Source organism: Paenibacillus flagellatus (assembly GCF_003217775.1).
Taxonomy (GTDB): domain Bacteria; phylum Bacillota; class Bacilli; order Paenibacillales; family NBRC-103111; genus Paenibacillus_AB; species Paenibacillus_AB flagellatus.
The window spans coordinates 288,357-346,027 of record NZ_QJVJ01000007.1 but is presented as its reverse complement, the minus strand read 5'-3'; the positions used below and the strand labels follow the sequence as shown (position 1 = coordinate 346,027).

Genomic DNA, 57,671 nt, shown 5'->3' with positions numbered 1-57,671 from the left:
GATCGCGGCGATATTCGCCTCGACGAACCCGTCGATATAGGCGGACAGCGGCCGCAGCCCGTTCAGCGCTTCAAGCGCCCGGCCGCACCGGTCCCGCCGAAGCGCGAGAGCGGCCCGTTCCGCCTCCAGGCGGTCCCGCTCCGCGATGTCGACGGCGAGCGGATCGCTCGTCCGCATCGTCTCGAGCAGCAGCCGGGCTTCCTCAAGCAGCTTCGCCAGCGAAGCCCGCCACGGCTCGATGCCGTCGTCGTCCTTCGGCCGGAAGCCGCGCTCGCGCAGCGATTCCGCCGCCTGCCGGACGCCCGCCAGCCGACGGAGCCGTCCGTTCCGGTCCGTCAGCCCGCGATCGGCGGCAGCCAGCGCGGCGTCGGCCCGAAGGCGGGCCTCCTCGGCCGCCTTCCATTCCAGCCGCAGCAGCCGGATGCGCTCCTCGGCGGCTCCCCGTTCCTTCAGTTGGTTGTCGGCGGCGATGGTCAACGCGGCCTGCAGCCGGTCCGCCGTCAGAAGCGAAGCGTCGAGCTTCTCCGCCGAGACGAGGGCGAGCAGTTGGTCGAGCTGGCCGATGCGGGCGAGCGTAAAGCCGGCCTCGTCCAGTCGGCGCGCCTCGCGCAAAACGTCCTCCAGCGCGCCCCTCGCTTCGTCAAGGCGGGCGGCCGCCTCGAGCAGTCCGGATCGGGTATCCGAAACGGACGCCGATGCGGCGATCGGCTTCAGACCGAGCTCGCCGGCATGCAAGTTCAGCCGGGCGGCCGCTTCTTCCAGCTCCGCCAGCCGTTTCAGCTCGTCGGCGAGATGGGCAAGCTCCGCGTCAAGACGCTCGTTCTCGCGAGTCAGCTCCCGTTCCTCGACCCTCAGCCGGTGCAGCTCCGATTCGTCGTGGCGGATGCCATGCTCGATAAGCGCCCGAAGCTTCGCGGCCGTCCGGTGGTCGACTCCGCACATCGGACACTTCCCTTGCGCTTCGTGCTCCTTCGCGTACTGCAGCCCGAGCGACTGAATGTGCGCGAGCAGCCGGTGCGCCGAGTCGGCCTTCTCCTCCTCCGTCCGGATCCGCTCGGCGAGCCGGCTCCGGGACAGCCGGACGTCGGCGCGCCGCCTCTCCAGCTCCTCCCGCTTCCGCTCGGCCTCCTCCCGGCGCTCGTACCCGAAGCCGGCGGCGGCGTTGGCATCCCGGCATACGCGCTCCAGCGGCTCCAGCAGCTCGACGCGCCGGCGCAGCGCCGACGCCTCGCGTTCCAGCTCCGTTCTGCGCCGCCGCTTGCCGCCGTCGTCCAGCAGCGGCCCCAGCCGCTTCAGCTCGTCCGCCCAACGTCCGAACTCGGCGATCCGCGCATCGAGCCCGATCATCGCCCGCTCCCGCTCGTGCAGCTCCCGCTGCAGCGCGGCCGGATCGGGAAGCTCGGCGCGGCGGCGCGCCGCCTCGTCCCGCGCCGCCTGCAGCTCCGCGATTTCCCGAAGCAGCGCGGCATCGGCTCCGCTCGCGTCGCCGAACGTCGACAGTCCGAGCGCCCCGGCCTCCGCCAGCGGCTTGGCGACGACGTCGGCTTCGCTGACGAGCGCGTACAGCCGCTCCAGCCACGCCCGGATGTCGCGGCCGTCCGCCTTCCTGCCGACAAGCGGAAACGATGCCGCCGTCCGCCGGATCAGCTTCTCGAGCAGCGGCAGCGCCGTTTCGAGACCGGCCGCGATCCGCTCCTCGCGCTCGCGGATTTGCGCGCGAAGCATGTCGAGCTCGGCTTCCGTCTCGACGAACCGGTCCCGCAGCGACTTCCACTTATCGCCGAACTCCTCCTTATACTTGCCCCACCGCTCCTCGATCAGCGCCATTTCCTCGCCGAAAACGACTCTCGCGAACGATTGGCGGTAGTCGGGCTGCCGGTCGTAACAGAACCGGTAAACCGCCTCCGAGGAAAAATAATTGTGCTGGTGAAACAGCTGGTTCAGCTGCGTGTTCCGGACCCGTTCCCGATCCCGGTGCCGGTAAAACCGGCTTTGCCGCTCCCTCCGCTCGCTCGGACCGGGCAGCGCGTCGAGCAGCTCCTCGCGGTCCCCGACCGCCAGCGTAAGGCCGCCGTCCCAAGGCTCGGCGCCGTCCCGGCCGGCCATCTCGTCGCGCAATATTTTGCCCGTGAACGCGAGCTCGATCGCTTCCAGCACGGACGTTTTCCCCGCGCCGTTCGCGCCTTCCAGCAGGTTGATCCGGGCAAAATCGATCGCCGTGTCCGGCGTCCAGCAGTGAGGCCGGTACCGAGAGCCGAAACGGATCGCGCCGAGACCGACGTTCGGCCGGCGAACCTCGAGCACCGCGGCCAAATCGCTCCCGCCTTCCGTCTCGCCGCCGTTCGGATCGGATGGAGCCGCGACAAGCGCGCCTTCGATATAGTCGGATAGAAGCTTGCTCGAATACGGCTCGAGACAAAACGACAAGCCCGCTTCCCGAAGCCGGGCCGACCAATCGGAGTACGGGTCGGAGCCGCGAAAGCGCCGCTGCTCCGAAGGGAGCTTCGCGACCGGAACCGTCTCCGTCACGGCCGAAAACGGCACGACCAGCTTGCGCCCGTACCGTTTGCCTCCTTCGATGCGACGCTTCCGGTCGACGGGAAGCCGGGCGTACGCATCGTCGCGCAGCACGTAAACGACATACAGGCTCCACGACCAATCCCCGCGCAGGCGAAAAAAGAACGGCGCGATCCGTTCGTCCTCGAACCGCTCGAACGCCCCGGCGTTCTCCGCAAGGCCGGACAGCCATTCCGGCTCCGCCGGGACGACCACGTATTTGCCCACAAGCAATCCGTCCGACTCGTGGTCGGCTTCGATGACGGCCGCCTCGCCTCCTTTGTGCGCGCGAATGCGAACGAGTCCCGCCCGCTCCAACTGTGCGATCAACGATTCCAAGCTGGATTCCCCCCTACCGTAAAATCGACGGGCGACCCGATCCGGGCCGGCGCGGTGCAATCTACCCGCATGGCGGGGTAGGCGACGGTCTCGTGGCTGCCGTCCCGGGTGGAAAAGACGCATACCCGCGTCTCCCGGTCTCTGCCTACGATGCCGAGCATCTTGACGGACAGCTCCCGCGCCTCGCGCTCGTTGCCGGCGTAAGCGACCCATACCCCTTCCCGCTCGTCCCCCTCGGCGGGGAACACGTTGTAATGCGGATAGTCCCCGGACAAATGAAAGCGGGGGCCGCTCTGCATATGTCTGAGCTGTCCGGGCAGCCCGGCTTCGCCCGCATTCAAGCAATAGATCAGCTTGCCGACCCGATTGGCGTACTCGTTGCGGACCGATTCGCAATCGTCGTCGATGTGCAGGCTGAGCCGGCCGCTCAGCTCCGGGTTGTCTCCGCCGGTTGCGAACTGCAGCTGTCCGGCTTCGCCGTGCCCGAGGCACAAGCCGAAAAACCGGTCCCGCTGCTCGGTCGACGCGTCGAGCGGGAAGCGGAACGGTCCGGCCGCCGCCTTCGCCACGACGTCGGGCAGCTCCGCGTCGAAGGGCAGCTCGGCCTCGAGCCAGCGGCCGCGGGCTTCGTCCGGCACGTAGAGCCGCTCGGCCTTCACGCCGGCCGGGATGCGGCTTACCTCGGCGACGGCCGGATTCGGCTTCGCGACGGCGAGCAGCTGCAGATGCTCGCGCTTGTGCGCGTACCACACCTTCACTTTCGCTTTATCCGAGTAGGCGAAGCCGAGCCCCTTCGGCAAATTGTCGCTTCTCGCCCTCCTCAAACTGTCGACCCATTCGTCCGTATGCTTCATATAAACGCACGACCACGGCGTCGATACGGTCATCGCCTGCTGCGGAAGACGAACCGTCGTCGACTCCGCCCAATTCGACGTCACGTACACGACGCCGCGTCCCGCCGTCCGCGAGTAGAACGAATCGCGCAGCCGCACCATGTCGCCGTGACGCGGACGTTTGTTCAGCTGCGGATGAAGGACGATCCAGCTCTCGCCTTCGCGGAAAAAATGGCCGGCCTCCAGCTCGGGATGAAACGCGTCCGCGCAAATGATCGAGCACAGCCGGTTCGGACCGTCCGAGCCGAACGCGTACACCGCCGTGCCGCGGGTGAGCGCGACCCCTTCGCAGTAAAGCTCCGGATCGGCGGAGGCGTACAGCTTGTACTGGGGAACTATGCATAATGTATGATCGTCCGATCCCATAAATACGTACAATAGCGCGCATACGAAGTCGCTCGGCTCGTATTCCCCCGGCAGCGGACGGACGACCTGCGCACGGCCGTGGCGTCCCCACGAGCCGAGCCGGTCCTCGAACCGCGCCCGCTCCTCCCCTTGACATGCCAAGCACCACAGCTTGCCCGAAGGCGGTTGAAGCTCGGGATTCGCCGTCATTTCGTCGATCATCTCGAGCGGAAACGAATATTCCGGCGTGAGGACGACGTCGGCCGTCGTCTCTCTCGCGATGCGCAGCATGTCCCGGCATAACGCGACGTGCGCCTCGTCCCGGACGTGCGGCCCCCGCCGCTCGTCGGCGTCGAGCTCCCCCCGGCATTGCAGCCGGAGCAGCCTGAAGGCGGGCGACGCGCCGGCCGCGAACGAGAACGAAGGGACGAGTCCCGGAAGTCCCGCCTGCTCGAATGCGTCTTCGATCCGTTTAAACGCGATGGACACGAATACCCTCCCTTCTTTGTCACATTTATCCAAAAAGGCGGATGGTGCACATATTCGATATGCGGGCGCCGATCTCCTCCAAGATTTCGTATCCGTTTTCATTCGGATTTCGCGAAAAAAAGATCCCCGGGCCGCAAAACCCGGGGATATCTTGCTCTATTCACGGTTCGGCGTCGACAGTCGCCACGGCTTGCACGCTGCCTTGCGGCCTCGATGCCAGCGCGTCGGCAAGCTCCGCAAGCAAGTCCGCGCGATCCGCCTCGATCTTCTTGCCCCGCTGCGCCATCACTTCGTTCCGGAACGCCTCGAATTGGCCGCGCTCCAGCTTCCGCAGCAGCGAATGGACGACGCCGTTCGCGCCCGGGCCGCTGACGGACCGCTCCGTCAGCCGGGCGAGGCCATCCGTCGTGACGCGAACCGTCACGACCGCCGTCGCCGCGCCCGCATTGCCCGCCGCATCCTCGGCCGTCGCCGTCAGCGCATGATCGCCGAGCTCCAGCTCGTAGGCCGGCAGACGAAGGAGCGGCTCGGAGCAGGAATGGCGGACGACGCCCGACCCCGTATCGGAGGCGATGCAGGTCGCCTCGACGACCTGATCGACGTCGTACTCGCCCGCGCCGAGTATCGTGACGACCGGTGGCGTCGTGTCGATCGAGAAGCCGACGGTTCGGGCTTCCTCCGTATTCCCCGCCGAGTCGGACGAACGGAACGCGATCGAATGCACGCCCTCCTCCGCGACCGATAGCGGCTCCCGGTAGACGGACCAGCTCGCGCCGCCGTCCCGGCTGTACACCGTCTCCGCGACGGTCGAGCGGTCGTCGGACGCGCTCAACCGGACGGTGACGTCGCTCGCGTACCAGCCGCCCCGGAGGACGCCTTCGACCGATGCCGTCGTGACGGGCGGCGTCCGGTCGGTGACGATCCATTGCATCGTGCGGAACAAATCCGGCGTTTTCGCGCCGCCGATGCCGGAGCCCCATTCGATGTACCCTTTCCGGCCGCTGCCGTCGTTGTCGTTCGCCAAGAGCGAGAAGCTGAAGACGCCGTCGCGGCCGGGCTCGATCGGAGCCAGCTCGCTCCAGGGGAGCGAGAGCGCATACGTCGTCCGCTTCCGCTCCTCGTCGCGGGTCACCTGCAGCGTGCCTGCGGTCACGGGCCCGGATGCGACGCCAGCCGGCGACATCCACCGGTAGACGAGCGGACCGGCCGTCGTTTGCGACAAGCCGTACTCGTACCATTCCTTGCTTCCACCCGGAACGCCCGACGCAAGGGCGAACTGGATGCTGTCGTTCCGCCATATTTCCGATCCGCTTGAGGCGAACGAATGGACATCGTCCTGCAGGTCGGCCGTCAAGTAAAACCGGTCCGCATCGTAGCTCAACCGGACGGTTCCGCTCAAGTCGCCGCTGCCGCCGTAGCCGGTCATTTTGACGGTCCCGCGAGCCAGATCGACCACAGGCGTTTCGCCCGCGGGGTCGCCATTCGGGTAAACCGGATTGTAGGCGAAGCTGCCCCGGTACGTATAAACGCCGCCGCCCGCAAACGAGACGGTCGCTTCGGCCGCATACGTCTCGCCCGTCGCGAGCCCTTCCGCCGGAATGATGTACGCCCGTTTCCCGCCGGGCGGAACGGCCGCTTCCAGCTTTTCGGTACCCGACAACGGCCCGAGCTTCCATTCCGCCTTGTCGACGATCAGCTCGCGCGTCCCCGAACGGTTCCGGACTTCCAAACGGATGCCCTTGCCCATCGGTTCCACACCGGTGAAGACGGGCGCGACGCTTACGTCGAACGGCTGCACGGCCTCGACCTTGTACCGGAACGCGCCTACCTTGACGCCTCCGTCGGCCAAGTACCCCGTCACCCATCGGCTGCCGGGCTCGCTCATGCTGTCGATGACCAGCTCCCGCGACGTGTTCTGCCCGGGAGCGGCCTGCACCTCGTACGTCCGGTCCTCCACGCGCAGCGTCAGCGCGATCGGTTCGGTCCCGGCGTTGTTCGTCTCGAAGACGAGCGCGACCGGCTCGCCGGCGGCCGACGGCCCGCCACGGACGGCGAACGTGCCGTCCTTGCCGACGCCCGAAACGTTCCCTTTCACGTAAATCGGCTCGCCCGTAAGCGTCCAGTACACATACCCGCGATAAGGCGCATACGTTTCCGTATTCCCCATCATATCGGTTATGGCGACCGGAACGTCGGTACGAATCGCCGCGGACGTCGGCGCGAGCGACCAGACGACGCGAACTTGTTCGCCGTCCTTGTCGAACAGGTAGCTTTGGATGCCGCCTTCGGCCGTCTCCTTGCGAACGAAGGTCGCTCCCGCGAGCTCGCGGGTCATCGCCGCATAAGAGACGTAACCCGGCTTCGGCGTGTACGCCCCCTTGGCGTCAAGCGCGTTGCGGATCAAGCCGAAGTTGTGCTCGTTGTAGTCGGCCTGAACGCCGTCGTTCATCAGATCGTACCAGACGACTTTCTCCGTGCCGCTCGCGAGGGCGATGACGTAGCTGCGGACCAAATAGTCGGCCTGCGTCTTCTCGTCGACGCCGTTGCCGCCAACATGGGTCGGCCAGCCGATTTCCGATATCCAGACCGGCTTCGGCTCGCCTCCGTTATACGTGCGGATCAGCGTATTGAGCCCTTCCATGACGCCGGCGAGTCCTTCCGGCGTTAGCGGGTACCGGTACGGATGGACGGATATCGCGTCCAAATATTGCATCCCCCCGAGCTTGAGCACCTCCTCGATCCAGCCGAGCGGCGCATCGGCCGTCGCCATGCCGACGACGGGCAGGTCGGGGCGGCTCGCCTTGACCGTTTCGTACGTCTTTTTCAACAAAGCGAAGTAATAGTCCGGCCGGGAATCGGCGGGACCGTTGCCCCGGTCGCCGAATCCGATGTTGAATTCGTTGTACACTTCGACCGCGTCGATCTCGTCCCCGTAATGCTCGATGTACGCTTTGACGTAGTCGGCGAATCCTTGCCGCCCTTCGTCGGTGTACGGCGTACTGTTGTTGTCGTAGTACGGGTTGTTGAAGCCGGAGACGAACAGGAAGCTGCGACCGTCGGCCTTCAGCCGTGCCATGTACACGTCCGGCGACGCGAACGAATATTGGCCCTTCGTCTTCTCCGTCGCCGACCATTCCATGCCGTCCCGGACGAGATCGATGCCGGCGTAGCGGATCAGCTTGCTCAGCTCGGCCGTCCATCCCGCATACGCCCGGTGCAGGTGGGTGGCGACGCCGAACGGCGATTCGGCCGCTTCCGGAATGGACTCGGACAGGATGGCGAACGACGTTTCCAATATGACGGGGTCAACCCCTGCCGACTCCGCCTCCACACGGAAATCGAAGTAGCCCCGTTTCGCAACCGGTACGGTGACGACGGCTTCCCCGTTCGCCGGCACGCTCGTCCCCGACGCAATCGGCGTCCCGTGGACGTCCGTGACGCTCCAACGGACGGACGGCCTCGCCGTCTTCACGACGAACCGGATCGGCTCGGTTTCCAAGAACACGTTGCCGATGGCCGTCTGGACGATTTCCGTCACCGGCACTTTCGCCGTAACGTACGGTCCGTCCTGACTCCAGCCGTTCGCCGCGCCCCCCGCTTCAACCTTGAACGTATACGTCTCGCCGGCGGTCAGTCCCGAAGCCGTATACGAGGTCGTCCCGCCGCCCAGCTCGGCGACAAGCGCCCCGTTCCGGTACACCCGGTAGCCCGTTACGCCCGACGGATGCACCGCCGCCGACCAATTCAGCGTGAGCTCCGTCTCGTCCATGTGCGAAACGGACAGCTCGCCGCCGGACGGCCACGACGGCGCGGATTCGACGGCCCGCTCCGAAGACAGCACGAGGACGGGGCGGTTGGCCGCGTTCTCCTTGCTGTTGAACGTGACGACGAGGCCCGTGGGGGCGCTCTCGGCGATGGCGAACCCCGCGGCACGGTCCGTCGCCAGCTGCTTCCTCACGAATGCGGTGACGTCGATGTCGACCCAGCGGTACGTTTTGTTCATCGGGACGTTCGCCAGGAAATGGTCTCGGCTCGGCCTCGTATTCCACGTCACGTCCTTCTCGCTCCAGCCGTCGCCGTCGATGCCGTAAAACTGAACGTCGACCGCGCTGCCGGTGCCGTCGTTGACGGCTCCGTACAGCCGCAGCTTGGCGCTGCCCAGCTCGCCCGCGAATGAGCTCAGATCGAACCGGAGAAACGATTCGCGGGTCAAGTTCGGATCGTTGTCCATATGCTTGACGCGAAGAAGCGGGTCCGCGCCGTAGTTGCTGCCCGCCGAACCGCCGGCGTTGACGTAGGCGTCGTCCGACGGGGACAAGCCGATGACGGTCGGTGCCGCATAATCGACGGACGGCCCTCCGGTCGTCCAATTGCCGGCCGGGTCGCCGGCTTCGACGGCGAACCGGTATACCGCGCCGTCGGTCAAGCCGCCCAGCCCGTATTCGTACGTGCTGCCCGTCACGGTCGCGACCGGCGCGCCGTTGCGGATGATCCGGTAATCCGTCACGGCCTGATCGTCCGCCGCCGGCGTCCAGCGGAGCACCGGTTCCCCGGCCGCCGAACGGCCGACGGTCGCGGCGCTGCCGGCCGGCCATACCGGCGGCCGGGTATCGTCGATCGGCGTATACGTCACTTCCAGATAAGGCCGATTGGCGGCGTTTTCCTTGCTGTTGATCGAGACCGCCAGTCCCGGATTGCGCACCTGCCGCATCGCCACGCTGACGATCCGGTCGCGCGCGAATTCGGCCGCCGCGTACGCCGAGACGTCCGTCTCGCGCCATTGAGCGGAATTGGAGAAATAGACCGAGCCGACGACGGTGCCGACGGCGGGCTTGTCGTTCCACGACATCCCGCTTTCCGACCATCGGTCGTCCGCCACTTCGTGAACCTGCACGTCGATCGAGCCCGCCGCTTCCGTCACCGAGCCGTACACGAACAGCTTCGCCGATCGGATCGTACCCGACACGTGCCGCAAATCGAATTTCATATACGTTTCTCTCGTCAAATCGGGGCTCGACGTCTTGACGGTCAGCGTGGAACCGCTTCCGTAAACGTCCGCGGCGAACGAGCCGCCCCGGACGAACGTGTCGTCCGCAGGCGCCAGCCGCACCGTTTGAACGTCAACCTCCGCCGATACCGGCGGGGGCGGGGCGGTCTCGGCGGCGAGAGCCGGGGCGCCGCCGAACGAGGCCAGCGCGCCAATCGCCAGCGCCGCAGCCAAGGCCGCGCTTCGAATGTCGAATTTCATGGATCATTCCTCCCTGTTTTTACGTTCGCATGCAGCTCGGCGATGGTGTCCGGTTTTGTCGATACGGTCAGCCGGATGTCACCTCCCTTCTCCGGCACAAGCCGGCATTCGACTTCGTCCGCCGTCGGGTTGATCGAAGCCGTCGACGCGATGTCGCTCTCCGAGATCGACAAGGCGAAGACGAAGCAGGCGTCGGGGATGGAGCGGAAGTCGAACTCGCGGGGCTCGCCGGCGTATAGAACAAGGTCGACGCCGGTCGTATCCTCTCCGTCGGCGACGTCCCAATCGAACGCCGTCGCGCCGCCAAGCGTGCCGTGCAGCGGGACGAGCCTCATCCGGACGCCGGGAAACCGGATGTCGACGGCCCCTTCGCGGCGGTCGATCGAGAGTCCTTCTCGGCTGCCGCCGATTTCGAGCCGAATGCGCAAGTCCGACGCCCGGACGACGCCGTTCACCGGGTCGAGATTCGGATGGGTGCCGCCGCCGTCCGTCGCGAAGCGGATTGCGTACAAGACGTCCCCCCGCCGCTGAACGCCGGCGAATACGGCCGACGACAAGTCGTACCCGTCGCGCAGCACGCGCAGATGGACGTAAGCGCACCCGTCTCCGTTCGCGACGTAGGCGAGCAAGTTGCGCCGTTGGTTCCACATGATCTCCGAGCCGAACGTCCCGAGCGAGAACGCGCCGTTCATATACATGGTGGCCGTTCGGGGCGGGGCGCCGTCCTTCGGCTTCGCGATCGTCCCGGCCCGCTCGCGTTCTCCGGCTTCGAGGAAGTACGGCACATACTTGTCCGGGCACCGGATGTCGTTGCCGTACCACGTAAGGCCGAACTCGAGCCGTTCGTCCGGCAGCAGCCGAATGTTCCCGCCGCACGCCATCTGGAGAAAGGTGAGCGTGCCCGCGTTCAGCATCGTCCGGTACGCGCGGCTGTGCGGCCCCGACCATTGCTTCAGCACCGGATGGAAATGGTATGCGACCATCTCCCAAGCCGTGTCGAGCAGCTCGGCGACCATCACCTTCGCGTCTTCGAGCCGGGTTTCGGTCGCGATGCTCGACAGCTCCTCGATGGCGACGATCGTATAGGTCGGGCTGTTGTACTCGGTAAACGTTCCCTGCTCCTTCGTATGCCGATAAAACTTCGCCAGACGCTCCAGCCCGTACTCCCGGCAGCGCGCCTCCCCGAACCGCTCGCCCGCGATCAAGGTGACGAACGCGCCCATGATCGCGATGTTCGTATAGTCCGGCCCGACGTCCCGCTTGATGATCGCGTCGCAGCTGTTGAGGACCGCCCGTTCCGTCCGCTCGAGCAGCTCCGGCGGAAAGGCGCCGCCGTGACGGATCGCGGCCAGCAGCAGCTGCTTCCCGCAAAAGTCGGCCCAGTTCCAGTCCGGCGGCGACATCATCGCGAGCGGCTCCTCGTAAAACCACGACCAGATGCCGAACGTCGGAGACGAGCGATCCGTGTCCTGCAGCGACACGACGCGGTCGATGATATCGAACGCACGGCTCCGGTGCTCCTCCTCCCCGCTGTCCAGCAGCGCGACGGCGTACACGAGCGATTCCCGCGTCGGATGGACGAGCCCTCCCTTCAGCGTCGTATGGTAGCCGGGGCTGCTGAACGGCTTGCGCAGCAGGCGCGCTTCCTCGTCGTATTGAGGGTGCCAGGCCGACAACGCCTTCACCCATTCCGTAGTCCATTTCCCATTCGTCCGCATGTCGTATCCTCCTCGCTTTGGGCAAAGAAAGGGACATTCCGCGCCCTAGCCCGTTTGGAGCAGCCTGTTGCGAAATGTCCCGTCCCGTCGTTTCTTCGGGCCGACCGGCGGCCGTTATTTCAAATTGCTTTTGTTTTTGTCATACCACTCCTGCACGAGCTTCTCCACGTTGTCGCCGCCGAGCCGCTTCCACTCCTTGCGCAGCTCCTCGATCCCTTGCTGCGGGGACATGGCGCCGCCGCCGGTGATGACCTTCGCTTCGATCTGCTTCGCGATCGGGTCGAACGTGGCGACGAGCTGGCTCAACTCCGGCAAGTCCGGCGAATACGGAATGTCTCTGCGGTATTTATTCTTCATCGCGACCGAAAGCGAGTCGGACTTCTTCTTCGCGTATTCCTGCGCCGCCGCATCTTGCGCCGCCATGACCGGAAACCATTCCGCCTTCGGATTCCATTGGTTGACGACGGCGTATTCGTTCGCATAGCTGACCTCTTTGCGGAACACCGCTTCGTCGATCCGTTGGGGGACGCCGCCGACCGACTTGTGGTGCACGTTTTCCAAGCCGTTCTTGAGCGTGAACCAGCCTTTGTCGATCATCCAGTCCAAATATTTGACGGCCGCGGCCGCCTGCTCCTCCTTCATCTTGCTGTTGAAGGCGACATAGATGAACGGAGCCGTCTCCTGGTACAGCCCGCTTTTCCCGTGCTTCGACGCGACGGGCTCGAGCGGGACGAGGTTGGCGGTTGGCACGTTTTTCTTCAGATCGGCGTAAACGGTCGAGATGTCCCAGCTGGCGAGAATGATGCCCGCCTTGCCGGTCGTCATGAGCTGGTTTTCCCGCTGGAAGTTCGTGTCGGTAATATATTCCTTGTCGATCAAGCCTTCGTCGAACAGCTTCTTCTGGAATTCGAGCGAGTCGCGGAACCGGTCCAGCAGACGGCCGAACTGCATTTTGCCGTCCTCCACGTACCATTGGTTTTCCTGGGACAGGAACAGTGTGCGCAGGATGCCGTTGCCGTTGCCGTTGAAGGCGATGCCGTACGTATCGGCTTTCCCGTTGCCGTCCGGATCGCCGTCCCTGAACTTGCGGGCGACGTCGAGCAGCTCGTCGGTCGTCGTCGGCGTCTTCAGGTTCAGCTTGTCGAGCCAATCTTGCCGGATCCACATCGCGTGGTTCGCGATCGTATCGACGCTGCGCTTGCTCGCGATCGCGTACAGCTTCCCGTCGATCGACAAAAACGGCTTCAGCTCCGGGTTTTCCTGCAAATACTTTTTGTAGCTCGTGCTGTATTTCTCGACGTACTTGTCGATCGGCTGGATGGCGCCTTGGGCGGCGAGCTTGGAGATGAACGTCCGGTCGTATTCCCAGATCAGCTCGGGCGCTTCCCCGGACGCGATCAGCGTATTAAGCTGCTGCTGCGCCTGATTGCGCGGCACCGGCACGATTTTCACCTTGACCGGCGCGTTCTCGTTGATCCATTTCGTCCACCGGTTGTTCTCGTACGTCCCTTCCTCGGCGGCCACCTGCCCCCGGTCGAACATCGAGATGCTGATCTCTTTCGCCATGGCGGCTTCGTTCGTCTTGCCCCCGCCGTCCGAAGCGGCTTGGTCGCCGCCGACTCCGTCGTCCCCGCATGCCGCCGCCAGCATCGATACCGTGACCGACAGCGCGACGAGCGCCGTCCGTTTGCGTTGTGATGGATTCATTCCCGTTTCCTCCCCTTTTTTCTCGTTTCTTCATTTTCATGCTCCACCCCGGTGCGGGCGGACCGTGGTTCACCCTTTGACCGAGCCGATCAGGACGCCTTTGACGAAATGCCGCTGCAAAAACGGATAGACGCACAAGATCGGCGTAACCGCGATGACGATGGCGGCCGCCTGCACCGCCTCGGGCGTCAGCGTGACCTGGGTCACCCCTTCGCTCCCGCCTACGGTGCTGATCAGCTTCGGATCGAACTGCTTGATCATGTAATACAGCTTGACGGTCAACGTCTGCTTCGTGCTTTTCGTAATGTAGAGCAGGACGTTGAAGTAGACGTTCCACCACCCGACGGCGTAAAACAGCGACAGCGCCGCCAGGATCGGCTTGGACAACGGCATGACGATCTTCAGCAAAATCGAGATATCGTTCGCGCCGTCGATCGAAGCCGACTCCTCGATCTCCTCCGGAAGCCCTTCGAAAAACGTCTTCATGACGAACATGTTGTACGTCCCGATCAGCCCCGGCAGCCAGAGCGCCCAATACGAATTCATGAGCCCGAGCTGCTTGATCAGGATGAAATTCGGGATGATGCCCGCCGCGAACAGCATCGTAAACGTAATGAACAGCGTGAGCGGCGTCCGGCCGCGCAGCCTCCGCTTCGACAGCGGATAGGCGGCCATAATCGTCATGACCATGTTCAGAACGGTGCCGACGGCCGTGACGAGTATCGTGTTTTGCGCCGCCTTGAAAATTTGCCCGTCCTCGATCAGCCTTTTGTACGCCTCCACGTTGAACTCAATCGGCCACAAGGACACTTCCCCCGCCGATATCGCCCGGCTGCTGCTGAACGAAGCGACGACCTCGTACCAGAACGGGAACAGCGTCAGCAGGGACAGCGCTCCCAAAAAGACGTAGTTCGCGCCGATGGCGATCCGGCCGCCGACGGAAGCTTTGGACATGCTCTCCCTCCTCACCACAGTCCTTTTTCGCCGAACGACTTGATCAGCCGGTTGACCGATACGACGAGAATCAGGCCGATGACCGACTGGAACAAGCCGAGGGCGGACGTATAGCTGAAATTCGCGTTCTGGATGCCGACCCGGTATACGTACGTGCTGATGACGTCCGCCACGCCGAGCACCGCGTCGTTTTGCAGGATGAGCGTCTGCTCCAAGCCGACGTCCATCATGTGGCCCATCCGCAAAATAAGCAGGATGGCGATCGTGCTGCGGATGCCGGGCAGCGTCACGTGCCAAATTTGCCGCAGCTTGCCGGCGCCGTCGATGCGGGCCGCCTCGTACAGCTGCGTGTCGATCGTCGCCATCGCCGCCAAGTACAAAATCGTCCCCCAACCGGCGTCCCGCCATATCGCCGAGAGCGTATACATGATCGGCCACCAAAACGGGCTCGCCATGAAATAGATCGGCTCGATCCCGAATACGCGCTCGAGCACGTAGCCTACGATGCCGGTGCTCGGGGACAGCATGGCGATGACGATGCCGCCCAGCACGACCCATGAGATGAAGTGCGGGATGTACAGCAAGTTTTGCACCGTCCGCTTGTACCACTCCTTGCGCACCTCGTTCAGCAGCAGGGCGAGCGCGATCGGCACCGGGAAGCCGAGGAGCAGGTTGTACACGTTCAGCAGCAGCGTGTTGCGCAGCACGATCCAGAAGTCCGTGCTGGCGAACAGCAGCCGGAAATGCTTCAGCCCGACCCATTTGCTCCCCCATATGCCGTCGATCAGACGGTAATCCTTGAATGCGATCACTTCGCCGGCCATCGGCCAATATTTGAATATCGCGTAAAAGCCGACGACCGGGACGAGCATGAGGTACAGCCATTTGTCCCGGATGAGATCCCTGCGCACGCCTTTCCAAAACGAACGTTTGGCGGACATGGCTGGTTGTTTCAAGTTCCCGGTCGTTGCCGCGTCCGTTCCGGCCAAAAGCTTCCTCCCCTTCCTGTCGTGTTTGCTGGCGCTATGACCGATCTCATCGTACCTTCCGCCCGGCGGCCGGGAAAGTGAAAGATGTTAAAGAGGGTTGCATTTCTTCATATCGGGGCGTTGTCATTTTTTAATCCGATGTGAAATTATTAATCCGCGGGACGAAAAAAGCAGCCGCAATCCGCACGGGATCGGGCTGCACGCTCGTTCGTCAAGACACGACGTTCCGGTCCGGGGCCAGCGTCTCCCGGTACTCCGTCGGCGTCATGCCGGTATACTTTTTGAACGCCCGCAAAAAGCTGTGAATGTTCGAGTAGCCGACCGCCTCGGCCACGTCGTTCACTTTGCGCGAGCCGTCGGCGAGAAGCTCCTTCGACGCCTTGATCCGGATGTCGATCAAGTAATCCATGAAGTTGCTCTCCGTATGCTCCTTGAACAGCTTGCTCAAGTACGGGACGCTCAGGCCGAACAGGTCGGCCAGCCGGTTCAGGGACAGATCGCTTTCGCCGTAATGGTCGTTGATATAGGCCATCACCTTGCCGACCGTTTCGTTTTTGCCACGCGCGCTGCGCTTCTCGGCGATTTTGTCCGACAGCAGCGCGAGGAACGAGGCGACGTACCCGTGCGCCTCCCGCCATTCCTCGCATTGGCTGAGCCTGTCGTGGATGTCGCCGATCGGAACGGAGATTTGCTCGACGTCGACGCCGATGTCGCCCGCCGTCTTGATCGATTTCATGACAAGCTCGAAGCCGAGCTGCCGGAGCATCTCCGGCGAAAACTGGCTGCGCACCGCTTCCAGGAACAGCTTCTCGAGCAGCGCGTCCCGTTTCGCCGCGTCGGCCTGCTTGAGCGCTTCCGCCACCTGATCGGACATGAGTGCGACGCGCACGTACTTCTTGTCGTCAAGCAGCTGCAAATCGTCGATCGAGATGACCGACTCGTTGCCCATGACCATCCGGTACTGGAGCGCGCGCAGCGATTCCTCGTACGATTTCGGGATATCCTTCAAGTCCGCGCAGCATCGCCCGACGCCGATCGTGACGCCGCGGCGAAACTGGCTGCGCATGACGTCCCGGATCAAATCGGCGGCCGCGAGCGCCCGCAGCTGGTTTTGCTCGGCGTCGCCCTCGGCGAAGCTCATGACGATCGCCGCCCGGCCGTCGCCGGTTTCGATCGCGACCCCTTTGTTCTCCATGTTGATCAGCTCTTCGGCCACGTTGCACAGCACGTACGTGTACAGATGAATGTCCTGCGGGGCGGCCTCCCCGTCCTTCCAGGCCAGCTCGGCGCTGAAGACGATGTAATGGCTCGGATGAAGCTGGATGCCGGCGAAATCGAGGTGATGGCGGATTTTCGCGTATTCGGCCCGGTAGCCGGTCAGCATGTCCATGACGAGGCGCCATTTCATCGCCGGCTTCGTGTCGCGGATTTGCTGCTGCATATGCTCGCGGTCGGAAATCATCCGCTCGAACGCGGCTTCGAGGTACGTCAAGCCGCCCTGGCGCTTGTCGGTCCCGGCCTGCAGCTTGTCGGAGCCGGCCACCCGGCCGATGAGCCGCTCGAGCGGACGGAACGTCCGGTTGCTGACGAAGAAGACGAGGGCGACCGCGACGACGAACATCGCCACCGCGACGGCAAGCAGCAAATTGCGCGTGACGGTCAGCGGCTTCGTCATTTTCGCTTCGGGCACGACACTGACGATTTTCCACCCCGTATACGCGGACGTGACGTAAAAAACGGAGCTGTCCTCTCCGTTCCATTTGCCATGGATATATCCGTTGCCCGGCTTGGCCAATATCGCGGCGACCGGCGGCTCGTCCCGCAAGTTTTGGAACAGCCGTTTCTTGTCGTCGTGGGAGACGACGTTCGCCTCGGCGTCGATCAGGAACGTGTGGCCGAGCCGCTCCACATAGACGTCCTTGATCATGTCGTGCAGCAGGTTTTCGTCGATGTTGACCGCCACGACCCCTTTGCGGAAGCCGGGCGAGCTGACGGGAGGATACGACCGGACGAGCGTGACGACGTTTTTGTCGATCTTCTCGTCCTGAATGCTGCGGGTGCTCAGCCATTTCGTAAACCCTTCCATTCGCTCGAACTCCCCAATCCACTGCTGGTCGGGGAAGTCCTTCGCGACGGAAAACGCTTTATCGGTCAATACGTTCCCGCTCGCCCCGGAATATAGATACAGCGACGAGATATGGGGGTTGGCGCTCATGACCGATTTGATTTTGCTCGTCAGGCCGTAAAAGTTGCTGTATTTGTGCGCGTTGTCCGAATAGCTGTCGTGCATGAAGTAGACGAACTCCAGCTCCTCCGTCAGCTTCAGCACGTCTTTGTCGATTTCGCGCAGCATCATTTCGATTTTTTGGTCGATCTGCTTCAGCAGCTCGACGTTCGTATAGTTCAGCTCCGACTGCAGGCGGCCGGTGGAGCCGACGTAAGAGAGCCATACGGTAAGCGTTATCATGACGAAAAAGACGAGGCCGTACGTGACGACGGCTTTGCTGGACAATTTCGATTTCATGGCATGCTCCTTAACTGGCTTGATCGTCTGCGATCCCGCTTTCATCGTATGTGTCCGCGGACCCCCCGTCAAGACGAATGTTCGGCGGACGGTCCCGCCTCCCGCGATTTCCGGCGATATTGGCCCGGCGTCAAGCCGGTCCTCCCCTTGAACAGCCTGTTGAAAAATTTGACGTCCTCGTAGCCGACCGTTCGCGCGATCGCCTCCACCTTCCCGTCCGTCGTCCGCAGCAGCTCGCAGCTCCGCTCGATGCGCGCCTTCTGGACGAATTCCGTGAAGCCCATGCCCGTCCGCTCGCGAAACCGGCGCCGAAACTGCCGCTCGCTCAGTCCGGCCGACGCGGCCAGCTCCGATACGCGCAGCGGCTCGGCCGCCCGCCCGCGAACGTCCGCGAGCGCCCCTTCGAACGGATCGTCCGGCCGGACCGGCTCCTCCGAGCACGGGACGGGAAGGAGCCGCCTCCGCATCAGGACGAGCATCCGGACGACCTCCGCCTGCATCAGGAGCAAATAATCGGCCTGCTTCCGCGCGAACTCCTCGTGGAGCGTCTCGAACATCGCCTGAAACCGTCCTTCCCTGTCCTTCCAATGGTACCAAGGCTGCTCCGGATAAGGGGACAGCAGAAAGCGCGTCATTTCGTCCCGAAGCGGGAACGAGGAGCCGAGCATTCGTGCGAACGAGGCGTTGAACAAGCAGTTGTAGACGATCAGCCGGCTGCGGCTCGGCGTCCGGGATGCCGGGCGAAACACATGGGAGACGCCGATCGGGAGGTAGAACAAATCGCCCTTCTCCACGGGCACCGTCTGCCCGCTTATATGCTGATAGCCGTTCCCTTCGCTCACGTAGTTGATTTCCACGAATTCATGGGTATGCTCGGCCAGCTCGAACGACTCCGATACCCGATTGACGAAGATCGGCCGCTCCGGCGACAAAAAAAGCCGCTCGCTCGTCGTGTCCACAAATCGTCTCACGCTTCCCGCCTCGCTTGTACGAATGTCCGGATCGATAACCTATTATGTCCGAAACGTCCACCTCGACCCGGCTGCCCTTACTCTAATATAGAACAAAACGGATGTAAAGGCGGGATGCGCATGCCGGGCGACCGGGACTGGAACGCAAGCTGGATTTGGGGGGACGGGGAGCCGAGCCCCCGCAACGAATGGCGGTGTTTTCGCAAAACGTTTCGGATGACCGGAAGGAAGCCGGACGAGGCGCGCCTGCGTCTGACGGCGGATTCGCGGTACGTCTTGTATGTCAACGGGACGCAGGTCGGCCGGGGGCCGGTCCGGTCGTGGCCGTTCGAGCTCGCCTACGACGAATACGACGTCGGCCACCTGCTCGTTCCCGGCGCCGACAATACGATCGCCGTGCTCGTCATGCATTTCGGCGTTTCGACTTTTTATTATTTGCGGGGACGCGGCGGCTTGATCGCCGAGCTTGCGCTCGGGACGAACGCCGACGGACGGCGCGACATCGCCGCGGCTACGGACGCGACGTGGACGACCGCCGTCCACGCGGGCTACGACCGGCGCTCTCCGCGCATGTCGTGCCAGCACGCCTTCACCGAAACGATCGACGCCCGTTCGTGGGACGACGGCTGGACGATGCCGGGTTTCGCGGACGATTGGGCGCCCGCAACGGTTATCGGACCGGCCGGCATCGAGCCGTGGACCCGGCTCGTCGAGCGGGACATCCCTTACTTGACCGAGGAGCCGGTTTACCCGGTGCGCGTCGAAAGCGTCCGGACCGTCGTGCCGCGCTCGTGGGGCGTCGTGATCGACCTGCGCAATCTATTCGTGCCGGACAGCGCGGACCATGCCAACAACGCGATGTTTTGCGGTTATTTGGCCGTGACGGTACGCGCTTCCAAGCGCTGCCGGGCAACGATCGGCATCGTGGACGACGGGCGCGTGTTCGGGCCGTGCTCCGTCAACGGGACGTGGTACGGGGCGGATGCGTTTGCGGGGGAGCGGCCGCAGCATTTTTTGGAGGCGGAGCTGCGCGAAGGCGACAACCTGCTCGTGATGGACGTCACCGGCGTCAGCCACGGGCACGGCTACCATTTCGCGCTCGATTGCGCCGAGCCGTTCGAAGTCGTGTCCCCGCTCGAGGGGAAGCCGGAGGCGGGCGAGTCCGCTTCCCCGTTCGTCGCGATCGGACCGTTCGACAGCGGCGTCATCGTGGACCATCGGCCGCGGCGCGCGCTCAACCGGGCGCATCCGGACTACGTCCGGGCGAAGGAGATTGCCTTCGCCGCCGATCTGGACCGGTTCGGCGGCTGGGTGAAGCCGGTGGACGAACGGTACGTGAGCCGCGACGACGTCTTCAGCGCATGCGTCTGGACGCCGGCCGCCGCGGAGCTGCCCGTCCCCCGCGCGCTGCAGACCGCCGTCGTCGCCAACGCGGAGGCGGCCGCCGTCCCTTCGTTTCCGCACGCCGATACCGAGCTCGTCCTCGACTTCGGCCGCGAGCTGTCGGGCTACTTGGCGTTCGAGGTCGCGGCGTCGGCGGGGACCGTCATCGACTTGTACGGCTTCGAATATATGCGGGACGGCTGGCGGCAGGAAACGTTCGGGCTGGACAACACGATGCGGTACGTCTGCCGCGAAGGGCGGCAGCGATACGTGTCGCCGGTCCGCCGCGGGCTCCGCTACTTGATGATGACCGTCCGGGGCGCGGTCGAGCCGCTGCGGATCCATTCCGTCACGATGCTGCAAAGCAATTTTCCGGTCGCGGAGATCGGCCGGTTCCAATGCTCCGATCCGCTATTGAACGACATCTGGCACATGAGCGGCCATACGACCCGGCTGTGCATGGAGGATACGTTCGTCGACTGTCCGGCGTTCGAGCAGACGTTCTGGGTCGGCGACGCCCGCAACGAAGCGCTCGTCGGCTATTACGTGTTCGGCGACGATTCGATCGTCAGCCGCTGTCTGCGGCTCGTGCCCGGCTCGAAGTTTCAATCGCCCTTCTATGCGGACCAGGTGCCGAGCGGCTGGAGCAGCGTCATTCCGAACTGGACGTTTTTCTGGGCGATCGCCTGCCTCGAGCTGTACCGGTTCAACGGCGACCGGTCGTTCGCCGATTCGATCTGGCCGCACGTCAAATACACGCTCGATCATTACTGGGAACGGCTGGACGACCGCGGCCTTTTCTACATGCAGGGCTGGAACCTGCTCGACTGGGCGCCGATCGACCAGCCGAACGACGGCGTCGTGACGCACCAGAACATGTTCCTCGTCAAGGCGCTCCGCGCCGCGGCCGAATTGGCGGACGGCGTCGACGACGAGACGGCCGCGACGTACCGCGGCCGGGCCGAGCGGCTGCGGGCGGCGATCAATGCGGGGCTCTGGTCGGAGGAGCGGCGCGCGTACGTCGACTGCATTCACGCCGACGGCCGCGTATCGTCGATATTCAGCATGCAGACCCAGGTCGTCGCGTACTTGTGCGACATCGCGGACGGAGAACGGCTGGACCGGGTGCGCCAGCTCCTGGAATCGCCGCCTGCGGATTTCGTGCAAATCGGCAGTCCGTTCATGTCGTTTTTCCATTACGAGGCGCTCGCCAAGCTCGGCCGGTTCGGCGACATGCTGGACGACATGCGGCGGAACTACGGGCAAATGATCGACCACGACGCTACGGCGTGCTGGGAAATGTACCCGAGCCGCAGCCGCAGCCGCAACGATTACTTGACGCGCAGCCATTGCCACGCCTGGTCTGCGGGGCCCGGCTACTTTCTCGGCGCTTATACGCTCGGGGTTCGCGGGCTCGATCCCGGCTGGTCGAAGGTGATCGTCGAGCCGCAGGTCGCGGACCTCGACTGGGCGCGCGGCGCCGTCCCGCATCCCGGGGGCGGCCGCATCGACGTCGCGTGGCGAATTGACCGGGCGGCCGGGACGATGCATATCCGCGTTGCGTCCCCCGCCGGCGTGGACGTGTCCGTGCAGCCTCCGGCCGGCGTCACCGCCGATGTGGAGCGGGTGACGGTGGGGTAGTCGGCGCTATTTCCCCGGAAATGAGGCGCACAACCGAATGGCGGCAAGCTTCGCGCCCCCGAACGGGCGAAAGGACCGGAGTCGTTCCTCCGGTCCTTTCGTTTGCCGCGATAACGGATGAGAGCGGTACGCTTGCGCGTCGAAATCGGCATGCGCCGATTCCGGACCTTGCGGCCGGCCGGTTACTTTTTGGCCGCCAGCCAGACGGCGATCGCCTCGATCTCGTCGGCCTTGAGCTTGTCTTTGAACGCGCCCATTCCGCCGCCGCCGTTCGTAATTTGCGTGACGATCTGCTCCTTGCTCAGTCTCGAGCCGACTTTCGTCAAGTTTTTCTTCTCGCTGCCTTTGCCGTCCAGCGTGTCCCCGTGACACGAAATGCAGTTCGCTTTCACGAGCGCCTCGGCGTTGGGCGTCGCGGCGGACGATGCCGGAGGCGTCGAGCTTTGCGCCGTTCCCCCGCTCGGAGCCGTTGTCGTCGGTTTTTCCGCGCCGCCGCTTTCTTTTTGATCCCCGCACGCCGACAAAGCGAGCGATGCGGCCGCGACCGCCGCTATGGCGGCGTATCGCCAACTCTTTCGCATAATCAACACCCCTTCGCAGAAATGGACGGCTTGACAGAGTCGGCCTTTCCGCGGCGTGTGCGGCGGAGCGGCGTCCCGGTGCCTGGACGAAACCGTCACTGTAAAGGAACGGACGCATGCGAAAAAAGGTTCGATCCCGCTGCGAATTTTTTTTGGGGGCACACGAGCCCGCTACAGCTTGTCGAGTCCGACGGTCCGCCCGCTCTCCATCGACTCGTCCGCCGCGAAGCCGATCAGGTGCCCGTAGATCGAGCCTTCCAGCGCGGTCGACGAAAGGGAAGGCGCTTCCCCGCGCAGCGTCCGCACGAAATCTTCCACGAGGCGCAAATCGCCTCCGCCGTGCATGTCGTTCGATACGTTCAGCTCGACGCGCTCCTCGCGGTATTCGTGTCCGGCACGCGGATCCGGATGACGGACGACGAAAAAGCCGTCCTCCATCACGCCCTGAATTTCTCCCTTCGTCCCGATCAGATGGATCGAACGGCACGGCTTCGACGTGCCGCCCGTCATATTGTGCGAAGCGGTGGAACCGTCCTCGAACCGGACCGCGACCGTCTGATGGTCGACGACGTCGTTGTCGCATTTCCAGACGCATCGCCCGTACGGGTTGTCGGTCAGCAGCGACTCGATCTTCTCTTCCTCCGACGGCACGACGCCCAGATGGGAATGCGGCCACAAATACGACGACCACAGCCGCTGCTCCAAATAATGCTTCTTGGCCGAGTAGTCGCACGTCGGCTCGATCGCACAGGCGAGGCACCGTTCGCCCGCCCCTTCGGGTGCGCGTTCCTCCCGGAAATACGTTCGTCCTCCGAAGCTCGCGACCGTTACCGGCGCGGCACCGCCCTTCATCCATGTCAGCAAGTCGAGATCGTGGCAGCATTTCGCCATGAGCATCGACGATCCGCCCTTCTCCTTGCTGTTCCATTTGCCCCGCACGAATCCCATCGCCATATGGTGGTAGCTGACGTTCTCGGCCGTCTGCACGCTGAGGATGTCGCCGATTTCTCCGGCCGCCACCCGCTTGCGGATTTCCGCGTAGAACGGCGCGTAGCGCAGCACATGGCAAATCATCACTTTGCGCCCGTACCGGCGCGCGTGCTCGAGCAGCTCGAGCACCTCCTCCCGCGAGACGCCGATCGGCTTCTCCAGCAGCACGTCGTAGCCCGCCGCCAGCAGCGGCAGCGTCGTCGGCACGTGCATGGCGTCCATCGTGCCGTTGATCGCCGCATCGGCGATTTTGCCGCCGCGCCGGACGAGCTCCTCCGTATCCCCGTACTCCGCGTCCTCCGGAAGGCCGAACCGTTCGGCTGTCCGTCTGCGCCGGACCGGATCCGGGTCGACGACGCCGACGATGCGCAGCTCGTCCGGATGCTTCTCGGCGTACGTCGCGTACAATATCGCCCGGTGACCCGCCCCGACGATGATGGCGGTGACCGGTCCTTCCGCCCGATTGGGTTGCGTTTGCGATGCGTCCGTCATTGGGTACTCCCCCTGCCCTGAATGATAGCGTTTTCTCCACCGTCAGTGTAACAGAAAAAAGACCGCATCGGTGCGGTCAAGGAATATATAGACAACATAATGACAAGCAGCGGGGAACGGAAGCTCCCCGCTGCCGGATGATCACCGTATGACGCCGCACGCGATGCGGGCTCCGGCGTTGCCGGCCGGATCCGTTCGGTCGTCGTCGGCTTGCTCGTGGATGACGATCGCCGTCCCGCCTTCCTTGAGCAGCGAGTTCGGCTTCCCTATGGCCAGCGTGACGCCGGGAGCGACCCAATCGGCCTTCCCTTTCCCGTCGGAACCGACCTGCAAATTCGGCATGTCCCCGGCATGCGGCCCTTGCGGGTTATGCAGACCGTGCTTTTTCCCTTCGGGGTTCAAGTGGGCTCCCGCCGTCTTGAAATCCGGCGCGTCGCACCTGCCGGTTTCGTGGATGTGGAAGCCGTGCGCACCGGGCGAGAGCCCGCTCGCTTCCACCCGGACCCGGACGCCGCCACGTTCCTGCGTGAGCTCGGCGGTGCCGATCGTCTTGCCTTCCGCATTCAGGACGGGCGTGCGGACGACCGTCTCCAGCCGTTCGGACGCAGCCGCGGTATTGACGGACGACCGTCCTTCCTCGCAACCGACCGCGACGCTCAGCATCAGCCCGAGCGCGAGCAGTCCGTTATTGCGCCGTCGTCGTTCCATACTCGTATTCCTCCTTGTCTGAATCGCACCCGCGGCCGCTCCCGCTTCCCGTTATTCCATTGTTCACGATCCGCGGGCCGCTTAAACAGGCGCCTCCCCGCGGAAGCCGGCATATGCTGGTAAGCAAGCGATTCGATCCTAGGGGGAACGACCGATGAAAGATGACCTGCTCGGCATCATGACGCACCGGATCGGCAATCCCGAACGGTTCGCCCGCCATGCGCAAGCCGCCCTGTCGGCCGGCTTCTCGGGCGTCGTCCTCTTCGCCCCGGCCGGCGTAAGCATCAAGCGGAAGCGGATCGAAGGATATTTGCGGACGAGCGGTTCCGGCTGGGCGAAATCGTCGTGCGGCTACCCGTCCGTCGCCATGGACATCGGCTATTATACGGACGCCGCGACCGTCCGCCAAGCGAAACGCATCAAAAACCTCGAGGCGATCCGGTTTACCGGCTACGGCATGGGGAACAAATGGACGATCCAGCGCCGGCTGCTCGCTTCCCCTCTCCTTCGCCCGCACCTGCTCCCGACGAAACCGATGGAATCGGCGGCGGATGCGCTTGCCTTCGCCCGCGAACACGGCGCGATCATGATCAAGCCGATCAACGGCAAAGGCGGTCAGGGCATCATGAGGCTGAGCTGCGGGGACGCGGGCTGTACGCTGCAGCGGAACGGTCGCAAGGACGTGTCGGGGACGCAGACGGCCATCGAGGCGGTGCTGCGGCGCGCGGTCGGCCGAAACCGGTATTTGATCCAGCGATGGATCGACATCCGCAACGACGAAGGACGCGTGTTCGACATTCGCGCGCTCGTCCAAAAAAACGGCGACGGCCGCTGGGAGACGACCGGCGTCGCCGTTCGCGAAGGACCGGCGAACAGCATCACGTCGAACATGAAGAGCGGAGGGAGCGCCCTCGCGGCGGAGCCGTACTTGCGCCGGCTGTTCGAGCGGGAACGGTCGGACGACATGATGCGCAGCATCGGCGAGCTGTCCGAGCACCTCCCGGTTCATTTGGAGAAAGCGTACGGCAAACGGTTGGCCGAGCTCGGGCTCGACTTCGCCGTCGATCGGTCGGGGCGACTGTGGCTGCTCGAAGCGAACGTCAAGCCGGGCAAATCGGTCATCCGGCACGTCTACGGGGACGATGCGGCCCGTCGCTGCTTTCTGCTGCCGTTCCATTACGCCCGCCTGCTGGCGAATCGCGGTCCGTAGGACACGAAAACCCGCCCCATGTTCGGGCGGGTTTTCGTGTGCTTTTTTTAGAATAACGGCGGATCCGATCATAGCGGTCAATGCGGTCTCGTGTTCACCTCGAAAATCCACAGCTTGCCGGACCGGTCAAAGCCGTAGTCGAAGCCGAGCTGGCCGATTCCGGGAAAATGCCGTTCCATCAGCTCCGTGCTGATTCGGGTCACGTTGCGCATTTCGCTTTTTTTGCTGCGGACGAGCGAAGGGGACAACGACCGGCGAATGCCTTCGGCCGACGACAGCATCGTGCCGCCCCGGCACAAGTTGGTGACGAACATGCCCGGATTGGCCAGCCGGCCGACCATGGCGCGGGTCACCCATCTTCGATTTTGTCTGACGACTTTCACCCGGTAATCGATCGGCCTGCCCCCGATCGTAGCCAAGCTGATGCCCCGCTGGACGAGGTACCGGCGTCTGCGCTTGATCGCGCGCACGGCCGCCAGCATCGACCGGAAGCTTCGGCACCGGCGTATCCGGCGCCGGTGGCGGACGGTGTACGACGAACCGCCGGTACGGATGATCATGATGACGCCGGAGCCCCCCGTACCCACTACCGGCTTCATGACGACCCGCTCGTATCGGTCGAGCATGGCGGCCAAATTCGCCGGCGAGTAAAAGCGCGTTTCGGGAATATGCTGGGCGACCGTCGCATCCTGCATCAGCACCGCGGTTTTCACCCATTTGCTGGCGATTTGTCTCCTCGATATTCTCGCTTTCGCCGTCCATCCTCCCAATGCCGGAGCTTGCACGGTTTCGGACGCCGCCGCTGTCGCCGCAGGGTCGTATTCGACGACGGCGGCGGCAGCCGATTCCGGCTCCGTCGGAGCTACGGGTACGGTTACGTCCATTCCCTCCTCTTGCAGCATTCCTTCCATGAAAACCCCTCCTCTACCAGTTCCTGGCGATGCCCTCCCGTCTTTCAAGGTCGCCGAAGCCTTCGTTAGCGGAAGCCGAGCGTATCCGAATGCGTGCCGCAATCGTTTTGCCGGGTGTCTTGAGCGTTGCCGGTACGGATATCGCTATATCGTATGCGCCCCCCGAGGGGTCTTCCTGTTTGTTTGCCCCCGGTCAACCGCCCGACTCATCGGTTCGCCAGCGCATCCATAATGTCGCGAAAGGCCGCGATCGCCCGGTTCGCCCCGTTTTCCGGCTCGTTCTGGGCGACGACCGCTACCGCGTATCGGGGCTTGTCTACCGGGCCGTAGCCGATAAACCATTGGTGGACGGCCGCTTTGCCGTCAACGATCGTCTCCGCCGTACCGGATTTTCCGGCGAGCCGCCATTTCGCCTTCTGCAGCGATTCACCCGTTCCGGACAGGACGACCTCCCGCATCCAGCCGGCGATCGTCTTCGCGATGCGCGGCTCGACGTTCGGCGAAGAACCGGTCAGCTTCTGTCCGGAAAACGTATGCGCGACGGTGCCGTTCCGAAAACGGACGTCCTGCACGATGCGCGGGCGGAGCGGTTCTCCGCCGTGCAGCAGCGTCACGACGAGATTGGCCGCCTGGAGCGGGGTAACGAGGGCGTCTCGCTGGCCGATCGACGTCTGCACGCGTACGCCTTCGTCCTCGGTCGGCGTCTTCCCCGCGAACACCTGCCCCCGCTCCTCGCCGTCGAATTGGTGCCAAGCGCCGTCGCCCGGCCTGTCGTCCGTCCAGCCGATCTGCCGCTCCAGACCGAGCCGCTGCGCCACCTCCTGCAGCTTCGCCCCGCTGATTCGCTGCATCACTTTGGCGAAGACGACGTTGCACGACTCGGCGTACGCCTCTTCGAACGTAATCGTGCCGTGGCCGCCGTGGAGCCAGCAGCGGAGCCCGTATTTGCCGAACGCCCCGTTGCACTCGAACGTTTCCCCCGGCCGGACGACGCCCTCCTCAAGCGCGGCCGCGACGACGACCGTCTTGAAGATCGAGCCGGGCGTAACCGCCTTCAGCGCCTTGTTGCCCCAATGGCCGTCCTCGAAATCGATCCGGTTCGGATCGAAGTCGGGCCGGCTCGCCATCGCCACGACGTCGGCGTTGGCCGCATCGAGGACGACGGCCGCCCCCGACGCGATACCCGTGCGCTCCAAAATCGCCTCGACGTTCCTCTGTACGTCCAGATCGAGCGTCGTGCCGATCGTAAGCGGGTAATACGGATTATTCGGACTGACGAGCCGGACGTCGAGTCCGGCGAGCGGACGGTGGGCGCCGTCGGTGAACAGGCTGACCGACGTTTTGCCGACGCCCCGCAAGTACGGCTCCATCGTTTTCTCGAGTCCGGAGACGCCGATCCGGCTCGCGAGCGTCAAGCTTCCGTTCATGAGCTGTTTGGCAAACAGCGTCTCGATCCGCTGCGGGTTTTCGCCGATAAAGCCGATCAGATGCTTCGCCGCCGCATCCGCGGGATATCGCCGCACCGTGTTCATTACCTCGACGCCGGGGACGTCGAGCGCGGCGATTCGTTCCGCTTGCTTGTCCGTCAGAGCGATCGGCAAGCCCGTGCCGGGCTCGGACCACATTTTCGGCACCGAGGCGTTGCGGTAAAATTCGGTCCACTTCGTCTCGTCCGCCTGGAGGATCGTGCCGATTTGATGCAGCGCCGCCTCGAATTCGTCCTCCGGCCGCTTCACCGGAAAGACGACGAGCGCCCGAACCGTCTGTCCGGTTATCGGCTTGCCGTTCCGGTCGACGAACTGCCCCCTGCCGCTGTCGAGCTCGATACCGAACTCCCGTTGGGCGACGGAATTGCCGACGAGATCGATATTCCGGCGCGTGAAGCTGCCGGTATCGATCACTTGAATCCAAGCGAGCCTGCCCAGCAACACGGCGATCAGCAGCGTGATCGCGAGCAAGCCGAACCATATTCTGCGCTGCCGCATGACGACCATCCCTCTTTGCAATGTCGAATTCTATTCATTACGTACCAGTATCGACAAGGAAGGGAGGGTACAAACAAACGTCCGCCGGCGATCATGACGCGAGTCTATCAACCTTCGAATCTTCGAAATCATATGGCGAGAATACGGACGAATATGGTAGTATTTAGAAAAGAGGGTGCGGCGTTCGCCGCACGAAACCTAGCGAATCCGTCACCGCAAGTTCCTCGATTCGACAAGGGGGGTTCCCGTGAGCGAACAGCTGCTTAAGTTAATTTTGTCCGAAGTGAAGTCGATGAAAGACGATGTGCAGTCGCTCAAAGGCGATATGCAAGCGATGAAAGACGACGTGCAGTCGCTCAAAGGCGACATGCAAGCGATGAAAGACGACGTGCAGTCGCTCAAAGGCGACATGCAAGCGATGAAAGACGACATGGTGGCCATGAAAGGCGACATATCCTCGATGAAGGGCGACATCGTCGCGCTTCAAACCGACATGCAATCGATGAAAGGGGAAATGAACAGCCGCTTCGATACGTTGGAGACGAAGCTCGCTTTCGTGCAGCGGGATATCGCCGACGTCAAAAAGAAGCTGGGCTATGTCGAAGAGCAAACAGCCAGTGCCAGCGAGTTGCAGTCTCCTTTAGTCGAGCTGCGAAAGCAGATGATCGAGCAGGATGTGGACATTAAATTGATCAAGCGCGTGCTTGCTCTATAAACGAAAATAGATCGAGAGCGGACTGAAGTCGGTCCGCTCTTTTTTGCCGATGGTCCGCGACTCGAACCCACCCCGCCGGATCGCAGGCCGGGCAACCTAACTTGTCCGTCTATCTCTCCCGTTCATTGGATTTCATCCAATAGCGGAGCCTCGGGAAGAAGCCAAGCCCGACCTGCCGTTGGATTTTATCCAACCGATATGCCGGAAAAACGTCCTATCGAACGCATACGGATGCGATTCTGTTGGATCATTTCCAATGGCGGCTCCCCATTCGCGCCAAATCGTCCAATCCATTGGATGAAATCCAACAAAGACCGAAGCGGAGAGCGCTACGGGGCACGGAGCGGACTCCGGCGCCGTCCTCGTCGTACGAATCGAACGGCGTACCCACTCCCACGCAAACAACAACAAGAAAAAGGAGAGACGCCTCGTCTCCCCTTCGCTTCGTTCGCCTTACTTCTTCTTCCCGACCTGCTTGCGCATCATGTCCATCGGCTTGACCGGACGGTCGACCTTGAACCGGACGAGCTGCAGCGGATGCCGTGCGGCGTCGAGCGCGTTTCCTTCCTCGTCGGTCAGCTCGCCGACCCGCTGCTTGAAAAACGTCCCGCCCGGGCCGAAAAACTCGACGTCCTGGCCCGGCTTGAAATGGTTGCGCTGCTGCACCGTCGCGATTCCCGTCGCCTCGTCGTAGCTGACGACGAGCCCGGCGAAATCGTAATCGATCCGCTTGTCCTCGGGACCGAAGATATGGTCCTCGGGACCCGGCGCGTCGAAGAAAAAGCCGGTGTTGAGCGGACGGTTCGCCGCCTTGTAAATTTCCTGCAGCCATTCTTCCTTCAGCTCGTAGTTGTCCGGGTCCTCGTAATACGCGTCGATCGCCTGGCGGTACGCGTTCACGACCGTCGCCACGTAATGGATGCTTTTCATCCGGCCTTCGATTTTGAAGCTTTCGACGCCGGAGCGGATCATCTCCGGAATGTGCTCGATCATGCATAAATCTTTGGCGCTCATCATAAACGGGTCGTCGCCCGGGAACAGCGGCACGCCCTTCATGCCTTCCTTGAACCGCCGCACCGTGCCGTCGGCCTCGGCCTCCTCCTCGGAGACGAGCTGCTCGATTTCGACGTCGCCGTCCTCGAACAGATCGTACTTCCAGCGGCACGATTGGCAGCAGCCGCCGCGGTTCGAATCGCGGTCGGTGAAATGGTTCGACAGCACGCAGCGGCCCGAGTACGAGCTGCACATCGCGCCGTGGACGAACGTCTCGATCTCGATGTCGACGTTGCGCTTGATCTCGTGAATTTCCTCCATCGTCGCTTCGCGCGCCAGGACGACCCGATGGACGCCCTCTTCCTTCCAAAACTGCACCGCCTGCCAGTTGACCGTCGACTGCTGCGTGCTCAAATGGATTTCCAGCTTCGGCGCGACCCGCTTGCACGTCTCGATAATGGCCGGATCGGCGACGATGATCGCCGCGATGCCCGCCTCCTGCAAGCTGCGCAAGTAATCCGCGATGCCATCGATATCTTCGTTGTGCGCATAAATGTTGGCCGCGACGAATACCTTCGCCCCGTACCGGTCGGCGAATTCGACCGCCTCGCGCATTTCCTCGAACGTGAAATTGTCCGCATTCGAGCGCAGCCCGTATTTTTGCCCGCCGATATAGACCGCGTCCGCCCCGTAATGGATCGCGAACTTCAGCTTCTCCAAGCTTCCTCCCGGCGCGAGCAGCTCGGGCTTCTGGCCGGTCTTCAGCTTCGTCGGGACGGCGTGCTCCACCCGTTTCGTCATGTTGATTCCACCTCTCTATAAGCCGGTTCCATTCTCGTGATGTCGGGGAGTCGGTTCAATACACCTGCTCCTTGTAAAAAAAGCCGAACGACAGCTCCCGGTCCGGGTCCTGCAGCTCGCGGATCGGCGTCAGCCACTCGTCGTCGAACGAATAGCCTTTCGGATCGGCGGCGTACGCGTCGATCGCCTTCCGGTAGCAGCGGACGACCATTTCGTTGTAAGCGAGCGGCTTGAGCAGACCCTCGATGCGGAAGCTGTCGATGCCCGCCTCCATGAGCTCGTGCAAGCTTTCCAGCATGCAGACGTCGTCGGCGCTCATGACGTGCGTGCCGCTCGCGTCCTCGTAGACGGGATATTTCTCTTCCTTGCGCTCTTCCTCGACCAGAAAAAGCCTCCGGCCCGCATCAAGCTGCTCCCCGATCGGATTCTGCCCTTGATGCTCCCAATAGTTCGTCAGCAGCGCCCGCTTGGAATGGTAAATGTTCGTCATGCCGTGCACCTGGACTTGCACTTCGGCCCGGACATGCCGTTTGATTTCCGCAACCTCGTCCATATTGAGCTCCCGCGCCAGGAAGACGCGCGTCGCCCCTTTGCTCACCCAATAGTTGGCCGTCACATAGTTCGTCGACGTCATCTCCGCGTTCCAATGAAGCGGCAGCTTGACGCCGGCCTGCCGCATCGCGACGAGCACCGCCGGGTCGCCGAAGACGACGCCGTCCGCCCCCGCGTCCGCGAGCAGCTTCAAATAGCCGGGCAATGCCGGCAGCACCTCGTTATGCAAAATGCCGTTGCACACGACGTACGCTTTCGCTCCTTTGCCGTGCGCAACCTGAATCGCTTCCGCGATCTTGTCGGCCGGAATGTCGCCGGGCAGGCGCATCCCGAACCGCTGTTCCCCGATGTTGAACGCATCGGCGCCGGCATCGGCCAATGCGGCGATCTCCTCGATCGACCCGGCGCTGACGAGCAGCTCCGGCTTGCGGAACCCGCCTCCCGCCGTTTGGTCCGGTCGTTCCGTTGTGTCGTTCATCGCTTCGCGTCACCTCTTCTTGCTGTCCTCGATATTTTTCAAATGCTGCGCGTACGTTTCGGCGAACTGGTGCGATTGCGTCCCGTCGCTCTTCGTCACGTAGAACAAATAGTTGGTCTGGGCCGGGTATAGAGCCGCCCGGATCGACTTCAAGCTCGGACTGGCGATCGGCCCGGGCGGCAAACCGGCGATTTTGTACGTGTTGTACGGACTGTCGATTTGCAAATCTTTTTCGAACAGCCTCTCCTTCGGCTTGTCGAGTACGTACTGCACCGTCGCATCGATCTGCAGCTTCATGCCGGCCTTCAGCCGGTTGTAAATGACGCTTGCGACGACCGGACGCTCCTCGTCGACGACGACCTCTCGCTCGATGAGCGACGCGACGGTCATGATCTGATGGAACGTCAGACCGCTTTGCTTCAGCTTGTCCGGCCAATCGGCGGGCAGATCGGCGAGCTTCCGGTCGATTTCCGACACCATGCGCATGACGATGTCCTTCGCCGTGCTCTCCTTCTTCAGCTCGTACGTCTCGGGGAACAAATACCCCTCCAGCCGGTGGCGCAGCCGGGGATCGTCCGGAATGTCGGCCACCCATTTGACGGAGCCGAACGGCTCTCTGCTTTCCGCCAGCTCGAGAAACGTCTTTCGGTCGAAGCCCGGCTGCTCCGACAGCTTGTCGGCAACCTGCATGACCGTAAAGCCTTCCGGAATCGTGAAGCGCAGCGTTTCCCGGCGAACGGTGTCGCCGTCGTTCAGCTTGGCGATGATCGCGTCCAGCTCCATGCCGGGCGTCATCTCGTATTCGCCGGCTTGAAACCGGCCGCCTTCTTTTTTATAAACCAAATAATACCGGAACACCTTCGCGTCGCGGATCAGTCCGTTCGCCTCGAGCAGCTTGGCGATTTGTCCGGAGCCGAGTCCGGGGGATACGTTGATGCGCACGCTCCCCGGCTTCGCCTCGGGCGGCTTGAGCGCGTAGGCGACGTACGCCGCCGTCCCCGCGCCGGCCAGCACCAAGACGAGCAGCACGCTCAGAATCGTCCACAAAGCGATTCGTTTCAATCTCGTTCCTCTCCCCTGTCGAATAACGCGCTCGGGCTCGTCCGCGGCACGGACGGCCGAACGAAAAAAAAGGCGGTCCGTCAGCCGCCCGAATTAACGCCGCAGCCGGCCCCGCCCTTATCGGGCGGGCGCCGGCTTACGGCTTCTCCGGCAGCGGAAACGCCATCTCGTCGTACAGCTCCGCCACCGTCTCCCACTCGTCGTCGTCCTCGATCGTCTCGAGCTCGGGCTCGCCGCCTTCCGGCACGGACACTTTGAAGATGGCGACTTCCTTCTCCTTCTTCAGCTCCTCCGACTGCAGGACGGCGTAAATCGATCCGGCATGGCGGAGTTCGGCCAATATCCGATGCGACACCGACTCGTCCTGCTCGTCGAGCAGGACGATGTCGTCGCCGTACGCGTCGCGCAGCAGGCGGACTTGCTCCGGTCCGCCCCGCGTCTCTCCGCCGCTCACGCTTCGTCCTCTTCGAGCTCGGCGACGAGCGTGTTGAACGTCTCCTCGACCTCGTTCCACTCGTCCTCGTTATCGATCGTGAACAGTTGGAGGTCGTCGCCGTCCTCCTCGTATCGGAAAGCGTATACCTCGTCGGTTTCCTCGTCGGCTTCGTCGGTCTCTACCGGCACGACCATCATGTACTTGTTGCCCTGGAACTGGCCGGATTCGACCTCGAACTTCATGATGACCTCGAACTCTTCCTCGTTGCCCTCGTCGTCGGGGATGTAGATGATTTCCGGTTCTTCCGTGTTCAACTCTTCCTTCGCCATAACACACCTCACCTTTTCGATTGGGAATCCAAGTAGTTTTGCAAAATGATGGCGGCCGCCATCTTGTCGATCACCTGCTTGCGCTTCTTGCGGCTGACGTCGGCTTCGATCAGCGTCCGCTGCGCGGACACCGTCGACAGCCGTTCGTCCCATAGCTTGACGGGCAGCTGCATCGCTTCTTCCAACGATCGCGCGAACGCCATACATAATTCTCCTCGCGGACCGATCGTGTTATTCATGTTTTTCGGCAAACCGACCACGAATTCGGAAACCTCGTATTCGCGGACGAGCTCGCGAAGCCGGTCCAGATCGTCCTCGGGCTTGCGGCGCCGGATCACCTCGATCCCCTGCGCCGTCCAGCCGAACGCGTCGCTGACCGCGACTCCGATCGTCTTGTCCCCGTAGTCCAATCCCATCGTTCGGCCCATCGCACGTCTCCCATCCCGTATCCGCCGCTTACGGGCCGGCTCCGGGCGGAGCCGGTCCCATAGCACGGAAGCCGATGGAACGTTCCACCGGCCGACGGTTATTTATGATGCTGCAAGTAGAAGCGGACGAGCTCCTCGATCAGTTCGTCCCGCTCCCGCTTGCGGATCAAGCTTCTCGCGTTGTTGTGGCGGGGTATGAACGCAGGGTCGCCGGACAGCAGGTACCCGACGATTTGGTTGATCGGATTGTACCCTTTCTCCTGCAAGGCGTCATATACGGCCAGAAGGACTTCCTTCGGCGACGTTTCCACGCCTTCGGCTTTGACGTCGAACTTCATCGTTTTGTCCATCGGATTCATCACCAGAACACCCCCGATTGCTGAAAAGCGCGATTTGTAAAAATTTAGGCATCGCCTTACATCTATTTATTCGCCGCCTGCGACAAAATTCCTGTCGGACCGGCCAAAAATTCGCGGCCCGTCCGACATTCGCTTTATCGCGCCGTTCCGGCTTGGTCGGCTACGAGCGATTCGACCGCCTGCAGCGCTTCGGCCAGCTTGGACGGCTCCTTGCCGCCGGCTTGCGCCATGTCCGGCCGTCCGCCCCCGCCGCCTCCGCAGCGGGCCGCCGCTTCCTTCACCAGCTTGCCGGCGTGGAAGCCGCGCTGCACCAAGTCCGGCGTCACCGCGGCGACGAGGTTCACCTTGTCGTCGCTGACCGCGCCGAGCACGATGACGGCCGAGCCGAGCTTCGCCTTCATCTGGTCGACGATATGGCGCAGCGAGTCCATGTCGCCCGCGTTCACCTTCGCCGCGAGCAGCGTCACGCCGGCGACCGTCTTCGCGCCGTCGGCGAGCGAGCCGGCCTCGATCGCGCTCAGCTTGCCGCGCAGCGATTCGTTCTCGCGGTTCAGCTCCTTGATCTGGGCAAGCATTGCATCGACGCGCTTCGGCACGTCCGGCACGTTCGACTTGAGCAGAGACGCCGCCTCGCGAAGCAGCTGAAGCTGGCCGTCGAGATACAGGTACGCGCCCCGCCCGGTCACCGCCTCGATCCGGCGGACGCCGGAGCCGATGCCGCTCTCGCTGACGATTTTGAACAGCCCGATCTCGGCCGTATTGCCCACGTGGCAGCCGCCGCACAGCTCGATGCTGTATGTGCCGACCTGCACGACGCGGACGACGTCGCCGTACTTCTCGCCGAACAGCGCCATGGCGCCCATCGCCTTCGCTTCCGCGATCGGCTTCTGCTCGATCGTCACGCCCGTCCGTCTCCAAATCTGCTCGTTGACGCGCCGCTCGATCTCCGCCAGCTCGTCGGCGCTGATCGCGCCGAAGTGCGAGAAGTCGAAGCGCAGCCGGTCCGGCTCGACGAGCGAGCCCGCCTGGTTGACGTGGTCGCCGAGCGTCTCCTTCAGCGCCTTGTGCAGCAGGTGCGTCGCCGTATGGTTTTTGACGATGTCGTCGCGTTTGCCCGCATGCACTTCGGCACGCACGGGGTCGCCTTTGCGAATCGTGCCCTTGACGACTTTGACGGTTTGCACGTGCTGGCCGTGCGGCGCCTTCCAGACGTCCTCGACGTCGGCTTGCAGCTGATCGTTCAGCAGCGCGCCGCGGTCGCTCACCTGGCCGCCGCTCTCCGCGTAGAACGGAGTCCGGTCGAGCACGACTTGGCACGTTTCCCCGGCGCCCGCCATGTCGACGAACGCATCGCCGTGCACGATGGCGATTATTTTAGCACTTGTTACCAGATCATTATATCCAACAAACTCCGTTTTAACCGTAAAATCGGCGAACGGTCCGCCCTGCACCTTCATGCTGTCCGCCTCTTGGCGAGCCGAGCGGGCGCGGCTGCGCTGCGCCTCCATCTCCTTCTCGAACCCTTCCGAATCGACGGTGAAGCCGTTCTCCGCCGCGAAGTCCTCGGTCAGATCGAGCGGGAAGCCGTACGTATCGTACAAGCGGAACGCGTCCTGCCCGCCGATGACGGTGCGGCCTTCCTTCTTCAGCCCGGCCGCGATCGACGACAGCATGTCGAGTCCGTCCGACAGCGTCTCGTGGAACCGCTCCTCCTCGTTGCGGATCACCTTCTCGATGAACTCGCGCTTTTCCACCACTTCCGGATAGTAGGCGCCCATAATGTCGCCCACGATCGGCGTCAGCTTGTACAGGAACGGCTTATCGATGCCGAGCGCCTTCCCGTAGCGGACGGCGCGGCGCAGCAAGCGGCGGATGACGTAGCCGCGTCCTTCGTTGGACGGCAGCACGCCGTCCCCGACGGAGAAGACGACCGTGCGGATATGGTCGGCGATGACCTTCAGCGCTATGTCGTGCTCTTCGTTCGTATGGTACGTTACGCCGGCGATCCGGCACGTCTCCTGGATGATCGGCTGGAACAGGTCGGTGTCGAAGTTCGAGTCGACGTCCTGGAGAATGGAGGCGAGCCGCTCGAGGCCGGCGCCGGTATCGATGTTCTTGTTCGGCAGCGGGGTGTAGCTGCCGTCCTTGTTATGGTTGAATTGCGAGAAGACGAGGTTCCATACTTCGAGGAACCGCTCGTTCTCGCCGCCCGGCCAGCATTCGGGATCGTTCAGATCGCCGTACTTGTCGCCGCGGTCGTAAAAAATTTCCGTACACGGTCCGCACGGCCCTTCGCCGATATCCCAGAAGTTGTCCTGCAGCTTGTAAATGCGGTTTTCCGGAATGCCGATCTTCTTGTTCCAAAACTCGAACGCTTCCGTATCTTCCGGATAAACGGTGACGGACAGCCGCTCGGGATCGAAGCCGATCCACCGCTTGTCGGTCAGAAACTCCCATGCCCACGTAATCGTCTCTTCCTTGAAGTAGTCGCCGATCGAGAAGTTGCCGAGCATTTCGAACATCGTATGGTGGCGGCGCGTCTTGCCGACGTTCTCGATGTCGTTCGTGCGGATGCATTTCTGCGAGTTGGCGATGCGCGGGTTTTCCGGGACGACGCGGCCGTCGAAGTACGGCTTGAGCGGCGCCATACCCGCGTTGATCCAGAGCAGCGAAGGGTCGTTGTGCGGCACGAGCGAGGCGCTCGGCTCGATCTTGTGTCCTTTCTCCGCGAAAAACTCCAGCCACTTCCGGCGAATGTCTGCTGCTTTCATCAATTCGTGCCTCCGTTCAACTTGACGTTAGGATGAAAAGAACAAAAAACGCCCCTGAAAGTCAGGGACGAGCTTGATCTCGCGGTACCACCCTGGTTATTGCGTCCCCGCCTCCGCGCGGCATCGATCCGCCGGCATTCCTGTCGGAACATGCGGTCTCGAAGCTCGCGAACGGACGGCTGCCCGCAATCGCCTTCAGCGGAAAATAACGGTTCCGTACCGGTGGAGTTCGTCCACGCTCCGAAGCAGCTTCGGCCGTTCTTCTTCATAAAGGCTCTCTCAGCGCGGCGCGGAATCGTTCCCGGCACCGGAGCCTTCTCTCTGGATCAAGGGCGACGGCTTACTCGTTTCGTCATGGCGTTGGGCGATATGCCGTTTCATCCCATTATTTTATCGTTGCGGCCGCGGCTTGTCAATGTTCGGGGCACCGACGCGTAGATCCCCATCAAATGAACGAACGGGCTTCGTGAAAAAGGCACCCCGATGGACGGGATGCCTTGGTTTATGAAGAGCGTCCTAAGAGACAATCGGGACACTCTCGTCATATTTTGATCGCGCCCGACGTCAAGCCTTGGACGAACTGCTTCATCCCTAGGGCGAACAGCAGCAGGAGCGGGACGCTCGCGATCGTATAGCCGGCCATCAAATGCCCGTAATCGCCGGGGTAGCTGGACGTCAGGAAGGCGAGCCCGACCGTAAGCGGCCGTTTCTCGGGCGTCGTCAGCGTGACGAGCGGCCAAATGTAGTTGTTCCATTCCGCGATGAAGACGTTGATCATAAGCAGCGTAATCATCGGCCGCAGCAGCGGGACGGCGATCAGCAGAAACGTTTTGAATTCGCCGGCTCCGTCAATTTTGGCGCAGTCGAACAGCTCCTGGGGCTGCTGCTGGACGAACGTGCGGATGACGAACGTCCAGAACGGCAGCGCCCCCGACGCGCCGAACAGAATGACGGCCCAATACGAGTCGAGCAGGCCGAGCTTCCAGGCCAGGACGAACGCCGGCACGAGGTTCAAGACGCCCGGCAAGAACAGCTTGGCGAAGATGACCCAGAACAGCGGCTCCTTGCCCGGAAACGACATCCGGCCGAACGCATACCCCGCGACGCTCGATACGACGACGGCCAGCAGCGCGGTCCCTCCCGAGACGATGACGCTGTTGCCGATCATCGGGCTGACCCGGTGCCAGGCGAAGGCGTAGTTTTCGAAATGAAACGGCGGTCCGATCCGGAAAAATTCGTAGATGATCTGCCCGACGTCCTTGAGCGACATTTGCACCATCAAGAAAAACGGATAGAACACGAACAGGCACGTAATCGTCAAAAACAGATGCTTGCCGAACTCGGCGGCTCTTGCCTTGGTCATGGTTGCATCACTCGCTTCGAATAAACTTCATGGTCGCGATCGTAATGAGAAGCGCGATCAGGAACAGCAGCAGGCCGACGGCGGAGGCGTAGCCGAATTCGGTATCCGTGGCGCCGCCGAACGCCTTCTGGTACATATACAGCCCCGGCACGATCGTGGAGAAGCCCGGACCGCCGTTCGTCATGACGAGCTGCGTGCTGTAGCCCGTCACCGTGGCGGAGATGGCGCCGATCAGATTCAGCTTGAACTGTCCCTTCAGCAGCGGCAGCTCGAGCTTGATCGCCTGCATGAAGGGGCCGACCCCGTCCACCTTGGCCGCGTCCCAGATCGACCCGTCCACGTTTTGCAGCCCGCCGAGATAGATCAGGGCGGCGATCGTCCCGATCCACGGAAACCCCATCAGGATGAGGCACCAGAGCGCCAGATTCGGATCGCCGAGCCACAGCTGCTTCCATTCGCCCAAGCCGATTTTGTCGAGAAGCTGGTTGAAGAAGCCGAACTGCGGATTGTACATGAACTGCCACAGCAGCAGCGAGACGAGACCCGGCACGACCATCGGCAGGCAGAACAGGATGCGGTACGCGTACTGCGCCCGGCTGCTCTTGATCCGGAACAGCACGATGCAGACGACGATCGTCGGAACCATGAGCACGATGTGGAACACGAGGAATATCGTCATGTTCCAGACCGATATCCAGAAGACCGAATCGTGCACGATTTCCCTGAAGTTGGAGAGGCCGACGAACTTCTCCACCTTCGCGCCGTCCCATCGGTAGAAGGCGTGATAAATCCCGTTCAAAATCGGGTAATAGTCGAACAGCACCGTCATGAGGAGAGCGGGCAGGATAAACAGGTAGGCGATGAGCCTTCGGGGCTCTGGCATAAGTCTCTCCCTCTTTCCGTTCATCGCGGCGAAAACCGCCGCTTATTTCCGTTATTTCAAAGCCGGCTTCGCGTACGTCCGGTACAGCTCCAGCTGCTGGTTCAATGTTTCGAGCGATTTTTGCTTCACCTTGACGAGCAGCTCCGGCGCGCCGGACGCCTTCAGCTCGTCGATCTGCTTCTGGACGGCCGCGATCGTGCTCGGGATGCCGATTTTGTCGTCCAGCTGATCGCGCACTTTTTTGTCCAGCTTCTGGGCGGCGCTGTCCGCGAGCGTTTTCAAATATTCGTTTTTGTCGATTTTGCCGGTCAAAAATTGCTGCGCCGCCGCCGTCCGCACCGTCGGGTCGGCCTCCAAGTAAAGCGCGTTGCCGATCGGCACCTTCAGCCGGTTTTTGTCCGTTTCCATGAACGGCTTCATCGCTTCCGGCACTTTGACGCCTGCCACCGGCGAGTTCGTCACGGCGATGTCGACGAACCGCTCCTGCGCCTCCTTGCTCGTCACGTATTGGAAATAATCGAGGACGGCTTTCAGCTTCTCGGGGTCCTTCTCCAAATCTTTGTTCAGCCCCCAGCCGTAAATCGTAATCGCGGTCGCGCCTTTCGGGAACGCTTCCTCCGCCAGCGGGGACGTTTCCTTCGTAATCATCGGGAACGGCATGACGCTCCACTGGAAGTCTTTGATATTGTTTTTGTAGTGGCCGTAATTCCAGTTGCCGTCCAGCAGGAAGGCGGCTTTCTGGTACAGGAACAGCTGCTGGGCCGCCTGTTCGTTCGCGCCCGCCCAGCCGTCCTGCCAATATTGCGAAAATTCCTTGATCAGATCGGTCTGCGCCTGCACGATGCCGTCGTTTCGGTCGATTTTGCCGGTGAAGACGGCGATCGACCGTTTCGGACCGTACAGCTCCTGGATGCCGTCGTACTTGCTGTCGAAGAAGGCGCTGGCCGCATTTTCCCCGAACTGGTTGCCCGTCCAGTTCTGAATCCAGTTCAGAAACCGGTTGTTGTCGGCCGCCACCGGCGTAATGCCCGCCGCCTTCAGCTTCTTGCACGCTTCGATGAACTGCTTCCAGGTAGTCGGAATGTCCGTGACGCCCGCTTTGGCGAGCAAATCTTTGTTGTAAAAGAACGGCCGGTTCTCCATCAAGCCGGGACCGCCGTCGACGGGGACGAACGAGATGGCGCCGAGCCGGTTTTCGGTCTTGGCCGTCAGAAACGACTCCTCGCCGCCGACGAACGTTTCGATCCACTTTTTCCCGCCGGAATAAGGGGTCGGCTGCTGCATGTACGAATCGAGCGGCATAATGTATTCCTGGTTCGTATATTTCTTGATCATATTGCCGTCGAGCTGGATCGCATCCGGAGCGTTGTGCGAGACGAACTGGGTGTCGAGCAGCTTCTCGTACCCGTTGTTCGCGTTCGGCTGGTAGATGCGTTCGATTTTGACGTTCGGATGCAGCTTCATGTACGTCTTGATGGCGTCCTCGTAAGCGGCTTCGTAAGGCGGGTTTTGTCCTTGCCAATCCATCACCTTGAACGAGATCGGCTTGGCGTCGCCCTTCGGAGCGCCGTCGGCGCCGGGGCTCGGCGAATCGCCCTTGCCGCTGCATCCGGCGGCCGTCAGCGATAAGGCCAGAAGAAGGCTGAAACTCATCGTTTTTATTTTCATAGGAAAGCGCTACCCCCAACGTGAGATTGGATCGATCGAAGTGCAACGGATGTCCGGAACATACCACTTGCCTATCTCAAGCATACTTGGCTGCAATCGGTTTCAAAAGAGGAACTTTGCTTCATTTCCTGCAACTTTCCACACTCGGCGCGTACAAGACGAAACCCGGAGCGCAGTCGCTCCGGGTTTCGCCTTTCCTCGATCGCCTTACGGCCGTTCGGCAGACAGCCGTCCGTGCAGCGGCGCCGGCGGGACGTGCAGCAGCGGAGCGCCGGACGCCTGCACGCCCTCCCAGACGGTGACGGACAGCAAGCCGCCGGGGCGTCTCTTGGCGGCTTCCGCGCCTCCCGCGGTGTCCGCGGCGTCCTCGGCTCGCTCGGTATCCTCGGCGCTCGCATCATCCGCCGCTTCCCCGGGGTCCGCGATGTCCGCGATTCCGCCCGCTTCCGCGGCATCGGCCCCGGCGGCTTCCGCGTCGCGTCCCGCGTTCTCCGGCTTGTACCGGAGCTGAACGCTGTAGCTTTTCCCGACGCCGTCGCGGGCGACGCTGTCGACGATCCATTCCCCTTCCGGCGATACGACGGCCCATTTCGCCTCTTTCGCCTGCAGGCGGAGCTTCGACCGCTCATCGTACAGCCGAAGCTTCCCGTCGATGCTTCCCTTCTTGCCCTTTACGTCGCCCTCCACGTGCAGCTTCGTTCCGTCGGGCTGCGCCAGCCAGCCGTCCGCCTTGAGACGGGCGCCGTTCCACCCGGCGACGTCGTCCGCCAGCTCGACGAAATCGAAGTCCGCGCCGCCGTTCCCGTGCACGATGCGGATTTTGTTCTCGACGCCGGCCTGGAACGGAGCGACGATCGCCGCCTTCCCTTTCGCCGGCCCCCAGCCGCCCGTGGACGGCAGCGCCACGCTTCCGATCAGATCGCCGTTGACGTATACGTCCATGCTCGCCGCCGCGTCCTTCGTCGCGTAGTTCAGCTCGACCCGGCGCGGGCCGGACTTGTCGACGTAAATGCCCGTCAGCTCCAGCGAGGCCGTGTCGACATGCATGCTCCCGACGACGCCGAGCCCGGAGGCGAAACGGTTCGTCGTCGCCACCGGCCCGCCGGACAAGTTGCCGTCCTCCGCCTCGTACCGGTTCGTCGGCCGGCGTACCGGATCGGGACCTTTGGCCGGCGCATCATTGCGGTATTCGTGCGCCCCGATGTCCGGCTTGCCGTCGGCCAGCGGATTGCCCCAATAGTCGAAGCCCGCTCCGCCGGCTACCGGAGTCCCGGCGTCGATCAGCGGAGAGCCCGGCTGCAGCTTGTAGCCCGCAGCCGTCTCGAGGCCGTCGCCTCCCGTCCCCGGCGCCGTCAGCTTCGGATATGCGGTCACCTTGTGCGCGTCGGTCACGTTAGCCGTAAATCCGTAGTAGGCGTTATGGGAAAAAGCCGGCTTCGCCGGAAAGTCCCTGGAGCCGCCCGACGTGCTGTACCACACGTTGTTCGTATACCGGTGGCTGGCGTAATCGGGACCGATCCTCGGCGTCCGCTCGGTATAAATCGTATTGTTGTAAATGTCCGCCGGCATGTCCCGGCGCAAATCGAAGTAGCCGCTGCCGTCGTTCTCGCTGATGTTGTACCGGTAAATCAGCTTGAAATCGGCGTCGTTTTGGCCGAGCGACAGCATGATGCCGCCCGGGTTGTCGTGGCTGTAGTTGTACTGCCAGACATTCGTGCCGCCCATGTTGATGTCGGCGTCCCACGCGTGGGAGTCGTTCGACGGCACGATGCGGGCCGATTCGCTGTGCTGCACCGTAATGTTGCGGGCGTCGCGCGGGAAGCCCGCCACGATGACGACGTAGTCGAACTGTCCCTCACGGCCGATGTCGTAGGTCGCCACATGGTCGACGAGCCCGTCGTCGACGCCGTAGAACAGCCAGCCCATGCCGCCCAAATTGCGGAACGACAAGTTTTGCAGCTTCACGTTCGTATGGTGCGTGACGGCGGCATTTTGCGCGCGGATGACGACCCCGCAGCTCCATTGATCGTAAAACCGGCTGTTGTCGATCGTAATGCGATCGAATTTGGTCGTCGCGTCGCCGCCGAGCGAGCGGAACAGGATGCCGGCCGTCCACGGCTGCCCCCAATGGTCCCCGTCCACGTGATGGATGACGAGATCGGTCAAGCGAAAGCCCGATTTCGTTCCCGGCGTGTCCGTTTCGATGACGATCCCGCTGTAGTTTTTGTTCCGGTGCTCGCCGGACATGTTCGTCAGCTCCAACCCGCCGATCGTCCAATATTGCTCGTTGCGGATTTTGATCACGGCCTCTACCCCGCCGCCGTTCAGCAGGGGCCGGTTTCCTTCCCCGTAGGCGCCGATTTCGATCGGGTTGGCGGCCGTGCCGGACCCTTTCAGCGTCACGCCCCCGGCGAACGTATGGCCGCGCTTGAACAAGATCCGGTCTCCCGGACCGAACGTTCGGCCGTTCAGCGCCGTGAACGCCGCCTGCGAATCGACATAGTGGACCGTGCCGGCCGCGGTCCCTTCCCCGTAAGCGGCCGTGTTCGAGAAAGCGCTTACCTGGAGCAGCAAAGCAAGCATCAGGAAGCTGATCGCCAGCCGCCGCATCGATGTTCGGATCATCCTCGTCCTCTCCTTCGTTTCCCATGTTCAATCGGGTTGATTCGGAAATGCCGCGCGTCCGTACGTTTCCGGGCGGACGACCACTTGCGCCCGGGCGATTTCCTCGCGGACGATGCTTTCGTACTTCGCCTCGACGGCCGCTTGGCGGAGCGCCTCGCTTTCCTTGGCCTCCTCGAAAGGGGCGATGACCGGGCCCGACTTCGATACGAGCCGGATGACCGCAAGCCCCTCCGGGAGCCGCTTAACGCCGCCGACCTCGCCGGCCTCGAGCGTCTCCGCTGCCTCGCGGAGCGCGCGATAATGCGGCCGCCACCGATCGTCCCGCTCCGTCTCCTTGGACAGCCGCACCGTCTCGACCGTCAACGCGGCCGCTTCGCCCGCCTTCGCTTCATAAACGGCCGCAGCCTCCTTCAAGCCGGGGCTCGTCCCGTCGGCAACGGCCCGCCCGATGGCGGCCAAAACCGCTTCGCCCGAATCCGGCCGGCTCGTCCCGCCTTCCTCCGGAACGTCCCGGATCGTCGCCAGCTCGAGCTCGTAGACGTAATCCCGGACGAACATCGTCCTCTTCGTTTTCTCGTAAGCGCCTTCGAGCTCCGCCTCCGTAACGGCCGCGATCCGGTTTTTCAGCTTGTGGAACAGGTCGTTGTGGAACACGTCGAAATACGTATCCTCGTCATAGCCGACCGGGCCGTATACGACCGTCCCCCGTTTCGCCGCTTCCTTCCTCCGCGCCTGCTCCGCCTCGTACGTCCTCTTGAACGAGTCGTACCCGATGTCGTCCAGCATGCCGTTCTTTCGCAGCAGCAGCTGCTGCACCTTGATTTCGACGCACCGTTCGAGCGCCCGCTTCCGCAGCACGTCGATCGGGCGTTCCCCGCCGTACCGGTTCGTCCAAAACGTTTCCTCGTCCGGCATCGCCCCGTACTGGTCTTTGAAATACGCGTACACCGGCGCGCGTTCCATCCGCATGATCCGCTCCATCCATTCGAGCTCGATCGGCTCGCCGTTCACCGCGGCCGCCGCCGTCCCGCCTCCGCCGGCCGGCTTGCCCGCATAGGCGCTTCCCCATGCGACGACAAACAAAATACCGACGGCTGCGGCCGCCGCCAGCGCGAGGGCGATTGCCCTCCGCTTCGTTCCCCTCACGTCTTCACCTCCCTCCCGGCTACGGCCAGCATACGCCAAATGCAATCGCTTCCAAAAGGGGAATATTCTTTGCTTTGCTGGAAAATTCCATAAAACCGCCCTTCGCAAAGCGCAACTCCCCTTTTCATCCGCGAACGCCGATAGTATACTTTCGGTACGATGGAGGGGCGGTTTTCCCGAAAAACGCCTATCCCGCGAGGAGGATACGATGCTGAAAGTGTTGATCGTCGACGACAAGCCTTCGGTATGCGCCGGTTTGGCCCGCTTGATCCGCTGGGAGGAGGCGGGAGCCGAGCTCGTCGGCACGTGCGGCAACGGCAAGGAAGCGCTGGAGGTCGCGCTGCGCACGGAGCCCGATGTCCTGATCACCGATATCCGCATGCCGCTGATGGACGGACTCGAGCTTTGCGCGCACGTGCGGGAGCGGCTTCCGGATACGATGCTCGTCATTTTGAGCGCCTACCACGAGTTTTCTTACGCCCAGACCGCAATCCGGTACGGCGTAACCGACTATATTTTGAAGCCGATCGACAAGACGAAGATCGCCCGGCTGACGGCGAAGCTCCGGGAATGGGCGGCGGACCGGGAAAGCCGCAGCCGTTTTTTCGGCCTGTTCTACGACAAGGAATGGCGGGCCAAGCTCGTCGCGGGCGTCAAAACGGGCGACCTCGAATTTGTCGCCGACTGTTTTGATACCGTTTTCAAAGCGAGGGACGCCATGGGCCGCGATACCGTCAAGGAGATCGGCTCGCGTCTCTTGGACGCGGTTCCGGATATCGTCCGCGACATCGGGCTCACTCCCGACTATTTCGGCATCGATTGGGAGCGGGAGCGCCGCGAATTCGGCCAAGCCCGATCCAAGGAGGAGATGATGGCGGCGGTCCAATCGCTTTATACCGGAATGGCCCGTACGGTGATGGAACGGAAAAGCGGCCGCGGCGAAGCGGTGGCCGAGAAGCTGCGGCATATCGTCAAGACGCAGTTCGCCAACCCCGACCTGACGGTGTACACGATTGCCTCGGAGCTTCATTTGTCCCCGAACTATATCGGTCTCGTCTTCCGGCAATGGACCGGCGAAAATTTGAGCGTCTATATTACCCGGCTGCGGATGGAACGGGCGAAGGAGCTGCTCCGGGACCCGGGAGCGACGGTTCACGAGGTGGCGGGTCGGGTCGGCTATGCGGACCCGCATTATTTTACGAAGGTATTCAAGAAGCAGGAAGGGCTGACGCCGTCGCAATACCGCAACATGGCGCTGCGTCAAGGACGGGACGGCGAATGAGGATGATGCGGCCGCACGGCTTGAACCGGAAAATGACGCTCGTGTTCATCCTCGTCATGCTCGTCATGATCGGCTTGTCCGGCACGATTACGTATTGGAAATTCGGCACCCTGATCCGCAGTCAGGTGCGCTACGATCTGAACCAGATCATGCACCAGAACAAGGTCAACGTCGACAACCTGATCGCCGGCTTGGACAAGGCGACGCTGCTGCTGTACACGGACCGGACCGTCATGGACATCTTGAATTCGCGGCCGCGGGACTACATGACGACGTTCGCCGACAAGAACAAGCTCAACGACGAGCTCGTGAAATATATGTTCATTCCGTTCGGCGACTCGTTGGGCTCGTATTCGGTCACGTTTTTCGCACGGGACGGCTTGCCGTTCTCCGACGCCCTCCCTTCGGGGGACAACTTTTACTTCGGCTTTTATTCGGACCGGGACGTCTCCGCGACCGACTGGTACCGCCGGGCCGTCGAGGCGGACGGCCGGATGATCTGGTTCCGCGACGGGAAGCCGGGGAAGCTCCAAGTGGCGAGGCTGATCAAAAACCCCGAGCTGCTGTCGAGGGATAACGTCGGCTCCGGCAAAGTGACGGGAGAAAACATCGGCGTCATCGTGATCGGCTTCGACGTCTCGATGGTCGGCAAGCAGCTGAGCGCATCGAAGCTGACCCCGTCCACCCGTCTGATCGTCGCGGATGCGGAAGGCCGCGTGCTGTACCCAGACCGTCCGGAACATCCGGAAGATCCGCAGGAGAAGCAGGCCGGCTTGCTCGAATGGATGTCCAAGCCTTCGGGGTCAATCGTGAAGGACGGCCAATCGTACCTGCTGAACCACGAGCCGGTCGCCGCCTTCGGCTGGCGCCTCATGGCGCTCATTCCGCTCGACGAGCTGTCGGAGCGCTCGTCGGTCGTGCGCGACATCGTCCTCGTCTCCGTCGTGTCCGCGCTGGTCGCCGGGCTGTTCCTCTCCGTCATTTTGTCGAACCAAATTTCGTCCCCGATCCGCAAGCTGGCCCGCACGATGAAAAACGTCCGCTTTACCGACCATTTGTCCTTGTCGCTCGAGGAGCCCGCCTCCAAGGACGAGGTCGGCGTCTTGTACCGCAGCTTCAACGAGATGATGCGGCGGATGAACGAGCTGGTCGGGGAAGTGTACGAAAGCGGCATCCGCGAGAAGGAGGCGGAGCTGAAGGCGCTGCAGGCGCAAATCAATCCGCACTTTTTGTACAACACGCTCGATTCGGTCAACTGGCTCGCACTCGAATCCGGCGTCGACGATATCGCCGAGATCAATTCCGCGCTGGCGAACATGTACCGCTATATCACGAAGGACGCCGACGAGCTCGTCACGCTGTCGGACGAGCTTGAGCAGGTGAAGCGGTATGTCCACATCCAATCGATCTGCTACGAGAACCGGTTCGAGGCCGTCTACCGGATCGATCCGGCGCTGCTCGGCACGCCGTGCCCGAAGCTGATCGTGCAGCCGCTCGTCGAAAATGCCGTGCTGCACGGTACCGAGCATACGGACCGGAGAGGGCGGATCGAGATCGAGGCGCATCTCGACGGCCCGACGGCCGTCATTCTCGTTCGCGACAACGGCGTCGGATGCGACGTCGCGGAGCTGAACGCGTTTTTGGGCGGCCGCCCCCATTCGTTGACCGTCTCGCAAGGCTACGGGGTATTGAACGTCCACCGGCGCATACGGCTGAAGTTCGGCTTCCCTTTCGGGCTCCGCTACGAAGAGACGCCGGGCGGCGGCGTGACGGCCGTCATCCGGCTTCCCTCCGTCCGGTGAAACTCTCCGAATCCTTTATACAAGGTGTCGGGATGTCTACCTTTTTGGTAAGATTGCACATGAGGTGAATCCGATGATCATTCGAGAAAGCTGTACGTGTCCGCTGGAGATCGTTCACGACATTATTAAAGGCAAATGGAAAACGATGATCGTCTATCAATTAAAAGACGGGAATACGTCTTTGGCCCAGCTGGAGCGGGACATTGACCAAATCACCCAAAAGATGCTGCTGCAGCATTTAAGAGAGCTTCAATCGTGCGGGATCGTCGATAAAATCAAAACGGAAGGGTATCCGCTCCATGTCGAATATTACCTGACCGACCGCGGGAGAAGGCTGTTGGACGCGGTGCTGATTATGCAGGAAATCGGCATCGACTACATGGTGGAACGGGGTCAAACCGAGCTTCTCGACCGCAAAGGCATCCGCTATACGTCCTGAAGCCATACCCACAAAAAAGTGGGTAATTCACGATTCGCTTTGCCGGTATTAAACTACGTTCAGAAACAACATTCATCTACCGGTAAAGGAGCCGTGAACCCATGAATACCGCATTGCTGTTGGTGGACATTCAAAACGATTATTTCCAGGGAGGCCGAAATGAGCTCGTCGGTGCCGACATTGCGCTGGCCCGCGCCCAAGAAGCGTTGTCGCTGTTCCGCGATAAGCGCTTGCCCGTCGTCCACGTGCAATGTGTACTGCTGGAGGAAAACGCCACGTTCTTCCTTCCCGATACCGAAGGAATCGGCATTCACGAACGGGTAAGCCCCCAATCCGACGAAAACGTGATCGTGAAGCATACGCCGGACAGCTTTTTTCAAACGGAATTGCAAAGCCATCTCGAATCGCTTCAAGTCAAGCGCTTGGTCGTTGGCGGCATGATGAGCCACATCTGTATCGATTCGACCGTGAGAGCCGCGCATCGATTGGGTTATGAAGTCGTGCTGCTCGGCGACGCGTGCGCCACCAAGGATTTGGTCTGGAACGATACCGTCATTCCCGCCAACACCGTTCACGATACGTTTATGGCCTCGCTGGATGGCACCTTTGCCCAAGTGACGAATACGGCCGGTCTTAACGACATGATTTAAACGGTTTCCTCTTACACGGCAACCGTCGTGCGCCGTTCGGTACCGAACCGCCTATCCCAAGCTTAGCGCCGCCACGATCGGATAATGATCCGACGGCAGCCCGCCCCCGTATTCGGTGCGGTCGACCCGCACCGATTCGACGCGGAATTCCGGCGTCGCGAAGACGTAGTCGATCGGCTCCCCCGCCTCGCCGCCCCGGAAGCCGTGGGCGGTTAAGCCCGGGCTGCCTTCCATGGCGGAGTAGGCGTCGATCAGCGCCCGCCCCCCCTCGTCCTCCGTCTCTCCCCGCAAAAAACGGATCGGCCAGTCGCCCGGTACGCTGTTGAAATCTCCCAGCAGCACGGCCGGGATGCCGTCCGACTCGCGCTGCACCCGCATCCGCTCCCGGATGACCCGAACGCCCCCGTCTCTCGCCGCTTGGCTGTAATGGTCGAGGTGCGTGTTGTAGACGTAGAAGGCGGCTCCGTCCTCGCGCCGAACGAACGACGCCCATGTGCAAATGCGGGGGAACATGCTCTCCCAGCTTTTCGAAGCGGCCGTATCGGGCGTCTCCGACAGCCAAAACTGCCCGTGCCGGACGAGCTCCAGCTCGCGCGTGTCGTAAAACACGGCGTTGTGCTCGTTCTCGCGCCCGCCGAAGCGCCCTTCCCCGACCCAGGCGTAGCCGTCCAAAAACGGCTCGAGATCGGTCAGCATCGAATGGTAGCCCTCCTGCGTGCCGACGACGAGCGGGCGGTTCTCTAGAATGGCGGCCGCCGCCCGGCCGATCCGGTGCGGCCAGTAGTTCGCGCCGTCCTTCGTTTCCGGGTAACGCAAATTAAACGTCATGACGGTCATGTTCAAGCCCCTCTTCCCCTTTCGCGAAATAGATCGGATTCGTCATCGCGGCGAGCAGCGTCCGGTCCGCCTCGGCGAAATGCCTTCGCACCTCCGCGCGGAGGAAAGAAAGGCCGCCGCCGACGGGGTGCCGGAACGACCGTGCGGCTGCCGTTCGGGCCCCGGCCCCGGTCTCGGGCCAGGGACCGGACTCCGGCTCGCCTCCGATCGTCCACTCCCGCACCGTCCCTTCCTCGCCAATCAGCCTGACGACGTCGCCCGGCAGCAGACGCTCGGCGCGAAGCTCGACCTCCTCCGGCGCGTCGCCGTTCGCGGGTACGGCGTCGCCGATCCGGTACGGGCCGCACGCCAGCTCGAGGAAAGGCGCGTCCGGCGCATAGCCGATCGACACGTGCCCCCGCGCGATCCCTTCCAGGATGCCGTTCACCGTCTTCGTACGGGCGTACACCCACGTCGTCGGCATCGCGTGGCGGACGTACGGGTGCGGACGATGCGTATCGCTTCCCCCGACGGCAACCAGCCGGCGACCCGACGCCAGCTGCCGGTGCCACCAGTCGAGCGCCGCTTCGTTCGACTCCGACCACGGGCCGTTCCATACTTCGACCCAATCGATGTCGGCGGAGAAATCCCACAGCCACGGACAGTGCCGGCAGTGCGGATGGTTCAGCACGACGCGCGCCCCGCGCTCCCGGGCCGTCCGGATGTTCCGATCGACGTCGTCTTGACCGGCGACCCGGAAGTCGTCCAGCGGCTCCGGCACGCCGAGCAAATTGGCGTGTCCGCGATTCGTCGTGAACTCCATGCCCGGAATGAGGACGACGGACGTTTCGCGCGGATAAGCGGCGTTTTGGCTCGTCGTATTATGGTCCGTCATCGCGAGAAAGTCGCAGCCGAGCTCCTCCATAACGGCCGCATTCTCCAGAAGCGTGAACGTGCCGTCGCTGTGGACGCTGTGCATGTGCAGGTCGCCCTTCAGCCACCGCGGCGTCTCGGGCTCGCATTCCACCGTCACCGTCACGGTGCAGCCGCCCTCCGGCACGCGGTACGCGTTGTGCAGCACCGCCCACTCGCCGGGCGTCAGCTCGCCGGGCGTATACCCCGGGGTCGCTTTCTCCCGCCCGACGAAACATTCGCTGCGGGCGCCGCCGCTCCAGCCGCGCACCTTCCCGGCGTCGCGGACGCCGAGGTCGATCGTCGCCTTCGGCTCGCCGCGCGATTCGACCGCGTAGGCGATACGCAGCGTTTCCGTTCCTTCCGGCATGGCGAACGGAATTTCGATATACGTCCCTTGCTCCTCGCGGGAGATGTCCCGCCGGAACGTGCGGACGAGGCTTTCCTTTGCGCGCGGCATCGACATGATGGCCCCCCTTTCCCCGGCAGCTCCTCACTCCTTGACGGAGCCGAGCATGATGCCGTGAATGAAATATTTTTGCAGGAACGGATAGACGATCAGAATCGGCACCATCGACACGACGATTTTCGCGGCGTTCAGCGTCTTCTCCGAAATTTTTTGCAGCAGCTCCGCCTGGGTGGAGTCGAGCTCCTGGAGGTTGATCTGTACGACCAGCTGCTGAATGTACGTCTGCAGCGGGTAATGCTCCATGTTGCGCATGAAGATCATCCCGTCGAAAAACGCGTTCCAGTGCCCGACGATGCTGAACAGCGTAACGGTGGCGAGCGATGGCAGCGACAGCGGCACGTACACCCGCAGCATCAAATACCACGGGCCGGCGCCGTCCATATAGCCCGCCTCGCTGAGCTCCTTCGGCATATTGCGGAAGAAGTTCATCAGCAGCACGACGTTGAATACCGGCACCGCCCCGGGCAGCACGAGCGCCCAGATCGTGTTGAACATCCCGAGCGCCTTGACGGTCAAATAAAGCGGGATGATGCCGCCGCTGAACAGCATCGTGACGAGCAGAAACCACATGTACGCGTTCCGGTACGGAAACTCCTTCGGGCTTCTCGACAGCGGGTACGCCATCAGAACGGTCAGCACGAAGTTGATTGCGCCCCCGACCAGCACCCGCTTCACCGAAACGTAAAACGAATGGAGAAAATGCGGCTCCTCCATGATTTTCCGGTACGATTCCAGCGTGAATCCTTTCGGCCACAGCTTGACGAAGCCGCCGGCCGCCGCGGCGTTGTCGCTGAAGGAGACGGCGACCGTATGAAGGACGGGGCCGAGCGACACGAACGACAGCAGCAGCATGAAGGCGATCAAGGCCGTATCGAACAGCCGCGCCGATAACGTGCGATTGCGGACCAACGACGGTCACCCGCTTTCTCAAAAAATGCGGTAATTGGCGTACCGGTAAGCCAATCGGTACGACAGGACGATCAGCACGAACCCGATGGCCGACTTCAGCAGGCTGACGGCCGTCGCGAAGCCGTACTGCGCTTGGACGAGGCCGACCCGGTATACGTACGTGTCGATAATGTCGCCGGACTCGTAGACGAGCGGGTTGTACAGGTTGAAAATTTGGTCGAAGCCGGCGTTCAAAATGTTGCCGATGCTGAGCGTGCCGAGCAGAACGACCGTCGAGGCGAGACCCGGCATCGTAATGTAGACGAGCTTCTGGAACCGGCCGGCGCCGTCCATCTCCGCCGCCTCGTAGAGCGAGGGATTGATTCCGGCGAGCGCGGCCAAGTAGACGATGGCGGCGAAGCCGAACTCCTTCCAGATGTCGCTGCCGACGACGATGGCGGGAAACCAGCTGTTGCTCGCGAGGAACATGATCGGCTCGACACCCATCGACTTCAGCGTCTGGTTGACGATGCCGCCGAGCGACAGCATGTCGATGACGATGCCCGCCAAGATCACCCACGAGATGAAATGGGGCAAGTAGACGACCGTCTGCACCCACCGCTTCACCGCCATGATCCGGACTTCGTTCAGCAGCAGGGCGAAGACGAGCGGAACGACGAGATGCGCGACGATTTTGGACAGCGCGATGAAGACGGTGTTGAAGAAGATCACCTTGCTGTCCCGGAGCTCGAACAAGTACGTAAAATTGTCGAAGCCGATCCATTCCGAGTTCCAGATGCCCCGGCCGATCTTGAAATCTTGAAAGGCGATGACGATGCCGAACATCGGGACGACATGGAACAGGACAAGCAGGACGACGCCCGGCAGCAGCATGAGATGGTAGTGCTTGTGATACGACTTCATATTCACGGCTCGGCCCTCCTAGTCGAAAGGTCGGGAGGCCGCGAAGCGCCGCCGCTCCCCGCGCACGCGGCGGCGCTTCCGTGCCCCGGCCTTTATTTGCCTTTGGACTTGTCGACTTCCTGCTGCACTTCCTTCGTGATGTCGTCCCCGCCTTGCGACTTCCAGTCGGCGACGAATTTGTCGAACGCGTCGAGCGGCAGCTCGCCCATGACGATTTTCAGAAACGTTTCCGTTTCCAGCTTTTGCAGGTTCGCCCATTTCCGCTCCATCGTCTTCGTCGTCGCCGTATATTCGCTGTACACCTGGTTCATTTTCCGCTTCAGCAGCTCGGCCGGCGCGGTATAGCCGTAAAACGTCCGCCACACCTTCAAGTCGGCCTTCGGCTTCGCCTTGTCGATCATGGCGTTGTCGTACAGCGCCTTCATTTCCGGGTTCAGCGACTCGGGCTTGATTTCGCCGTTCATCGCTTTTTTCAACGTCTCGGACTTCCGCTCGACCGCGTCCGCGTAATCGTACGTGGCGTTGCCGATCGGCCAATATTCGGCGCTGACCGTAAAGTCGAGCTTCGCCGAATCCGGGTCCGTCTTCCGTTGGGCGGCGATGAACGTATTGGCGTATACGACGGCCGCCTCCGGATGCTTCATCCCTTTCTTCACGACGATAAACCGGTTGCTGACCGGTACCATCAAATTGTTGTACTGCCCTTTGGCGTCGGGGATCAGGTAAGGCTCGAACTCCGCCTTCGGGTTGTTCGTCATCGTGTCGGCGACGACGCCGCCCGACCACCACGGACCGAAGAACATGCCGGCCTGCCCGGCGATGACCGGCTGGTTGCCGTCCTTGCGCAGGGCGAATTCCTTGTCGATCAAGCCGGCGGCGTACATGTCGCGCAGCTTGCCGAGCGCCTGCTTCGTCTCCGGCGACAGGGAGCCGTATACGATTTTGCCCGAGCCGTCCTTGATCCAGTTGGCAGGGTAAGCGTTATACGCAAGGAACAGTCCCTTCCAATTGTGGTGGCCGGCTTTGCCGGGGACGTTGATGCCGCTCGAGCCGGTCAAGCCGATCGTGTCCGCCTTGCCGTTGCCGTCCGGATCGCGCTCGACGAACGCCTTGGCGATCGCCGCGATGTCGTCGACGCTTTTCGGCGGCTGCAAGCCGAGCTTGTCGAGCCAGTCCTTGCGCACCCACAGCAGGCTCGCCGCATCCGCCTGCACGCTGATGTTCGGAATGCCCATCAGCTTGCCTTTGTACGTCGCCTTCTCGATCGCCTTGTTGTTCGTCGAGGCGTACAGCTCCTTCGTTAGCGGCGACGCGTACTTCTCGTAGACGCCGCTCAAGTCTTCGAGCTGGCCCGCTTCGGCGAGCGACAGAAATGTCGGCTCGTCGACCATCAGCACATCCGGAATGTCGCCGCTCGCGATCGCGAGCTTCGATTTTTGATCGTAGTCCGTCCCCGACGCGTACCACAATATTTTGAAATCGATGTTCGTTTTATCCTTGATGTATCGCGTATATTGGTTGTTTTCCACCGTGTCGCCGGCCGTCAGCTTCGCGCCGGCGCTGACGCTTTTGAAGGTGGTCACCTCGATCGGATTCGGCATCCGGAACGGATCGATTTTCGCCGGTTGGCCCGCCGCCGGATCGGCCGCTTTTTGCCCGCTTCCCCCTTCCGCCCCCTGGCCGCCGCTTCCGCATGCCGACGCCAGCACCGCAAGCGCCGTCACGGCAATCCACGTTGTCGCTTTTTTCATCGCGTATCCCTCCCGTTTCGTTTTAACGTTCGCCGGCCTCGCATGGGCCGGTACCGTCCTTCCGTTCAATGGTCCGTTGCCGCCCGGACCGGGGCCGCCGCGCACGAGCCGCGCTCGACCATTTCCGTGGCGATCAGCGCCCGCTTCACCGAGCGGTTCCCGGAGACGCATTGGTCGATCAGCAGCTTCGCCGCCTCCCGTCCGAGCTCTTCGCCGAATAGCTTCACCCCCGTCAACGGAGGATGAAGCTCGGCTGCGAATACCGTTTCGTCGCTGAACGCGATGACCGACAAGTCGCCCGGAATGGCGATTCCCGCCTCCGCCGCCGCTTTGTAGACGCCGACCGCCATTTTGTCCGTATCGGTAATGATCGCCGTAATATCGGGATGCTTTGCGATCGCTTTTTTCGATACGGCGTATCCGAAGTCGGACGACGTTTGGTTCGGGTCTTTATGGACGAGCAGCTGCGGATCGAACGGCACGCCGGCTTGCTCGAGCGCTCTCCGGTAGCCCAGTCCGCGGTCCGCGGATACGGTTTTGCCGGCGGAGGCGTTCAGAAACAAGATGCGCCGATGCCCGAGTCCGAGCAAATACTCGGTCACCTGCCTGCCGTTCTCGACGTTGTCGTTGTCGACGTACGATACTTTCGATTCGAATTCTCCGGACGGCCTGCCGATGACGACCAACGGCAGCTTCTGGCGGATCCGGTCGGCGATGCGGACGTCGCCCTCCACGGGATCGAGGAGAATGTCGCCGTCCACCGGTTCTTTCGCCAAATGGGGCACTTCGTCCAAGTACGTTCTCGACAGCGAATTGACGAGAAGCCGGTATCCGCTCGAGCTGCACTCGCTCAATACGCCGTTCAGCAGCGACAGATGGAACAAGCTGAATTTGACCCGTTCGCCGGGCATGTTCAAGCCGATGATGCGGGTCGTCTTGTTCGCCAAGCTTCTCGCCCAGTAATTCGGTTTGTAATCCAACTGACGGGCGGCGGCCAGAACCCGTTCGGTCACTTCTTTGCTGATCGGCCGCTTCTGGCTGAACACGCTGGACACCGTGCTCTTCGAAACGCCTGCCGTTCTGGCTACATCGTCGATCGTGGCCAAGTACCCTCCCCCTCGCTTCGTTCGTTTTCGTTCTCACCGAATAGATTAAACCGGTTTTATAAACGGAGTGTTAGTGCGATGTTGATATTGTGTGAAGCTGCGTGAAAGGTGCGCGTTCGCAAGCGTTATACGGATATATATTCACGAAACCGGTTTAATAACACCATCGGGTAAAACGCTTTCTTCGGCGGACGATGCGGCTGCCGGGAGAACCGTCGTCTCGGCGCGGAGAACGGTCCTTTACGCAATCGTTACCAAATCTTTACGCGGCCGACATATTCCCGCCCCTCCGTTCGCCTATAATGAAAAGGCGAAACGAACCCGTCTCGAACAATGGCGAAAGGATGGAACGCCCCATGTCAAAACGTTTGTTGCATTCGGTTCTGCTTTTCTCGATCGCGGCCGCTCCGTTCGGCTGGAACGAGCCCGCGCGGGCGGAACCGGCCATACCGGCAACCGTTTCCTTTTTGTATTTCAACGACGGACACGAAATCGCCCCCGTGTCGGACAAGCTCGGAACCCGAGGAGGAGTCGCGCGGATCAAGACGCTGGTCGATCGCGTGAACAACGAGAAAATCGTCGCGTTCGGAGGCGATCTCGGCGGCGGCACGCTTTTCGGCGGCGTGTTCAAAGGGTTTCCGATGGTCGAAGCGTTCAACGCGATTCCGATCGACGTGGCGAATTTCGGTCAGCACGATTTCGATGCGGGTGCGGCGAATACGATCGAATTGGTCAAGGCGTCCCGATTCGACTGGATTTCGTCCAACTTGGCGGGCCAGGACGGGAAGCCTTTCGCCCAAGTGCCGGCATACAAGCTGTTCGACAAGCAGGGCATCCGCATCGGCGTCATCGGCTTGACGAGCGCCATGGATACGACGACCCAGGACGATCACGTGAAGCAGCTGGACGTCATCGAGTCGGCCCGGAAAGCGGTGGAGAAGCTGAAGCGGGACGGGAACCCCGATCTCGTCATCGCGTTGACCCAGCAGCCGGTCGCCGACGATAAAGCGCTGCTGCAGGCCGTTCCCGAAATCCGGGTCGTCTTTACCGAGGAGGAGGCCGAGGAGCGGTCGTCCGTTCATGAAGTAAACGAGGGGAACCGGCTTATTTTCTCTCCCCAAGGGAACATGGGATCGGTCGTCCGCTTGGATATCAGCAAAACGTCCGACGGAACCGTCACTCTTTCCCACGACATCTGGAAGGCCGATGAAACCGTTCCGGAGGACAAGGCGCTGGCCGAACTGGCTGCAGCGTACCAGGCCAAGCTCGACGAGGAGCTGGGGAAGCCGATCGCCGTGACGAAAACCGATTTGGCCTACGGGGACAACCACGAGTCCCGCTACCGGGAAACCGCCGTCGGCAATTGGATCGCGGACGCCTACAAGGATT

Annotated in this window: 41 protein-coding genes (2 of these 41 cut by a window edge); 8 read left to right on the top strand and 33 right to left on the bottom strand. The window is 62.4% G+C overall.

Annotation, left to right across the window (positions count from 1 at the left end):
* From DLM86_RS17285 to DLM86_RS17250, 9 genes are all read right to left on the bottom strand, one after another.
* On the bottom strand, positions 1–2,895 hold the 5' portion of the coding sequence (locus DLM86_RS17285; RefSeq protein ID WP_158289528.1) for an AAA family ATPase. Its footprint begins 471 nt before the window's first position; only the first 2,895 of its 3,366 coding nucleotides appear in the window; the start codon lies at positions 2,893–2,895; its stop codon lies beyond the left edge, outside the window.
* The gene (locus DLM86_RS32115) at positions 2,883–4,622 is read right to left on the bottom strand and encodes a hypothetical protein (protein ID WP_158289527.1); all 1,740 of its coding nucleotides are present in this window, start codon (positions 4,620–4,622) and stop codon (positions 2,883–2,885) included. The genes DLM86_RS17285 and DLM86_RS32115 overlap by 13 nt, the downstream gene beginning before the upstream one ends.
* A gap of 160 nt (positions 4,623–4,782) precedes the next feature.
* Positions 4,783–9,870, bottom strand: coding sequence for a CBM96 family carbohydrate-binding protein (locus DLM86_RS17280; protein WP_110841290.1), 5,088 nt, complete (start codon positions 9,868–9,870; stop codon positions 4,783–4,785).
* On the bottom strand, positions 9,867–11,588 hold the full coding sequence (locus DLM86_RS17275) for a hypothetical protein (RefSeq protein WP_110841289.1): 1,722 nt from the start codon (positions 11,586–11,588) through the stop codon (positions 9,867–9,869). Before DLM86_RS17275 ends, DLM86_RS17280 begins: the two co-directional genes overlap by 4 nt.
* A gap of 114 nt (positions 11,589–11,702) precedes the next feature.
* Positions 11,703–13,295, bottom strand: coding sequence for an extracellular solute-binding protein (locus DLM86_RS17270; protein WP_110841288.1), 1,593 nt, complete (start codon positions 13,293–13,295; stop codon positions 11,703–11,705).
* 69 nt (positions 13,296–13,364) lie between these two features.
* Positions 13,365–14,249 carry a carbohydrate ABC transporter permease gene (locus DLM86_RS17265; RefSeq protein ID WP_110841287.1) on the bottom strand — a complete coding sequence of 295 codons (885 nt, stop codon included), beginning with the start codon at positions 14,247–14,249 and terminating at the stop codon, positions 13,365–13,367.
* Positions 14,250–14,260: 11 nt separating this feature from the next.
* Entirely contained in the window at positions 14,261–15,190 is a 930-nt protein-coding gene (locus DLM86_RS17260; protein ID WP_110841381.1) for an ABC transporter permease, read from the bottom strand.
* Positions 15,191–15,449: 259 nt separating this feature from the next.
* The gene (locus DLM86_RS17255) at positions 15,450–17,762 is read right to left on the bottom strand and encodes a helix-turn-helix domain-containing protein (RefSeq protein WP_158289526.1); all 2,313 of its coding nucleotides are present in this window, start codon (positions 17,760–17,762) and stop codon (positions 15,450–15,452) included.
* Positions 17,763–17,830: 68 nt separating this feature from the next.
* Positions 17,831–18,733: an AraC family transcriptional regulator gene (locus tag DLM86_RS17250; RefSeq protein ID WP_110841285.1), complete on the bottom strand. Its 903-nt coding sequence runs from the start codon at positions 18,731–18,733 to the stop codon at positions 17,831–17,833.
* A 120-nt stretch (positions 18,734–18,853) separates the two neighbouring features.
* Between DLM86_RS17250 and DLM86_RS17245 the strand changes: the two genes are divergently transcribed.
* Positions 18,854–21,757: a family 78 glycoside hydrolase catalytic domain gene (locus tag DLM86_RS17245; protein ID WP_110841284.1), complete on the top strand. Its 2,904-nt coding sequence runs from the start codon at positions 18,854–18,856 to the stop codon at positions 21,755–21,757.
* Between the two features lie 182 nt (positions 21,758–21,939).
* On the opposite strand, the gene DLM86_RS17240 is transcribed toward DLM86_RS17245, so the two are convergent.
* From DLM86_RS17240 to DLM86_RS17230, 3 genes are all read right to left on the bottom strand, one after another.
* Positions 21,940–22,338, bottom strand: a complete 399-nt coding sequence (locus tag DLM86_RS17240) for a c-type cytochrome (protein ID WP_110841283.1) — start codon at positions 22,336–22,338, stop codon at positions 21,940–21,942.
* A 171-nt stretch (positions 22,339–22,509) separates the two neighbouring features.
* Positions 22,510–23,820: a Gfo/Idh/MocA family protein gene (locus tag DLM86_RS17235; protein ID WP_110841282.1), complete on the bottom strand. Its 1,311-nt coding sequence runs from the start codon at positions 23,818–23,820 to the stop codon at positions 22,510–22,512.
* 141 nt (positions 23,821–23,961) lie between these two features.
* Complete coding sequence (locus DLM86_RS17230; RefSeq protein ID WP_110841281.1) at positions 23,962–24,528, bottom strand: superoxide dismutase family protein; 567 nt, start codon at positions 24,526–24,528, stop codon at positions 23,962–23,964.
* Positions 24,529–24,682: 154 nt separating this feature from the next.
* Between DLM86_RS17230 and DLM86_RS17225 the strand changes: the two genes are divergently transcribed.
* Positions 24,683–25,738: a YheC/YheD family endospore coat-associated protein gene (locus DLM86_RS17225; protein ID WP_110841280.1), complete on the top strand. Its 1,056-nt coding sequence runs from the start codon at positions 24,683–24,685 to the stop codon at positions 25,736–25,738.
* Positions 25,739–25,815: 77 nt separating this feature from the next.
* Here the strand turns inward: DLM86_RS17225 and DLM86_RS17220 are convergent, their stop codons facing one another.
* Both DLM86_RS17220 and DLM86_RS17215 read right to left on the bottom strand, forming a co-directional pair.
* A complete protein-coding gene (locus DLM86_RS17220; RefSeq protein WP_342773093.1) occupies positions 25,816–26,649 on the bottom strand; it encodes a YheC/YheD family protein in 834 nt (277 codons plus the stop codon).
* 206 nt (positions 26,650–26,855) lie between these two features.
* Entirely contained in the window at positions 26,856–28,634 is a 1,779-nt protein-coding gene (locus DLM86_RS17215) for a peptidoglycan D,D-transpeptidase FtsI family protein (RefSeq protein WP_245954675.1), read from the bottom strand.
* Between the two features lie 247 nt (positions 28,635–28,881).
* Here DLM86_RS17215 and DLM86_RS17210 point away from each other — a divergent pair, with 247 nt between their 5' ends.
* Entirely contained in the window at positions 28,882–29,349 is a 468-nt protein-coding gene (locus DLM86_RS17210; RefSeq protein WP_110841278.1) for a hypothetical protein, read from the top strand.
* 453 nt (positions 29,350–29,802) lie between these two features.
* Here DLM86_RS17210 and DLM86_RS17205 read toward each other — a convergent pair whose 3' ends face one another.
* The 13 genes from DLM86_RS17205 to DLM86_RS17145 form a co-directional block, all read right to left on the bottom strand.
* Entirely contained in the window at positions 29,803–31,143 is a 1,341-nt protein-coding gene (locus DLM86_RS17205) for a peptidase U32 family protein (protein WP_110841277.1), read from the bottom strand.
* Between the two features lie 55 nt (positions 31,144–31,198).
* Positions 31,199–32,173 (bottom strand): peptidase U32 family protein, encoded by a 975-nt coding sequence (locus DLM86_RS17200; RefSeq protein WP_110841276.1) that lies wholly within the window; start codon positions 32,171–32,173, stop codon positions 31,199–31,201.
* 9 nt (positions 32,174–32,182) lie between these two features.
* A complete protein-coding gene (gene mltG / locus DLM86_RS17195; RefSeq protein WP_110841275.1) occupies positions 32,183–33,235 on the bottom strand; it encodes an endolytic transglycosylase MltG in 1,053 nt (350 codons plus the stop codon).
* A 136-nt stretch (positions 33,236–33,371) separates the two neighbouring features.
* Positions 33,372–33,689 (bottom strand): DUF1292 domain-containing protein, encoded by a 318-nt coding sequence (locus tag DLM86_RS17190; protein ID WP_110841274.1) that lies wholly within the window; start codon positions 33,687–33,689, stop codon positions 33,372–33,374.
* Positions 33,686–34,000: a DUF1292 domain-containing protein gene (locus tag DLM86_RS17185; protein WP_110841273.1), complete on the bottom strand. Its 315-nt coding sequence runs from the start codon at positions 33,998–34,000 to the stop codon at positions 33,686–33,688. The genes DLM86_RS17190 and DLM86_RS17185 overlap by 4 nt, the downstream gene beginning before the upstream one ends.
* Before the next feature lie 8 nt (positions 34,001–34,008).
* Entirely contained in the window at positions 34,009–34,428 is a 420-nt protein-coding gene (ruvX, locus tag DLM86_RS17180; protein ID WP_110841272.1) for a Holliday junction resolvase RuvX, read from the bottom strand.
* Positions 34,429–34,526: 98 nt separating this feature from the next.
* Positions 34,527–34,787: an IreB family regulatory phosphoprotein gene (locus tag DLM86_RS17175; protein ID WP_110841271.1), complete on the bottom strand. Its 261-nt coding sequence runs from the start codon at positions 34,785–34,787 to the stop codon at positions 34,527–34,529.
* A 134-nt stretch (positions 34,788–34,921) separates the two neighbouring features.
* The gene (gene alaS, locus DLM86_RS17170; protein ID WP_110841270.1) at positions 34,922–37,558 is read right to left on the bottom strand and encodes an alanine--tRNA ligase; all 2,637 of its coding nucleotides are present in this window, start codon (positions 37,556–37,558) and stop codon (positions 34,922–34,924) included.
* Between the two features lie 541 nt (positions 37,559–38,099).
* Positions 38,100–38,921, bottom strand: a complete 822-nt coding sequence (locus tag DLM86_RS17165; RefSeq protein WP_110841269.1) for a carbohydrate ABC transporter permease — start codon at positions 38,919–38,921, stop codon at positions 38,100–38,102.
* 7 nt (positions 38,922–38,928) lie between these two features.
* The gene (locus tag DLM86_RS17160; RefSeq protein ID WP_158289525.1) at positions 38,929–39,804 is read right to left on the bottom strand and encodes a carbohydrate ABC transporter permease; all 876 of its coding nucleotides are present in this window, start codon (positions 39,802–39,804) and stop codon (positions 38,929–38,931) included.
* Between the two features lie 51 nt (positions 39,805–39,855).
* Positions 39,856–41,472, bottom strand: coding sequence for an ABC transporter substrate-binding protein (locus tag DLM86_RS17155; RefSeq protein ID WP_110841267.1), 1,617 nt, complete (start codon positions 41,470–41,472; stop codon positions 39,856–39,858).
* Between the two features lie 207 nt (positions 41,473–41,679).
* A complete protein-coding gene (locus DLM86_RS32110; RefSeq protein ID WP_158289524.1) occupies positions 41,680–44,097 on the bottom strand; it encodes a CBM35 domain-containing protein in 2,418 nt (805 codons plus the stop codon).
* A gap of 27 nt (positions 44,098–44,124) precedes the next feature.
* Positions 44,125–45,243, bottom strand: a complete 1,119-nt coding sequence (locus DLM86_RS17145; RefSeq protein WP_110841266.1) for a peptidylprolyl isomerase — start codon at positions 45,241–45,243, stop codon at positions 44,125–44,127.
* A gap of 208 nt (positions 45,244–45,451) precedes the next feature.
* Between DLM86_RS17145 and DLM86_RS17140 the strand changes: the two genes are divergently transcribed.
* The 4 genes from DLM86_RS17140 to DLM86_RS17125 all read left to right on the top strand — a co-directional run bounded on the left by DLM86_RS17140 (position 45,452) and on the right by DLM86_RS17125 (position 49,416).
* Positions 45,452–46,525, top strand: a complete 1,074-nt coding sequence (locus DLM86_RS17140; protein ID WP_110841265.1) for a response regulator transcription factor — start codon at positions 45,452–45,454, stop codon at positions 46,523–46,525.
* On the top strand, positions 46,522–48,327 hold the full coding sequence (locus DLM86_RS17135) for a cache domain-containing sensor histidine kinase (protein ID WP_110841264.1): 1,806 nt from the start codon (positions 46,522–46,524) through the stop codon (positions 48,325–48,327). Before DLM86_RS17140 ends, DLM86_RS17135 begins: the two co-directional genes overlap by 4 nt.
* 73 nt (positions 48,328–48,400) lie before the next feature.
* Positions 48,401–48,766, top strand: coding sequence for a winged helix-turn-helix transcriptional regulator (locus DLM86_RS17130; RefSeq protein WP_110841263.1), 366 nt, complete (start codon positions 48,401–48,403; stop codon positions 48,764–48,766).
* 101 nt (positions 48,767–48,867) lie between these two features.
* The gene (locus DLM86_RS17125; RefSeq protein WP_110841262.1) at positions 48,868–49,416 is read left to right on the top strand and encodes a cysteine hydrolase family protein; all 549 of its coding nucleotides are present in this window, start codon (positions 48,868–48,870) and stop codon (positions 49,414–49,416) included.
* A 51-nt stretch (positions 49,417–49,467) separates the two neighbouring features.
* Here the strand turns inward: DLM86_RS17125 and DLM86_RS17120 are convergent, their stop codons facing one another.
* The 6 genes from DLM86_RS17120 to DLM86_RS17095 all read right to left on the bottom strand — a co-directional run bounded on the left by DLM86_RS17120 (position 49,468) and on the right by DLM86_RS17095 (position 56,282).
* Positions 49,468–50,253, bottom strand: coding sequence for an endonuclease/exonuclease/phosphatase family protein (locus DLM86_RS17120; protein WP_110841261.1), 786 nt, complete (start codon positions 50,251–50,253; stop codon positions 49,468–49,470).
* Entirely contained in the window at positions 50,234–51,610 is a 1,377-nt protein-coding gene (locus tag DLM86_RS17115) for a CehA/McbA family metallohydrolase (protein ID WP_245954673.1), read from the bottom strand. Before DLM86_RS17115 ends, DLM86_RS17120 begins: the two co-directional genes overlap by 20 nt.
* 27 nt (positions 51,611–51,637) lie before the next feature.
* Positions 51,638–52,522: a carbohydrate ABC transporter permease gene (locus DLM86_RS17110; protein ID WP_110841260.1), complete on the bottom strand. Its 885-nt coding sequence runs from the start codon at positions 52,520–52,522 to the stop codon at positions 51,638–51,640.
* A gap of 18 nt (positions 52,523–52,540) precedes the next feature.
* The gene (locus DLM86_RS17105) at positions 52,541–53,431 is read right to left on the bottom strand and encodes an ABC transporter permease (protein ID WP_110841259.1); all 891 of its coding nucleotides are present in this window, start codon (positions 53,429–53,431) and stop codon (positions 52,541–52,543) included.
* Between the two features lie 86 nt (positions 53,432–53,517).
* Positions 53,518–55,176, bottom strand: a complete 1,659-nt coding sequence (locus DLM86_RS17100) for an extracellular solute-binding protein (RefSeq protein ID WP_158289523.1) — start codon at positions 55,174–55,176, stop codon at positions 53,518–53,520.
* Positions 55,177–55,241: 65 nt separating this feature from the next.
* Positions 55,242–56,282, bottom strand: a complete 1,041-nt coding sequence (locus DLM86_RS17095; protein WP_110841257.1) for a LacI family DNA-binding transcriptional regulator — start codon at positions 56,280–56,282, stop codon at positions 55,242–55,244.
* Between the two features lie 356 nt (positions 56,283–56,638).
* Here DLM86_RS17095 and DLM86_RS17090 point away from each other — a divergent pair, with 356 nt between their 5' ends.
* Positions 56,639–57,671: the 5' portion of a 5'-nucleotidase C-terminal domain-containing protein gene (locus tag DLM86_RS17090; protein ID WP_158289522.1), read on the top strand. The gene runs 938 nt beyond the window's last position; 1,033 of the gene's 1,971 nt are visible here — the first part of the coding sequence; the start codon lies at positions 56,639–56,641; the stop codon falls past the right edge of the window.

What these genes read in the sequence shown, in the direction of transcription:
- DLM86_RS32110 (WP_158289524.1), bottom strand. Translation starts at nt 44,097, where the DNA reads ATGATCCGAACATCGATGCGGCGGCTGGCGATCAGCTTCCTGATGCTT.
- DLM86_RS17205 (WP_110841277.1), bottom strand. Translation starts at nt 31,143, where the DNA reads ATGACGAAACGGGTGGAGCACGCCGTCCCGACGAAGCTGAAGACCGGC.
- DLM86_RS17235 (WP_110841282.1), bottom strand. Translation starts at nt 23,820, where the DNA reads ATGACGGACGCATCGCAAACGCAACCCAATCGGGCGGAAGGACCGGTC.
- DLM86_RS17115 (WP_245954673.1), bottom strand. Translation starts at nt 51,610, where the DNA reads ATGTCGATGCCGCGCGCAAAGGAAAGCCTCGTCCGCACGTTCCGGCGG.
- DLM86_RS17125 (WP_110841262.1), top strand. Translation starts at nt 48,868, where the DNA reads ATGAATACCGCATTGCTGTTGGTGGACATTCAAAACGATTATTTCCAG.
- DLM86_RS17135 (WP_110841264.1), top strand. Translation starts at nt 46,522, where the DNA reads ATGAGGATGATGCGGCCGCACGGCTTGAACCGGAAAATGACGCTCGTG.
- DLM86_RS17220 (WP_342773093.1), bottom strand. Translation starts at nt 26,649, where the DNA reads ATGGAAGGAATGCTGCAAGAGGAGGGAATGGACGTAACCGTACCCGTA.
- alaS (WP_110841270.1), bottom strand. Translation starts at nt 37,558, where the DNA reads ATGAAAGCAGCAGACATTCGCCGGAAGTGGCTGGAGTTTTTCGCGGAG.
- DLM86_RS17130 (WP_110841263.1), top strand. Translation starts at nt 48,401, where the DNA reads ATGATCATTCGAGAAAGCTGTACGTGTCCGCTGGAGATCGTTCACGAC.
- DLM86_RS17230 (WP_110841281.1), bottom strand. Translation starts at nt 24,528, where the DNA reads ATGGAACGACGACGGCGCAATAACGGACTGCTCGCGCTCGGGCTGATG.
- DLM86_RS17255 (WP_158289526.1), bottom strand. Translation starts at nt 17,762, where the DNA reads ATGAAATCGAAATTGTCCAGCAAAGCCGTCGTCACGTACGGCCTCGTC.
- DLM86_RS17270 (WP_110841288.1), bottom strand. Translation starts at nt 13,295, where the DNA reads ATGAATCCATCACAACGCAAACGGACGGCGCTCGTCGCGCTGTCGGTC.
- DLM86_RS17185 (WP_110841273.1), bottom strand. Translation starts at nt 34,000, where the DNA reads ATGGCGAAGGAAGAGTTGAACACGGAAGAACCGGAAATCATCTACATC.
- DLM86_RS17275 (WP_110841289.1), bottom strand. Translation starts at nt 11,588, where the DNA reads ATGCGGACGAATGGGAAATGGACTACGGAATGGGTGAAGGCGTTGTCG.
- DLM86_RS17120 (WP_110841261.1), bottom strand. Translation starts at nt 50,253, where the DNA reads ATGACCGTCATGACGTTTAATTTGCGTTACCCGGAAACGAAGGACGGC.
- DLM86_RS17165 (WP_110841269.1), bottom strand. Translation starts at nt 38,921, where the DNA reads ATGACCAAGGCAAGAGCCGCCGAGTTCGGCAAGCATCTGTTTTTGACG.
- DLM86_RS17240 (WP_110841283.1), bottom strand. Translation starts at nt 22,338, where the DNA reads ATGCGAAAGAGTTGGCGATACGCCGCCATAGCGGCGGTCGCGGCCGCA.
- DLM86_RS17280 (WP_110841290.1), bottom strand. Translation starts at nt 9,870, where the DNA reads ATGAAATTCGACATTCGAAGCGCGGCCTTGGCTGCGGCGCTGGCGATT.
- DLM86_RS17140 (WP_110841265.1), top strand. Translation starts at nt 45,452, where the DNA reads ATGCTGAAAGTGTTGATCGTCGACGACAAGCCTTCGGTATGCGCCGGT.
- DLM86_RS17100 (WP_158289523.1), bottom strand. Translation starts at nt 55,176, where the DNA reads ATGAAAAAAGCGACAACGTGGATTGCCGTGACGGCGCTTGCGGTGCTG.
- DLM86_RS17245 (WP_110841284.1), top strand. Translation starts at nt 18,854, where the DNA reads ATGCCGGGCGACCGGGACTGGAACGCAAGCTGGATTTGGGGGGACGGG.
- DLM86_RS17160 (WP_158289525.1), bottom strand. Translation starts at nt 39,804, where the DNA reads ATGCCAGAGCCCCGAAGGCTCATCGCCTACCTGTTTATCCTGCCCGCT.
- DLM86_RS17215 (WP_245954675.1), bottom strand. Translation starts at nt 28,634, where the DNA reads ATGCGGCAGCGCAGAATATGGTTCGGCTTGCTCGCGATCACGCTGCTG.
- DLM86_RS17260 (WP_110841381.1), bottom strand. Translation starts at nt 15,190, where the DNA reads ATGTCCGCCAAACGTTCGTTTTGGAAAGGCGTGCGCAGGGATCTCATC.
- DLM86_RS17155 (WP_110841267.1), bottom strand. Translation starts at nt 41,472, where the DNA reads ATGAAAATAAAAACGATGAGTTTCAGCCTTCTTCTGGCCTTATCGCTG.
- DLM86_RS17175 (WP_110841271.1), bottom strand. Translation starts at nt 34,787, where the DNA reads ATGAATCCGATGGACAAAACGATGAAGTTCGACGTCAAAGCCGAAGGC.
- DLM86_RS17200 (WP_110841276.1), bottom strand. Translation starts at nt 32,173, where the DNA reads ATGAACGACACAACGGAACGACCGGACCAAACGGCGGGAGGCGGGTTC.
- DLM86_RS17225 (WP_110841280.1), top strand. Translation starts at nt 24,683, where the DNA reads ATGAAAGATGACCTGCTCGGCATCATGACGCACCGGATCGGCAATCCC.
- ruvX (WP_110841272.1), bottom strand. Translation starts at nt 34,428, where the DNA reads ATGGGCCGAACGATGGGATTGGACTACGGGGACAAGACGATCGGAGTC.
- DLM86_RS17265 (WP_110841287.1), bottom strand. Translation starts at nt 14,249, where the DNA reads ATGTCCAAAGCTTCCGTCGGCGGCCGGATCGCCATCGGCGCGAACTAC.